46 protein-coding genes (1 of these 46 running past the window's edge) are annotated in these 57362 nt (G+C 72.4%); 16 read left to right on the top strand and 30 right to left on the bottom strand.

The genetic code is table 11. The features are described 5' to 3' along the window. The first annotated feature begins 164 nt into the window (after positions 1-164). The 7 genes from phnC to phnN all read left to right on the top strand — a co-directional run bounded on the left by phnC (position 165) and on the right by phnN (position 7378). Positions 165-1001 (top strand): phosphonate ABC transporter ATP-binding protein, encoded by an 837-nt coding sequence (gene phnC / locus N1F89_RS06695; protein ID WP_290082733.1) that lies wholly within the window; start codon positions 165-167, stop codon positions 999-1001. 79 nt (positions 1002-1080) lie between these two features. Then, on the top strand, positions 1081-1989 hold the full coding sequence (phnD, locus tag N1F89_RS06700) for a phosphonate ABC transporter substrate-binding protein (protein WP_290082734.1): 909 nt from the start codon (positions 1081-1083) through the stop codon (positions 1987-1989). A gap of 135 nt (positions 1990-2124) precedes the next feature. After that, positions 2125-3093, top strand: a complete 969-nt coding sequence (gene phnE / locus N1F89_RS06705; RefSeq protein WP_290082735.1) for a phosphonate ABC transporter, permease protein PhnE — start codon at positions 2125-2127, stop codon at positions 3091-3093. After that, a complete protein-coding gene (phnE, locus tag N1F89_RS06710) occupies positions 3090-4697 on the top strand; it encodes a phosphonate ABC transporter, permease protein PhnE (protein ID WP_290082737.1) in 1608 nt (535 codons plus the stop codon). Before phnE (N1F89_RS06705) ends, phnE (N1F89_RS06710) begins: the two co-directional genes overlap by 4 nt. Positions 4698-4906: 209 nt before the next feature. After that, positions 4907-5611, top strand: coding sequence for a DUF1045 domain-containing protein (locus N1F89_RS06715; RefSeq protein WP_290082738.1), 705 nt, complete (start codon positions 4907-4909; stop codon positions 5609-5611). A 1-nt stretch (position 5612) separates the two neighbouring features. Beyond that, positions 5613-6752: an alpha-D-ribose 1-methylphosphonate 5-triphosphate diphosphatase gene (locus N1F89_RS06720; RefSeq protein ID WP_290082739.1), complete on the top strand. Its 1140-nt coding sequence runs from the start codon at positions 5613-5615 to the stop codon at positions 6750-6752. Continuing rightward, a complete protein-coding gene (gene phnN, locus N1F89_RS06725) occupies positions 6749-7378 on the top strand; it encodes a phosphonate metabolism protein/1,5-bisphosphokinase (PRPP-forming) PhnN (RefSeq protein ID WP_290082746.1) in 630 nt (209 codons plus the stop codon). The genes N1F89_RS06720 and phnN overlap by 4 nt, the downstream gene beginning before the upstream one ends. Before the next feature lie 35 nt (positions 7379-7413). Here phnN and bfr read toward each other — a convergent pair whose 3' ends face one another. The 9 genes from bfr to hutI all read right to left on the bottom strand — a co-directional run bounded on the left by bfr (position 7414) and on the right by hutI (position 16787). Next, complete coding sequence (gene bfr, locus N1F89_RS06730; RefSeq protein ID WP_290082748.1) at positions 7414-7899, bottom strand: bacterioferritin; 486 nt, start codon at positions 7897-7899, stop codon at positions 7414-7416. Then, positions 7865-8173 (bottom strand): (2Fe-2S)-binding protein, encoded by a 309-nt coding sequence (locus tag N1F89_RS06735; RefSeq protein ID WP_290082750.1) that lies wholly within the window; start codon positions 8171-8173, stop codon positions 7865-7867. Before N1F89_RS06735 ends, bfr begins: the two co-directional genes overlap by 35 nt. A gap of 102 nt (positions 8174-8275) precedes the next feature. Beyond that, complete coding sequence (locus N1F89_RS06740) at positions 8276-9826, bottom strand: TRAP transporter large permease subunit (RefSeq protein WP_290082752.1); 1551 nt, start codon at positions 9824-9826, stop codon at positions 8276-8278. After that, complete coding sequence (locus N1F89_RS06745) at positions 9823-10344, bottom strand: TRAP transporter small permease subunit (RefSeq protein WP_290082753.1); 522 nt, start codon at positions 10342-10344, stop codon at positions 9823-9825. Before N1F89_RS06745 ends, N1F89_RS06740 begins: the two co-directional genes overlap by 4 nt. 67 nt (positions 10345-10411) lie before the next feature. Then, positions 10412-11503: a TRAP transporter substrate-binding protein gene (locus tag N1F89_RS06750; RefSeq protein ID WP_290082754.1), complete on the bottom strand. Its 1092-nt coding sequence runs from the start codon at positions 11501-11503 to the stop codon at positions 10412-10414. Positions 11504-11546: 43 nt separating this feature from the next. Continuing rightward, positions 11547-13220, bottom strand: a complete 1674-nt coding sequence (gene hutU / locus N1F89_RS06755; RefSeq protein WP_290082755.1) for a urocanate hydratase — start codon at positions 13218-13220, stop codon at positions 11547-11549. Then, positions 13217-14029 (bottom strand): N-formylglutamate deformylase, encoded by an 813-nt coding sequence (hutG, locus tag N1F89_RS06760; protein WP_290082757.1) that lies wholly within the window; start codon positions 14027-14029, stop codon positions 13217-13219. The genes hutU and hutG overlap by 4 nt, the downstream gene beginning before the upstream one ends. After that, on the bottom strand, positions 14026-15582 hold the full coding sequence (hutH, locus tag N1F89_RS06765) for a histidine ammonia-lyase (protein WP_290082759.1): 1557 nt from the start codon (positions 15580-15582) through the stop codon (positions 14026-14028). Before hutH ends, hutG begins: the two co-directional genes overlap by 4 nt. Then, a complete protein-coding gene (gene hutI / locus N1F89_RS06770) occupies positions 15579-16787 on the bottom strand; it encodes an imidazolonepropionase (protein ID WP_290082760.1) in 1209 nt (402 codons plus the stop codon). Before hutI ends, hutH begins: the two co-directional genes overlap by 4 nt. 74 nt (positions 16788-16861) lie before the next feature. Between hutI and N1F89_RS06775 the strand changes: the two genes are divergently transcribed. Both N1F89_RS06775 and N1F89_RS06780 read left to right on the top strand, forming a co-directional pair. Further along, positions 16862-18226, top strand: a complete 1365-nt coding sequence (locus N1F89_RS06775; protein WP_290082761.1) for a formimidoylglutamate deiminase — start codon at positions 16862-16864, stop codon at positions 18224-18226. Continuing rightward, positions 18223-18924, top strand: a complete 702-nt coding sequence (locus tag N1F89_RS06780) for a GntR family transcriptional regulator (RefSeq protein ID WP_290082763.1) — start codon at positions 18223-18225, stop codon at positions 18922-18924. The genes N1F89_RS06775 and N1F89_RS06780 overlap by 4 nt, the downstream gene beginning before the upstream one ends. A gap of 184 nt (positions 18925-19108) precedes the next feature. Here N1F89_RS06780 and N1F89_RS06785 read toward each other — a convergent pair whose 3' ends face one another. Further along, positions 19109-20140, bottom strand: a complete 1032-nt coding sequence (locus tag N1F89_RS06785) for a serine protease (RefSeq protein ID WP_290082765.1) — start codon at positions 20138-20140, stop codon at positions 19109-19111. Positions 20141-20424: 284 nt separating this feature from the next. Here N1F89_RS06785 and N1F89_RS06790 point away from each other — a divergent pair, with 284 nt between their 5' ends. Beyond that, positions 20425-21471, top strand: coding sequence for a serine protease (locus N1F89_RS06790; RefSeq protein WP_290082766.1), 1047 nt, complete (start codon positions 20425-20427; stop codon positions 21469-21471). A gap of 113 nt (positions 21472-21584) precedes the next feature. After that, positions 21585-23384 carry a hypothetical protein gene (locus tag N1F89_RS06795; RefSeq protein ID WP_290082767.1) on the top strand — a complete coding sequence of 600 codons (1800 nt, stop codon included), beginning with the start codon at positions 21585-21587 and terminating at the stop codon, positions 23382-23384. Here the strand turns inward: N1F89_RS06795 and amrB are convergent. The 5 genes from amrB to N1F89_RS06820 form a co-directional block, all read right to left on the bottom strand. After that, positions 23354-25096 carry an AmmeMemoRadiSam system protein B gene (gene amrB, locus N1F89_RS06800; RefSeq protein ID WP_290082768.1) on the bottom strand — a complete coding sequence of 581 codons (1743 nt, stop codon included), beginning with the start codon at positions 25094-25096 and terminating at the stop codon, positions 23354-23356. The two genes, N1F89_RS06795 and amrB, sit on opposite strands and share 31 nt — an antisense overlap. Beyond that, positions 25093-28140 carry a caspase family protein gene (locus N1F89_RS06805; protein ID WP_290082770.1) on the bottom strand — a complete coding sequence of 1016 codons (3048 nt, stop codon included), beginning with the start codon at positions 28138-28140 and terminating at the stop codon, positions 25093-25095. The genes amrB and N1F89_RS06805 overlap by 4 nt, the downstream gene beginning before the upstream one ends. Continuing rightward, entirely contained in the window at positions 28121-28777 is a 657-nt protein-coding gene (locus N1F89_RS06810; RefSeq protein WP_290082771.1) for a hypothetical protein, read from the bottom strand. The genes N1F89_RS06805 and N1F89_RS06810 overlap by 20 nt, the downstream gene beginning before the upstream one ends. Beyond that, entirely contained in the window at positions 28774-29178 is a 405-nt protein-coding gene (locus N1F89_RS06815) for a hypothetical protein (RefSeq protein ID WP_290082773.1), read from the bottom strand. The genes N1F89_RS06810 and N1F89_RS06815 overlap by 4 nt, the downstream gene beginning before the upstream one ends. Positions 29179-29270: 92 nt before the next feature. Then, entirely contained in the window at positions 29271-31472 is a 2202-nt protein-coding gene (locus N1F89_RS06820) for a caspase family protein (protein WP_290082774.1), read from the bottom strand. 216 nt (positions 31473-31688) lie between these two features. Here N1F89_RS06820 and N1F89_RS06825 point away from each other — a divergent pair, with 216 nt between their 5' ends. Beyond that, positions 31689-34049, top strand: coding sequence for a caspase family protein (locus N1F89_RS06825; RefSeq protein ID WP_290082776.1), 2361 nt, complete (start codon positions 31689-31691; stop codon positions 34047-34049). Between the two features lie 122 nt (positions 34050-34171). On the opposite strand, the gene polA is transcribed toward N1F89_RS06825, so the two are convergent. Next, positions 34172-37099: a DNA polymerase I gene (gene polA / locus N1F89_RS06830; RefSeq protein WP_290082778.1), complete on the bottom strand. Its 2928-nt coding sequence runs from the start codon at positions 37097-37099 to the stop codon at positions 34172-34174. Between the two features lie 433 nt (positions 37100-37532). Between polA and N1F89_RS06835 the strand changes: the two genes are divergently transcribed. Beyond that, positions 37533-40964 carry a caspase family protein gene (locus N1F89_RS06835; RefSeq protein WP_290082779.1) on the top strand — a complete coding sequence of 1144 codons (3432 nt, stop codon included), beginning with the start codon at positions 37533-37535 and terminating at the stop codon, positions 40962-40964. Between the two features lie 52 nt (positions 40965-41016). On the opposite strand, the gene N1F89_RS06840 is transcribed toward N1F89_RS06835, so the two are convergent. From N1F89_RS06840 to N1F89_RS06905, 14 genes are all read right to left on the bottom strand, one after another. After that, positions 41017-41430 (bottom strand): RidA family protein, encoded by a 414-nt coding sequence (locus N1F89_RS06840; protein WP_290082780.1) that lies wholly within the window; start codon positions 41428-41430, stop codon positions 41017-41019. Between the two features lie 16 nt (positions 41431-41446). Further along, positions 41447-42133, bottom strand: a complete 687-nt coding sequence (locus tag N1F89_RS06845; RefSeq protein WP_290082781.1) for an ABC transporter ATP-binding protein — start codon at positions 42131-42133, stop codon at positions 41447-41449. Then, positions 42130-42879, bottom strand: a complete 750-nt coding sequence (locus tag N1F89_RS06850; RefSeq protein WP_290082783.1) for an ABC transporter ATP-binding protein — start codon at positions 42877-42879, stop codon at positions 42130-42132. Before N1F89_RS06850 ends, N1F89_RS06845 begins: the two co-directional genes overlap by 4 nt. Then, positions 42872-43843, bottom strand: coding sequence for a branched-chain amino acid ABC transporter permease (locus N1F89_RS06855; protein WP_290082785.1), 972 nt, complete (start codon positions 43841-43843; stop codon positions 42872-42874). Before N1F89_RS06855 ends, N1F89_RS06850 begins: the two co-directional genes overlap by 8 nt. A gap of 10 nt (positions 43844-43853) precedes the next feature. Next, positions 43854-44774 carry a branched-chain amino acid ABC transporter permease gene (locus N1F89_RS06860; RefSeq protein WP_290082787.1) on the bottom strand — a complete coding sequence of 307 codons (921 nt, stop codon included), beginning with the start codon at positions 44772-44774 and terminating at the stop codon, positions 43854-43856. A gap of 167 nt (positions 44775-44941) precedes the next feature. Next, entirely contained in the window at positions 44942-46078 is a 1137-nt protein-coding gene (locus N1F89_RS06865; RefSeq protein ID WP_290082789.1) for an ABC transporter substrate-binding protein, read from the bottom strand. Between the two features lie 70 nt (positions 46079-46148). Then, a complete protein-coding gene (kynA, locus tag N1F89_RS06870; protein WP_290082791.1) occupies positions 46149-46988 on the bottom strand; it encodes a tryptophan 2,3-dioxygenase in 840 nt (279 codons plus the stop codon). Continuing rightward, the gene (kynU, locus tag N1F89_RS06875) at positions 46985-48187 is read right to left on the bottom strand and encodes a kynureninase (RefSeq protein WP_290082793.1); all 1203 of its coding nucleotides are present in this window, start codon (positions 48185-48187) and stop codon (positions 46985-46987) included. Before kynU ends, kynA begins: the two co-directional genes overlap by 4 nt. 86 nt (positions 48188-48273) lie before the next feature. Continuing rightward, positions 48274-49893, bottom strand: a complete 1620-nt coding sequence (locus N1F89_RS06880) for an AMP-binding protein (RefSeq protein WP_290082794.1) — start codon at positions 49891-49893, stop codon at positions 48274-48276. Positions 49894-49895: 2 nt separating this feature from the next. Beyond that, positions 49896-51044, bottom strand: a complete 1149-nt coding sequence (locus N1F89_RS06885) for an acyl-CoA dehydrogenase family protein (protein ID WP_290082797.1) — start codon at positions 51042-51044, stop codon at positions 49896-49898. A 59-nt stretch (positions 51045-51103) separates the two neighbouring features. Further along, a complete protein-coding gene (locus N1F89_RS06890; protein WP_290082798.1) occupies positions 51104-51916 on the bottom strand; it encodes an enoyl-CoA hydratase family protein in 813 nt (270 codons plus the stop codon). Beyond that, positions 51913-52389, bottom strand: a complete 477-nt coding sequence (locus N1F89_RS06895) for a MarR family transcriptional regulator (protein WP_290082800.1) — start codon at positions 52387-52389, stop codon at positions 51913-51915. Before N1F89_RS06895 ends, N1F89_RS06890 begins: the two co-directional genes overlap by 4 nt. After that, the gene (locus N1F89_RS06900) at positions 52383-53141 is read right to left on the bottom strand and encodes an SDR family NAD(P)-dependent oxidoreductase (protein ID WP_290082801.1); all 759 of its coding nucleotides are present in this window, start codon (positions 53139-53141) and stop codon (positions 52383-52385) included. The genes N1F89_RS06895 and N1F89_RS06900 overlap by 7 nt, the downstream gene beginning before the upstream one ends. Further along, entirely contained in the window at positions 53138-55429 is a 2292-nt protein-coding gene (locus N1F89_RS06905) for a bifunctional salicylyl-CoA 5-hydroxylase/oxidoreductase (RefSeq protein WP_290082803.1), read from the bottom strand. Before N1F89_RS06905 ends, N1F89_RS06900 begins: the two co-directional genes overlap by 4 nt. Before the next feature lie 196 nt (positions 55430-55625). Here N1F89_RS06905 and N1F89_RS06910 point away from each other — a divergent pair, with 196 nt between their 5' ends. From N1F89_RS06910 to gshB, 3 genes are all read left to right on the top strand, one after another. After that, positions 55626-56456, top strand: a complete 831-nt coding sequence (locus N1F89_RS06910; RefSeq protein ID WP_290082832.1) for an alpha/beta hydrolase — start codon at positions 55626-55628, stop codon at positions 56454-56456. A gap of 66 nt (positions 56457-56522) precedes the next feature. Beyond that, positions 56523-56759 carry an Lrp/AsnC ligand binding domain-containing protein gene (locus tag N1F89_RS06915; protein WP_290082805.1) on the top strand — a complete coding sequence of 79 codons (237 nt, stop codon included), beginning with the start codon at positions 56523-56525 and terminating at the stop codon, positions 56757-56759. Positions 56760-56890: 131 nt separating this feature from the next. Continuing rightward, on the top strand, positions 56891-57362 hold the beginning of the coding sequence (gene gshB / locus N1F89_RS06920; protein WP_290082807.1) for a glutathione synthase. It continues 476 nt past the right edge of the window; 472 of the gene's 948 nt are visible here — the first part of the coding sequence; its start codon is at positions 56891-56893; its stop codon lies beyond the right edge, outside the window.

Genomic DNA, 57362 nt, shown 5'->3' on the forward strand with positions numbered 1-57362 from the left:
CCGGCTTCCGCCGGCGCGGGCGCGGCCGTGCGCGCGATCCGGCGGCACCGCCTGTGCACTGTCATCGAACCGACATGCAGCCGACATCGCAGCTTCATGCCGGCGCGCTAGGCGCTTCCCATCGACAAGGGGCGAAGCCCCGCACCCGCAGGGAAGAAGGCGGCATGCTGGAAATTCGCGACGTCACCCGACGCTTCGGCAAGACCGTGGCCGTCGACGCGGTCTCGCTCGACATCGCACAGGGCCAGATGGTCGGCATCATCGGCCGATCGGGCGCCGGCAAGTCGACGCTGCTGCGCATGATCAACCGGCTGATCGCGCCGAGCGACGGGTCCATCCGCTTCCACGGCGTCGAGGTCTCGCGGCTCAACGGCACCGCGCTCAGGCGCTGGCAGCGCGACTGCGCGATGATCTTCCAGCAGTTCAACCTGGTGCCGCGTCTCGACGTTCTGACCAACGTGCTGCTCGGCCGGCTCAACCACCGCAACACGCTGCTCAACCTGATGACCATGTTCACCCGCGAGGAGCGCCTCGAGGCGATCGCCGCGCTCGAGCGGCTCAACATCGCGCAGACCGCGCTGCAGCGCGCCGGCACCCTGTCGGGCGGCCAGCAGCAGCGCGTCGCCATCGCCCGCGCGCTGATGCAGGGGCCGAAGGTGATCCTCGCCGACGAGCCGATCGCCTCGCTCGATCCGCTCAACGCCAAGGTGGTGATGGACTCGCTCGCCGACATCAACCGGCGCGAGGGGCTGACCGTCATCACCAACCTGCACACGCTCGACACCGCGCGTCAGTACTGCACCCGCATCGTCGGCATGGCCGCCGGGCGCGTCGTCTTCGACGGCGCCCCCGAGGCGCTGACGGCGGAGACGGTGCGCAGCATCTACGGCGCCGAGGGCGACGGCTTTTCCGACACCATCACCTCGACCGCCATCGCCGCGCCGCAGCCCGCGCGCGCGCCCTCGTCCGGCCGCCGCGAGCCCGCCCTCGCCGGGGGCTGAGCGCCGGGATCGCCTCGCCCCCGTCACGGGCCCCCTTGAACCGAACGCCGGACAAGCCGGCCACGCAGGAGAGACGTTCATGCTCAAGAAAGCCCTCTTTGGTGCCGTCGCGCTCGGCGCCCTGATGATCGGCGCCGCCCAGGCCGAGGACCTCAAGGAGTTCCGCATCGGCATCCTCGGCGGCGAGAACGAGGCCGACCGGCTGCGCAACTTCGCCTGCATGACCGACAAGCTGCCCGCGGTGCTCGGCGTCGAGAAGGTGTCGCTGTTCCCCGCCGCCGACTATGACGGCGTCATCCAGGGTCTGCTCGGCGGCACGCTCGACTATGCCGAGCTCGGCGCCTCGGGCTACGCCAAGATCTATCTCGAGGACCCGGAGGCGGTCGAGCCGATCCTCACCACCGTGCAGACCGACGGCTCGACCGGCTACCACTCCGTCATGGTCGCGCGCCGCGATTCCGGCATGACCGAGCTCGCCGACATGAAGGGCAGGAAGCTCGGCTTCGCCGACCCCGACTCCACCTCCGGCTTCCTGGTGCCGGCGGTGACGCTGCCCAAGCAGCTCGGCATGCCGGTCGACGCGTTCTTCGCCGAGACCGGCTTCGGCGGCGGCCACGAGAACCTGGTGCTCGAGGTCGTCAAGGGCACCTTCGACGCCGGCACAACCTGGGCCTCGGGCGTCGGCGACTTCTCCGACGGCTACACCTCCGGCAACCTGCACAAGATGGTCGAGAAGGGCATTCTCGACATGGACGACCTGGTCGAGCTGTGGAAGTCGCCGCTCATCCCGAACGGCCCGATCGTCGTGCGCTCGTCGATGGACGACGCGATGAAGGCCACCTTCAAGGCCTTCATGATGGCGCTGCCGGAATCCGATCCCGAGTGCTTCGCGGCCATCCAGGGCGGCGACTTCGCGCGCTACACCGAGGTGACCCCGGCCTTCTACGAGCCGATCATCGACGCGCGCCGCGCCAAGATCGGTTCCTGATCCCGCGTCCGCCGCGCCGCGCCGCCGCCCCTTTCCGCCGACCGCGGGAGGGGGTGCCGGTGGGCGCGTGCGGCGGTCCGTGCCGCCCGCCGCCCGCGGCGGGCCGCACCGGCGCGCACGAGCGAAGACCAGAGCATGACAGCGACCACCCATCCCCCCGTTCTCAGCGAGGCCGGCCGCACGACCGAGCGCCACTGGCGCGAGCTCGCCGCCCGGCGCCGGCTCTACACGATCGGCGGCATCGCCTTCCTGGTCGTCGCCATGGCCGGCTCGCTGTGGTTCGCCAACGAATCGAACGCCGGCAAGTTCTTCGACCGGCTGCCCTACTTCTTCGACTTCGTCGGCCAGATGGTGCCGCGCGACGGCTTGGAGGTGTGGCGCGCGCTGTTCGACCTGCCGTCGCCCTATGACGACGGCAGCCTGAAGTACAACTACGTCGAGGGCCGGGTCTATGTCAGCGAGACCCTCTACGTGCCGGAATATTTCTACAAGATGGCCGAGACCATCAACATCGCGGTGGTCTCGACGCTGATCGGCTTCGCCCTCGGCTTCGTGCTGTGCTTCCTGGCCGCCGCCAATCTGACGACGCGGCGCTGGCTGCGCTTCTTCGTGCGTCGCTTCATGGAGGTGCTGCGCGCCTTCCCCGAGATCGTCATCGCCGGCTTCTTCCTCGCCATCCTGTCGCTCGGCGCGGTGCCGGCGATCATCGCCGTGTCGATCCACACCGTGGGCGCGCTCGGCAAGCTGTTCTTCGAGGTGGTGGAGAACGCCGACATGGGGCCGGAGGAGGGCCTGCGCGCCGCCGGCGCGAGCTGGGTCGAGCGTGTGTGGTTCGGCATCGTGCCGCAGGTGCTGCCCAACTTCCTGAGCTACACGCTGCTGCGCCTCGAGATCAACGTGCGCGCCTCGACCATCATCGGCGCGGTCGGCGGCGGCGGCATCGGCGAGGCGCTGCGCCTGTCGATCAGCCAAACGCACGAGGCCAAGACGCTGGCGATGATCCTGCTTCTGTTCTGCACCATCGTCGCCGTCGACCAGCTCTCCGCCTCGCTGCGCCGCAAGCTGGTCGGCGACCAGGCCTTCGAATTCGCGCGGGGAGGTTGACCGTGCCCACCACTCTCGACCCTGCCGCGCTCGACGATCTGGCCGCCCGCCACGAGGCCGTGTTCCGCGCCGCCGCAGTGCGCCGCCGCACCGGCCTGCTGATCGCCGCCGCCACGGCCGGCTACCTCGTCTTCGCCTGGTGGTTCTTTTCCATCGGTGCCGTCTTGTCGAACGGCAACTGGGGCATCGCCGGCCCCTATCTGGCCGACTGGATCTCCTACGAGGTGCGGCCCGACGTCGAGTTCGAGGACGGCCATCTGGCGGTGACCTATCCGCGCTTCTCGCCGCTCGGCCCGGCGCCCGATCCCGACTGGGTGGAGACCGAGACGGCGCTGGTCGAGATTCCGGTCGCGCCCGCCGAAGGCGCCGTCGAGGTCTCGCCGGACGCCGCCGAAGACGGCTTCCTCGGCCCGGACGGCCGCGCCGGCGCCGCGCAGCAGGGCTTCCTCGGTCCGGTCGAGGGCGGCGGCAGCGACGCCGGCGAGGGTTTTCTCGGTCCGGACGAAGGGACCACCGCTCCGGCCGCGCCGCAGGCCGAACGCCCGGCCGCGCCCCGGAGCCGCGAGCGGGAGGTCGTCATGCGTGCGACGGTGCATCTCGGCGGCGCGGCGCGCGTCGCCGTCGAGCCCGGCCTGGTGCGCGTGACCCGCGGCGGCGAGACCGTCGTCTTCGACATCGTGCGCGACGAAAGCGTGACGGCGCGCGGCCCGCTGCCCGCGTGGATCGAGCAGGCCGCGCCGGGCCGCAAGGCGGTCGCCCGTTTCGGCTTCGCCGGGCGCGCCGAGATCGAGGACGACGAGGTCAAGCTGCGCCGCCGCTTCCTCGGCTGGGAGAACTTCTTCTTCGACACGACCTCGCCGTTCTGGGGCAGGCCGGCCGGCGAGGTGGCGAGGCTCGTCCTGTTCGGCGAGCCGCTCGAGGCCGGCATGTCGAACGCCGCGCTCGCCTGGCAGGATTTCGTGACCAATGCCGAGTGGCAGCACGGCGACGTGTGGCTCAAGCTGCTGCAGACGATCGTCATGGCCTTCGCCGGCACGGTGCTGGCCACGCTCCTCGCCTTTCCGCTGTCCTTCCTGGCGGCGCGCAACGTCACGCCGAACCGGCTCGTCAACCAGGTGCTCAAGCGCTTCTTCGACTTCCTGCGCTCGGTCGACATGCTGATCTGGGCGCTGTTCTTCACCCGCGCCTTCGGGCCGGGGCCGCTGGCCGGCATCTCGGCGATCTTCTTCACCGACACCGGCACCTTCGGCAAGCTCTACTCCGAGGCGCTGGAGAACGTCGACGACCGCCAGCGCGAGGGCATCCGCTCGGTCGGCGCCGCGCCGGTTCTGGTGCAGCGCTTCGGGGTGATGCCGCAGGTGCTGCCGGTGTTCGTCTCGCAGTCGCTCTATTTCTGGGAATCGAACACCCGCTCGGCCACCATCATCGGCGCCGTCGGTGCCGGCGGCATCGGCCTCAAGCTGTGGGAGGCGATGCGCACCAATGCCGACTGGGAGAACGTCGCCTACATGGTGCTGCTCATCCTGGCGGTGGTGTTCCTGTTCGACAACATCTCCAACATGCTGCGCCGGCGGCTGATCGGCGGCACGCCGTCGGCCGCCTGACACGGGCGGCCGTTGGCGGCGAGCGACGGCGGCCCTCTGGCGGTCGTGAATTTGTCATGCAAATCGCCTAGAGCGTGACGCCGACGAGGTTCGGCGCGGTTTTCGGGCGACAGGATGGTCCGGCGAACCGATACTGCCGCATGGCCGCGACGCCGGGTGTGCCCGTCCGGCGGCGGCATGCGCCACGGCCGCGACCGGCGAGGACACTGATGCGCTACGCGATCTACTACACGCCCGACCGCACCGACCCGCTGACGCGCGTCGCCGCCCGCTGGCTCGGCCGCGACGCCTTCACCGGCGAGGCGCTGGCGCCGCAGGCGGTCGGCCCGCTGTCGGCGGCCGAGATCGCCTATCACACGGCGCCGCCGCGCCGCTACGGCTTCCATGCCACGCTCAAGGCGCCGTTCCGGCTGGCCGAGGGCACCGGCGAGGCCGAGCTCCTCGCCGCGCTCGACGAATTCGCCGCCGGCCGCGAGCCCTTCGCCGTGCCGCTCGTGGTCGGCCGGCTCGCCGGCTTCCACGCGCTGGTGCCGCGCGAGCCGGCACCGGCGCTCGCCGATCTCGCCGCGGCCGTGGTGTGCGGCTTCGAGCGCTTCCGCGCCCCGCTGACGCCGGCCGAGATCGCCCGGCGCAACCCCGACGGGCTGAGCGGCGAGGAGCTCAAGAACCTGCACAAATGGGGCTATCCCCACGTCTTCGAGGCCTTCCGCTTCCACATGACGCTGACCGGCCGCGTCGACGCGGCGGAAAGCCGCCGCGTGAGGAGCGCCCTCGAAAGCCGCTTCGGCCCGGTGCTCGCCGCGCCGCAGCCGATCGCCTCCATCGCCCTGTTCGTCGAGCCGGAGCCGGGCGCGCCCTTCCGCGTGCGCGCCTTCCGCCGGCTCGGCCGCGAAAGCGAGAGAAAGACCGCCTGACATGACGCATGAAACAGTCTTGAAGAACGCCCGCATCGTGCTGCCGGACGCGCTGCTCGAAGGCAGCGTGGTGCTGCGCGACGGGCTGGTCGCGGACGTCCAGCCGGGCGCCGCCGCGCAGGGCGAGGACATGGAGGGCGATTACCTGGTGCCGGGCCTGGTCGAGCTGCATACCGACCATCTGGAGGGCCACTACGCGCCGCGCCCCGGCGTGCGCTGGAACGCGCTCGCCTCGATCCAGGCGCACGACGCGCAGATCGCCACCTCGGGCATCACGACCGTGTTCGACTGCCTGCGCATGGGCACGACCGAGAGCGACGGCTTCGCGCCGGGCGAGATGCGCGTGCTGGCCGACACGCTGGCCGGCGCGCAGGACCGCGGCCGGCTGCGCGCGGACCATTTCATCCACCTGCGCTGCGAGGTCTCCGCGCCCGACGTGATGCGCGATTTCGACGCTTTCCGCGGCGACGCCCGCGTGCGGCTCGTCTCGCTGATGGACCACGCGCCGGGCCAGCGCCAGTTCCAGACGCTCGAGCAGTACGAGCTCTACTACAAGACCAAGCGCGGCCTGACCGAGGACGCGTTCGCGCGCTTCGTGGCCGAGCGGCAGGCGCAGTCGCAGCGCTACTCGACGCCGCACCGGCGCGCCATCGCCGAGCACTGCCGCGGCCACGGCATCGCGCTGGCGAGCCACGACGACGCGACGCTCGACCATGTCGAGGAGGCGCGCGGCGACGGCGTGCGGCTGGCCGAGTTCCCGACCTCGCACGACGCCGCCCGCGCCTCGCACGGCGCCGGCATGAGCGTGCTGATGGGCGCGCCCAACATCGTGCGCGGCGGCTCGCATTCGGGCAACATCGCCGCCCGCGACCTGGCCGAGGACGGGCTGCTCGACGTCCTGTCGTCGGACTACGTGCCGTTCAGCCTGCTGCACGCCGCCTTCCGCCTCGCCGAGGACGTCGCGGCGGTGACGCTGCCCGCCGCCATCGCCATGGTGACGCGCAACCCGGCGCGCACCATCGGCCTGGAGGACCGCGGCGCGATCGCGGCCGGCCAGCGCGCCGACCTGGTGCGCGTGCATGCCGGCGACGAGGTGCCGCTGGTGCGCGCCGTGTGGCGGCAGGGCCGCCGGATCGCATGACGGCGTCGGCCGGCATCGAGGCGGCGATGGAGGAGCCCGCCTTCCCGGTGCGCTGCGGCGTCTTCGTCGCGGTCGTCGGGCCGTCGGGCGCCGGCAAGGACACGCTGATCGACCATGCCCGGGCGCGGCTCGGCGCGGGCGACGACGTCGTGTTCGTGCGCCGCATCATCACGCGCCAGGCCGATCCGGCGGCCGAGGACCACGACACGCTCGATACGGATGCCTTCGAGGCGGCGCGCCGCGACGGCTGCTTTGCCGTCGACTGGCAGGCCAACGGGCTGAGCTACGCGCTGCCGGCCGATATCGACGGCGTCGTACGGGCCGGCCGCGTGGCCGTCGCCAACGTGTCGCGCGCCGCCGTGCCGGCGCTGCGCCGGCGCTATCGCAACGTGCTGGTGGTGCTGGTCACCGCGCCGGCCGAGGTGCTGGCCGACCGGCTGGCGCGGCGCGGGCGCGAGAGCCGCGCCGCCGTTCTGGAGCGCCTGGAGCGCGGCCGCGCCCCGGCGCTGGCGGTCGACGGCGCCACGGTGATCGACAATTCCGGCGCGCCGGAGGAGGCCGGCCGGCGCTTCCTGGCCGCGTTGCGCCGCGCCGTCGCCTGGAGCGCCCTGTCCGACCAGGTGTGAGCCCGGCGGGGGCGGCCCCCGCCGGAGCGGCTTCCTCAGTCGGTCTCTTCCGCCGTGCCGGCGTTGAGCAGGCCGTATTTCTTCTCGCCCAGCGCCTCGAGCAGCTCGAGCTGGGTCTCCAGGAAGTCGATGTGGCCCTCCTCGTCGGCGAGCAGCTCCTCGAACAGCTTCATCGACACGTAGTCGCCGTGCTTCTGGCAGATCTCGCGCGACGTCTTGTAGGCGTTGCGCGCGTCGTGCTCGCCGGCCAGATCGGCCTCGAGCACCTCCTTGACCGTCTGGCCGATGCGCAGCGGCGCCACCGACTGCAGGTTGGGGTGGCCTTCGAGGAAGATGATGCGCTCGACCAGCTTGTCGGCGTGCTGCATCTCCTCGATCGATTCCGCGCGCTCCTTGGCGGCCAGCTTGGTGTAGCCCCAGTCCTCCAGGAGCCGGTAGTGCAGCCAGTACTGGTTGACCGCGCCGAGCTCGAGGAAAAGCGCCTCGTTAAGCCGCTCGATGACTTCCTTTTCGCCTTTCATGCCCTCTCCCCTGGCTGCCGCGCATCTCGCGGATGCGGTCGATGTGTGACACGACGTCGTCCTCCGCCGCGCCTCTGTTGCGGTGATAGGCCTCGGTCACGCGCACGATGGTGTCGACCACGTTGGGAAAGCAGCCGCAGCAGCGGCCGCGCTTGCCCATGGCGTGGTAGACCTTCGCCGGCACCAGAAGCTGCCAGGGGTCGTCGTCGAGCAGTGCGACGATGGTCTGCTCGACGTCCCTTTGCGTGATGAGGTTGCAGTGACAGAGGATCATGACTTCGGACGAGACTGCTGACCGGCGCCCGCCGACCGGCGACGCCACCCAACTATTTAGGCCGCCGGACGGCCGCGCGAAACCCCCCGCCCGGTCCTCGGCCTAGAACAGCATCGCCGGCAGCGTGGTGGCGACGGCGGGAAACAGCCACAACAGCGCCATGCCGACGATCTGCAGGGCGATGAACGGCATAACGCCGCGGTAGATCTGTCCGGTGGTGATTTCCTTCGGCGCGGCGCCGCGCAGGTAGAACAGCGAGAAGCCGAACGGCGGCGTCAGGAACGACGTCTGCAGGTTGACGGCGATAAGCACCGACAGCCACATCGGATCGTGCCCCATCAGGATGAGCAGCGGCGCCACCACCGGCAGCACGATCACCGAGATCTCGACGAAGTCGAGGAAGAAGCCGAGCACGAAGATCAGCGCCATGACGAAGACCAGCGCGCCCTGCGGCCCGCCCGGCATCGCCTCGATGACGGATTCCACGCGAAGGTCGCCGCCGAGGCCGCGGAACACCAGCGAGAAGATGCTGGCCGTCAGGATGGTGGCGAAGATCATCGCCGTCACCGTCATCGTCGAGGTGACGACCGGCGTCAGGATGCCGGCGCGCGCCGCGCGCCGCACCGCCGCCGCCACGGCGAGGCCGCCGATGAGCACCAGGCCGGTCAAGACGGCGCCGACGAGCCACTCGGCAAGGCCCGCGTCGCTGCGCTGCAGGCGCACCGGCACCAGGCCGGCGAGCACGGCGAGGAGACCGAGCGCGACGGCGCCGGCGAGGATCAGCCGGCTGCCGCCCGGCTGGCGCGCGGCGGCCAGAAGCAGCGCCCCGACGGCGCCGACGGCGGCCGCCTCGCTCGGTGTCGCCACGCCGCCGAGGATCGAGCCGAGCACGGCGACGATCAGCACCACCGGCGGGACCACCGCACGCAGCACCGCGCGCGGTCCCGGCCGCTCGCCGGCGGCGGCCAGCGGCGGCGCGGCGCCCGGCGAGAACGCCGCGCGCGCCAGCAGATAGACGATGTAGACGGCCACCAGCGTCAGCCCCGGCAGCAGCGCGGCGGCGAACACCTGGCCGACCGACAGCGTCTCGATGGTGAACTTGCCCTCGCGGTACTGCGCCTGCTGATAGGCGTTGGACATGACGTCCGACAGGATGATGAGCAGCGTGGACGGCGGGATGATCTGGCCGAGCGTCCCCGACGTGCACACGATGCCGGACGCCAGCTTCGGGTCGTAGCCGTTGCGCACCATGGTGGGCAGCGCGATCAGGCCCATCGCCACCACGGTTGCGCCGACGATGCCGGTCGAGGCGGCGAGCAGCGCGCCGACCAGCACCACCGAGACGCCGAGGCCGCCGCGCATGGGACCGAACAGCCGGCCCATCGTCTCCAGCAGATCCTCGGCGATGCGGCTCTTTTCCAGCACCACGCCCATGAAGACGAACAGCGGGATGGCGATCAGCACGTCGTTGGTCAGCAGCCCGAAGGCGCGCTGGCCGAGCGCGCCGAGCAGGTTGGGGTCGAGCTGGCCGGTCGCCCAGCCGAGCGCGGCGAAGGCCGTCGCCGTGCCGGCGAGCACGAAGGAGACCGGATAGCCGATCAGGATGGCGGCGATCAGCGCCGCGAACATCAGGATGTCGAGCGGCAGGCTCATCGCTCGCCGCCCGCCTGGCGGCCGGCGCCGGCCAGCACCGCGGCGTCGCGCAGCAGACAGGCCAGGCCCTGCACGACGAGCAGCGCGCAGAAGGCGGGGATCAGCGACTTGAGCAGGAAGGAGGCCGGGATGCCGCCGACCGATATCGCGCCCTCCAGCACCGCCCAGGAGTTGCGCACCGAGGGCCAGGCGTACCAGGAAAGCAGCAGCATGGCGGGAAACAGGAAGGCGACGGCGCCGAAGGCGTCGACGGCGGCGCGGCCGCGCCGCGACAGCGCCGAGTAGAAGATGTCGACGCGCACATGGCCGTCGACCAGCAGCGTGTAGCCGGCGCCCAGCATGAACAGCGCGCCGTGCATGTAGAGCACGCTCTCGTTCAGGAAGATGAAGCTGATGCCGTAGACGTAGCGCAGGATCACCGTGGCGAACTGCACGAGCACCATGGCAAGCGCCAGCCAGCGCACCGTGGCGCCGACGATGCGGTTCACCTGGTCGAGGGCGGTGGCGATGCGCTGCATGGGCGGCCTCGGGCGGCGGGAAGGCCCTGGGCGCCGGGCGCCCGGGGCGACGGCTCGGACCGGCGCGTCAGCCGCCGTAGTCGTAGTCCATGGCGCGGGCGTTCATCTGCCCGTTGTCGGCATAGACCATGTAGTCGGCGATCGCGCTGCGGTAGGCGAGGAAGCTCTCGACGATGCGGCGCACCAGCTCGTCGTCGTTCTCGCGCAGCTCGCCGATCACCTCGCCGGCGGCGTTGCCCATGGCGACGATCACCTCGTCGGGCAGCTTCTTCACCTGCACGCCCTGCTCGGCGACGAGCTGCGCCAGCGCCTGGGCGTGCTTGGTCGAGTATTCGGTCCACACCGGGTTGTAGAGCGATTCGCAGGCGTAGGAGACGGCCTGCTTGAGATCGTCGGGCAGCGCTTCGTAGGCCTCCAGATTGACCGCGCACTCCTCGGCCGACGATGGCTCGCCGACGCCCGGCCAGTAGTAGTTCTTGGCCACCTGGTAGAAGCCGAGGGCCGAATCCGTCCACGGCCCGATGAACTCGCCGGCGTCGATCGTGCCCGACTGCAGCGCCTGGAACATGTCGCGCCCGCCCATCGCCTGCACCGCCATGCCGAGCTTGGAGCACATCTCCGAGGCGAGGCCGGTGGTGCGGAAGCGCAGGCCCTTGAGGTCGTCCGCCGAGCTGATCTCGTTGCGGAACCAGCCCTGCCACTGCGGCCCGGAATTGCCGCACAGGAAGGGCTTCAGGCCGAAGCGGGCGTACATCTCGTCGTAGAGCGCCTGGCCGCCGCCGTGGATCAGCCAGCCGAGCTGCTCGTCGGCGCGCAGGCCGAAGGGCTGCGAGCCGAACAGCAGGATGCCCTTCGACTTGGAGCCCCAGTAGGCCGGCACCGCGTGGTAGAGCTGGGCGGTGCCTTCCGACACGGCGTCGAACACGCCGTTGCCCGGCACCAGCTCGCCGGCGGCATAGAGCCTGACCTCGAGCCGGCCGCCCGACAGCGCGGTGATGCGGTCGGCCAGCATCTGCGCGGCGACGCCCGGCCCCGGCAGGTTCTTCGGCCAGGCCGTCACCATGGTCCATGTCGTCTTGTCCTGGGCGATGGCCGGTGCGGCCAGGCTGCCCGTCGCGCCGGCTGCGCCGGCCGCCTTCAGGAAATCGCGTCTCTTCATGGCAGGTTCTCCTCCGTGGTTTGGCTCGTTCTCGTCGCCGGCCTCAGTTTCCCAGGATCGCCGGCAGCCGCAGGCCCGTCTCGCGCGCGCAATCGAGCGCGATGTCGTAGCCGGCGTCGGCATGGCGCATCACGCCGGTCGCCGGGTCGTTCCACAGAACGCGCTCAATGCGCCGCGCCGCCGCCTCGCTGCCGTCGGCGCAGATCACCATACCGGCGTGCTGCGAGAAGCCCATGCCGACGCCGCCGCCGTGGTGCAGCGACACCCAGGTGGCGCCCGAGGCGGTGTTGAGCAGCGCGTTGAGCAGCGGCCAGTCCGACACCGCGTCCGAACCGTCCTTCATCGCCTCGGTCTCGCGGTTGGGCGAGGCGACCGAGCCCGAATCCAGATGGTCGCGGCCGATCACCACCGGCGCCTTCAGTTCGCCGCTGGCGACCATCTCGTTGAAGGCGAGGCCGAGCCGGTGGCGGTCGCCGAGCCCGACCCAGCAGATGCGCGCCGGCAGCCCTTGGAAGGCGATGCGCTCGCGCGCCATGTCGAGCCAGCGGTGCAGGTGGGCGTCGTCGGGCATCAGCTCCTTCACCTTCTCGTCGGTGCGGAGGATGTCCTCGGGGTCGCCGGACAGCGCCGCCCAGCGGAACGGCCCGACGCCGCGGCAGAACAGCGGCCGGATGTAGGCCGGCACGAAGCCGGGGAAGGCGAAGGCCTTGTCGAAGCCTTCCTCGCTGGCCACCTGGCGGATGTTGTTGCCGTAGTCGAGCGTCGGCACGCCGGCCTCCCAGAAGGCGACCATCGCCTCGACATGGCGGCGCATGGAGGCGCGCGCCGCCGTCTCAACCGCCTGCGGATCGCTCTCGCGCCGGGCGCGCCATTCGGCCAGCGTCCAGCCCGCCGGCAGGTAGCCGTTGAGCGGGTCGTGCGCCGAGGTCTGGTCGGTGACGATGTCGGGCCGCACGCCGCGCCGCACCAGCTCGGGCACGACCTCGGCGGCGTTGCCGAGCAGGCCGACCGACTTCGCCTCGCCGGCCTTCGTCCAGCGCGCGATCATCGCCAGCGCCTCGTCGACGCTGTCGGTCTTCTCGTCGAGGTAGCGGGTGCGCAGGCGGAAGTCGATGCGGCTCTCGTCGCACTCGACGGCCAGGCACGCCGCGCCGGCCATCGCCGCGGCGAGCGGCTGTGCGCCGCCCATGCCGCCGAGGCCGGCGGTCAGGATCCAGCGGCCGGAAAGGTCGCCGCCATAGTGCTGGCGCCCGGCCTCCGCGAAGGTCTCGTAGGTGCCCTGCACGATGCCCTGCGAGCCGATGTAGATCCACGAGCCGGCCGTCATCTGGCCGTACATCATCAGCCCCACCTTATCGAGCCGGTTGAAGTGCTCCCAGGTCGCCCAGTGCGGCACCAGGTTGGAGTTGGCGATCAAGACGCGCGGCGCGTCGGCATGGGTGCGGAAGACGCCGACCGGCTTGCCCGACTGCACGAGCAGCGTCTCGTCCTCGCCGAGGCTCCGGAGCGCGGCGACGATGCGGTCGAAATCGTCCCAGGTGCGCGCGGCGCGGCCGATGCCGCCATAGACGACGAGCTCGTTGGGGTTTTCCGCCACGTCGGGATCGAGGTTGTTCATCAGCATCCTGAGCGGCGCCTCGGTCGTCCAGAAGCGGGCGCTGAGCGCGTCGCCGCGCGGCGCGCGGATCGTGCGGATGTTGTGGCGGGGATCGGTCATCGGGATGCTCCGGGCTTCATCGACAGCGCGATCGCCTCGATGCGCGTCAGGATCGTCTTGAGGTGGCCGCGCAGCCGCCCGGCCTTGTCCGCGTCATAGGCGAAGGGCGGCGCCTCGGTGGCCAGGTGCGTCGCCTGGGCGAGCTCCATCTGGATGGCGTGCACGTTCTCGGCCGGGTTGCCGTAGTGGCGGGTCGTCCAGCCGCCGCGGAAGCGGCCGTTGACGACGCTGGAATGGCCCGGTGCCGCCGCGCAGATCTCGGCCACCGCCGCTTCGATCTCGGGCGCGCAGCTGCGGCCGCCGTCGCTGCCGATGTTGAAGTCGGGCAGCCGGCCGTCGAACAGGAACGGGCAGCGCGAGCGGATCGAGTGGCAGTCGTAGACGACGGCGACGCCGTGCCGCTCGCGCACGCGCATGATCTCGTCGGCGAGCGCGGCGTGGTAGGGCTGGTGGAAGGCGGTGAGCCGGCGCGCCGTCTCGGCCCGGTCGGGCATCGCGCCGTCGCGCCAGATCGGCCGGTTGTCGAAATCGGTCACCGGCACCAACCCGGTGGTGTTCTGCCCAGGATAGAGGCTCTTGCCGGTCGGGTCGCGGTTGGCGTCGATCACGTAGCGGTGGAAGGTGGCGCGCACGGTGGTCGCCTCGGGCAGCAGCCCGTCGTAGAGGCGATCGACATGCCAGTCGGTGTCGCGCAGGAGCCGCCCTTCGGCGTTGAGCGCGTCGCGGACGGCGTCGGGCACATGCGTGCCCGTGTGCGGCAGGCCGAGAATGACGGGCGAGGCGCCGCGGCTGACCTCGACGGGGGTCATCGTGCGGCCTCCGCCGCGTCCGCGCCGAGGGCGGGCAGGATGTCCGGCGCGACCGCCGCCTCGAGCCCGCCATCGGCGACGAGGGCGGCGGCCGCCTGCAGGTCGGGTGCCAGGTAGCGGTCGTCGCCGAGCGCCGGCACCACCGCGCGGATCGCGGCATGGGCGCGGGCGAGCTCCGGGCTGGTGGCGAGCGGCGCGCGCAGGTCGATGCCCTGCGCGGCGGTCAGCGCCTCGATGCCGACGATCGCGGCCAGGTTGTCGGCCATCGGCCCGAGCCGCCGGGCGCCGTGGCAGGCCATCGACACGTGGTCCTCCTGGTTGGCCGAGGTCGGCGTCGAATCGACCGAGGCGGGATGCGCCATCTGCTTGTTCTCCGCCATCAGCGCGGCCGAGGTGACCTCGGCGATCATCAGCCCGGAGTTGAGCCCCGGATTGCGCGCCAGGAAGGGCGGCAGGCCGAACGACAGCGCCGGGTCGACCAGCAGCGCGATGCGCCGCTGCGCGATGGCGCCGACCTCGCAGATGGCGAGCGCGATCTGGTCGGCGGCGAGCGCCACCGGCTCGGCGTGGAAGTTGCCGCCCGACACCACCGCGCCGTCCGACAGCACCAGCGGGTTGTCGGTCACCGCATTGGCCTCGACGGCGAGCGTGACGGCCGCCTGGCGCAGCACGTCGAGGCAGGCGCCGTCGACCTGCGGCTGGCAGCGGATGCAGTAGGGGTCCTGCACGCGCTCGTCGCCCTCGCGGTGGCTCTCGCGGATCTGCGAGCCGGCGAGCAGCCGACGCAGCGCCGCGGCCGCGTCGATCTGGCCGCGGTGGCCGCGCAGCGTGTGGATCTCGGCCCGGAACGGCGCCGAGGAGCCCATCGCGGCGTCGGTCGACAGCGCGCCGGTGACGAGCGCCGCGCGCGCGGCGCGATGCGCGGCGAACAGCCCGGCGAGCGCCAGCGCGGTCGACACCTGGGTGCCGTTGATCAGCGCCAGGCCCTCCTTGGCGGCGAGTGTGACCGGCGCCAGGCCGGCCTTCTCGAGCGCCGCCCCGCCCGGCATGCGGCGGCCGTCGACGAGCGCCTCGCCGGCGCCGATCATCACGGCGGCCAGGTGGGCGAGCGGCGCCAGGTCGCCGGAGGCGCCGACGGAGCCCTTTTCCGGCATCACCGGCACGACGCCGCGCGCCAGCATCGCCTCGAGCAGCGCGACGAGCTGCGGCCGCACGCCCGAGGCGCCGCGCCCGAGCGAGACGAGCTTGAGCGCCATGACCAGCCGCACGAGCGGTGCCGCGAGCGGCGCGCCGACGCCGCAGCAGTGCGACAGGATGAGGTTGCGCTGCAGCGTGGCGGTGTCGTCCGCCGCGATGCGCACGCTCGCCAGCTTGCCGAAGCCGGTGTTGACGCCGTAGACCGGCCGGTCGCCGCCGGCGATGGCGGCGATGCGCGCCGCGGCGGCCTCGACCGCCGGCCGGCAGGCGGGGTCGAGCGTCACCGCCCGCTCGCCGCTATAGACCGCCTCCAGCGTGGCGAGCGGCACCGCGCCGGGCGTCAGGACGATGCTCATGCGAGGCCCTCCGCGATGCGCCGGTGGAGCGGGTTGAAGCCGATGCGGTAGGCGAGCGCGGCCGGCTCGGCGACGTCCCACACGGCGATCTCGGCGCGCTTGCCGGGCGCCAGCGTGCCGGTCTCCTGCGCGAGGCCGAGCGCGCGGGCGGCCTCGCGCGTCGCGCCGGCCAGCGCCTCCTCCGGCGTCAGGCGGAACAGCGTCGCCGCCATGTTGAGGGCGAGCAGCGGCGAGGCGAGCGGCGAGGAGCCGGGGTTGCAGTCGGTCGCCACCGCCATCGGCACGCCGGCCGCGCGCAGCGCGGCGACCGGCGGACACTGCGTCTCGCGCAGCGTGTAGAAGGCGCCCGGCAGCAGCACCGCGACGCTGCCGGCCGCCGCCATCGCCGCCACGCCCGCCTCGTCGAGATACTCCAGATGGTCGGCCGACAGCGCGCCGTAGGACGCCGCGAGCGCGGCGCCGCCGAGGTTGGAGAGCTGCTCGGCATGCAGCTTGACCGGCAGGCCGAGCGCGCGGGCGTGGGCGAACACGCGGTCGATCTCGGCCGGCGAGAAGGCGATGGTCTCGCAGAAGCCGTCGACCGCGTCGACCAGGCCTTCGCGATGGGCGGCCTCCAGCCCGGGCAGGACGACCGCGTCGATGTAGGCGTCGGGGCGCTCGCGATACTCCGGCGGCAGCGCGTGGGCGGCCAGATAGCTGGTCTTCACGCGCACCGGCCGCTCGCGGCCGAGGCGGCGCGCGGCGCGCAGCATCGCGAGCTCGTCGTCGACCGTCAGGCCGTAGCCCGACTTGATCTCGACGGTCGCCACGCCCTCGGCGATCATCGCGTCGAGGCGCGGCAGGGCGGCCGCCACCAGCCCGTCCTCGTCGAGCGCCCGCGTCGCCACGACGGTCGACACGATGCCGCCGCCGGCGCGCGCGATCGCCGCGTAGCTGGCGCCCTGAAGCCGCATCTCGAACTCGCGCGCGCGGTCGCCGCCGAAGACGATGTGGGTGTGGCAGTCGATCAGCGCCGGCGTGGCGAGCCGGCCGGCGAAATCCTCCGCCGGCGCGTCGGCCCGGTCGGCCGGCAGCGCCGTGCGCGGCCCGAGCCAGGCGATGCGGCCGGCCTCCACCGCGATCGCGCCGTCCTCGACCAGCCCGTAGGGCGGGCCGCCGGGCTCCATCGTGGCGATGCGCAGACCTGTGTACAGGCGCCGGGACATGGCGCGCCCCTCGTTTTCATGTCTGGACTTAACGCTATTATGTATATACAAAAAATGTCAACAGGGAGCGGGCCATGTTTCGCATTCTCGCCGGGCGGGCGCTGACGCCCGAAGGATGGCAGGACGGCGTCGAGGTCGCCGTCGGCGACGACGGGCGCATCGTCTCGGTCGCGCCCGGTCACGGCGCCGCGGCCGACCGCACCGTGCCCGTGCTGCTGCCGGCCGTCGCCAACCTGCACAGCCACACCTTCCAGCGCGCCATGGCCGGGCTCGCCGAGCGGCGCGGGCCGGCCGGCCGCGACAGCTTCTGGACCTGGCGGGCGGTGATGTACCGCTTCCTCGACCTGCTCGATCCCGACGACGTGGAGGCCGTCGCCGCGATGGCCTTCGTCGAGATGCTCGAGGCGGGCTATGCCGCGGTCGCCGAGTTCCACTACCTGCACCACGCGCCGGGCGGCGCCGCCTATGCCGACCCGGCCGAGCTCGCCGGGCGCATCGCGGCGGCGGCCGCGACCGCCCGCATCGGCCTGACGCTGGCGCCGGTCCTCTATCGCCGCGGCGGCTTCGACGGCGCGCCGCTCGCCGGCGGCCAGCAGCGCTTCGGCACGACGCGCGACGGCTTCGCCCGGCTGGTGGAGGCGAGCGGCCGCCATCTCGCCGCCCTGCCGGCCGATGCCGGGCTCGCCGTCGCGCCGCACTCGCTGCGCGCCTGCGCGATCGACGACGTCGGCTTCGCCGCCGAGCTGCTGCCCCAGCGGCCGGTGCACATCCACGTCGCCGAGCAAGAGGCCGAGGTCGAGGCGTGCCTGGCGGCGACCGGCGCGCGGCCGGTCGCCCACCTCATCGACCGCCTCGCCGTCGACGGCCGCTGGTGCCTGATCCACGCCACGCACATGACGCCGCAGGAGACCGCCGCGCTCGCCCGGTCCGGCGCGGTCGCCGGGCTGTGTCCGGTGACCGAGGCCAATCTCGGCGACGGCATCTTCGCCGGCGCCGCCTTCGCCGGCCATGGCGGCTGCTTCGGCGTCGGCACCGATTCCAACATCCGCATCAGCCTGACGGAGGAGCTGCGCCAGCTCGAATACAGCCAGCGGCTGCGCGAGCGCGCCCGCGTGGTGCTGGCCAGCGCCGAGCGCTCGGCCGGCCGCTTCGTCCATGCGCAGGCGCTGGCCGGCGGCGCGGCCGCGCTCGGCCGCGACAGCGGCGCGCTCGCCCCCGGCCTGTGGGCCGACATGGTGGCGCTCGACCCCGACCGCTTCGCCGGCAGCGGCGCCGGCGACGGCCTGCTCGACGGCTGGATCTTCACCGGTTCCGACGCCGCGGTCACCGACGTGTGGTCGGCCGGCCGCCACGCGGTGCGCGACGGACGGCACGTCGCGCGCGCGGCCGTGGCCCGGCGCTATCGCGGCGTCGTCGAGCGCTTGGCGGGCCGGCTGTGAGCGGCACGGCGCGCCGCTCCTCCCGCGCCATCAAGGCGGAGATGGTGCGCCGCATCGCGGCGCGCGAATGGCCGCCCGGCGGGCTGATTCCCGGCGAGGAGGCGCTGGCGCGCGAGTTCGGCGCCGCCCGCGCCACCGTCAACCGGGCGCTGCAGGAGCTGGCGCGCGCCGGCCTGGTCGAGCGCCGGCGCAAGGCCGGCACGCGGGTCACGCTCAGCCCGGTGCGCGAGGCGCGCATCGCCATTCCGCTGGTGCGCCACGAGATCGAGAGCCGCGGCGCCGTCTACAGCTACACGCTTCTGTCGCGCGCCATGGAGGCGGCGCCCGAGGTCGTGCGCGCCCGCCTGGCGCTGAAGCGCGGCACGCGGCTGATGCATGTGCGCTGCCTGCACCTGGCCGACCGCGCCGCCTATCAGTACGAGGATCGCTGGATCAATCCGGCCGCCGCGCCGGGCGTCGAGGCGCAGGACTTCGAGCGCACCGGGCCGAACGAGTGGCTGGTCGCCAACCATCCCTTCTCGGAGGCCGAGTTCGCCTTCGCGGCGGCTGCCGCGGGCGACGAGGAGGCGGCGCTGCTCGGCGTGCGACCGGGCGATCCGGTGTTCGTCGCCGAGCGCCTCACCTGGCTCGCCGGCGAGCCGGTCACGCTGGTGCGGCTCGTCCATCCGGCCTCGCACCGCATGGTGAGCCGGTTGTGACGTCCGCCGCCAGAGCCTGTCCAGGCGGCGTGGAATCCGGTTCGCCGTCCGCAAACGCGTCAAATCGACAAGCTGGAGCCGATCTGCGTTTCCGTGAAAAGCAGATCGCAGTGAGGGGCAGACCGCGCCAAGGGGGCGGCCGGTCCGCGCCCGCCGCCCCGTACTCGCGTGTCCGCGCGCCGCCTCAGAGACCGGCCTTCTCGCCGATCCAGTCGCGGTAGTTGGAAAGCCGCGTGTAGATGCCGTAGGCGTTGGCGTGGCCGCAGGCCGCGCCGGCGTCCATCGGGCCTTCGCCCCAGCTCACGATGCCGACCTGCACCAGCGCGCCGTCGCGCGTCATGAACAGCGGCCCGCCGCTGTCGCCGTTGCAGGCGTCGCGCCCGCCGGTCTCGACGCCGGCGCACAGCATGTTGCCGGTCAGCGGGTCGGCCATCTCCGCCGTGATGGCGCGGGTGGCCGCGTCGATCGACTGGTCGGAGTAGCGCATGCGCTGGGCGAAGTGGCGCAGCACGTTGCCGAGGTCGCGGGCGTAGATGTCCTTGATGCCGCTGTTGCACGCCGCGTTGGGATAGAGCGCGATCTCCGCCTCCATCAGCGCCATCGGAAACATGCCGTTTTCCATCATGCCCCAGCCGATCACGGTCGCCGCGCCCTCGGCCGGCGTGTCGGCGGCGAGCGCGATGGTCGGCGCGTCGGCCGGCTCGGCCAGCCGCAGCAGGCCGATGTCGTTGTCGAGCGTCGTCTCGTCGTAGCCCTCGTGCACGATCACCTCGGCGACCGCATGCCGCGCGCCCTCGGTGAGCTCGGTGGCGCCGGTCAGGATGGTGACCGCCTCCGCCGGGATCGGCTCGCCGTAGTCCATCAGGCAGTGCGCCGCCGTCAGCACCCATTGCGGCGCGATCAGGCTGCCGCCGCAGAACTGCGCGTCGGCCTGGGTCATCGGGTCGTCGTCGAGCATGACGCTGGTCAGCAGCGCCACCTGGAAGGGCCACTCGCCCGGGTCGGCCTCCTGACCGCCGAACACGCGGTCCTGCGTGTCCGTCGCCGCGTTCTGCTCGGCGCGCGCCTTCGACACGCGGTCGATCGGCGAGCCGACGCTGCGGCCCGGCAGCTCCATCACCGGCAGCTCCTGGGCGGCCGCCGGACCCGCGGCCGGCAGGCCGAAGGCGAACGCGGCGAGCGATGCGGCCGCGGCGTGTTTGAACCGTTCGAGCATGCGAATGTCCTCCTGAGACGATGCTTCCCAAAGCAAGCCTGTGCACGGCTTTCGCGCCGGCGCAAGCGGTCGCGCGCGGCCCCCGCGGCCGGCGCAGCGGGCATCCTTTACGGCAATTGGGGACAGAATGGGACCGTTTCGCGCGGCCGGCCGCCGATGCCGCTTGCCAGCCGACCTGCCGGCTGCTGGAATCCGCGGCGGGCGCACGACGCCCGGCGGGACCACGGTGTCGACACGATTGTCCGCCTTGATCCGGCCGTTGCTGACTTTGGGAGAGTTCACACATGAAATCCATCGAACGCAAGTGCCTGCTTCCGGCCCTGCTTGCCGCCGCGCTGGCGGCCGGCCCGGCCTGGGCGCAGTCGACATCGGGCAGCGCCGGCAGCGGCGAGACGCCACGCGCGGCGATGCCCGGCGGTGAGCTGAAGACCGAGGGCGCGGCGCCGATCGAGCCGCTGGAGATCGAGGAGGATGCGGTGACGCGCGACCTCGAGCTCGATCCGGGCAAGCTTGAGGAGGATCTGACGACGGTGAAGCGCGCCCGCGGCGGCGAGGTCACGCGCGAGGCGGCGAGCGGCCGGCTCAAGCGCGCGCTGTCCGGCGCGGAGGGCGGCGATCCGGCCTTCGACATGCAGGAGGAGGATCGCCAGGTCTTCGGCGACGACGACCGCGTGCAGATCCGCGACACCTCGCCCTATCCGTTCCGCGTCTTCGGCCTGCTGCAGGGCGAGAACGCCGACGGCGGGCTCGGCAACTGCTCGGCCACGCTGATCGGCCCGCGCACGCTGCTGACGGCGGCGCACTGCCTGTACAGCCACGAGAACGGCGGCTGGCTCGACAACTTCGTCTTCGCCCCCGGCCTCAACGGCATGAACGATGCGCCCTTCGGCGTCTTCGAGTACGAGGCGGCCTACATCTTCGAGGGCTACCTGTCGAACTATCAGGGCTACTACGGCTCGGTGGTGCCGTGGGACATCGCGGTCGTTCACCTGCAGGAGCCGGTCGGCGACTGGCTCGGCTGGCTCGCCGTCGGCTACGACGACAATCTCGGCGACTTCTACGCCAACATCGTCGGCTATCCCGGCGACAAGCCCGGCGGCACCATGTGGCGCTCCAACTGCGACGTCAGCCGCCAGAACATGGCCGAGCTCTACTTCCAGTATCTCTGCGACACCTATCCCGGCTCGAGCGGCAGCTCGGTCTACAAGTACACCGCGGCGACGCAGGAGCGCATCGTCTACGGCGTCAACGTGGCCGAGAGCCCGCAGGCCAACACCGCGGTGCGCATCAACCGCGTCTACTTCGAGTGGATCGTCAGCCTGCTGAAGTGAGCGGCCGCGGGCCGGTCCGCGCGACCGGCCCGCACGCCGCGCGCCGCTGCCGGTTGCGCGCGGGCGGCGCAGTTGGTTTACTGACCCTGCGGCATAGGCTGGGGGTGTCTGCAATGCATGTCAGGGGTTGGATCGGGCGGTCGGCACTGCTGGCCTCGGTGGTGCTGGCCGTCGGCACGGCGGGTCCGGCGGCGGCCGGCGAGGGCGCCTGGGCCGAGCGCGTCCAGGTGCTCTATCTGCGCGAGGGCAACACGGTCGCGCGCCAGAGACTGCGGGTCTGGGACCCGCATCCCGACAAGAACCTCGAGTTCACCTGGGAGCCGGCGGGCGGCGACGGCGGCCGGCTGGCCAGCGAGGGCGGCCTCGTCGAGGGACGCGGCAAGCTCGTCTGGCGCGTGCGCGGCTCGGCGAGCTACGACCCCGCCACGATCTACTCCGTCTACGAGGGCGAGATGCGCGCCGGCCGGCCGCACGGCACCGGCCGGCTGGAGATCCGCACCGGCGCCGTCTTCGAGGGCGAATGGCGCGCCGGCGTGCTGCACGGCCGTGGCCTGCATCTCGACGCCGAGGGCAACCGCTATGAGGGTCTCTTCGCCGACGGCCGGCCGCATGGCGAGGGCCGCTACCTGGCGGCCAACGGCACCATCTACGAAGGCCCCTTCGTCGACGGCCGGCGCCACGGCACCGGCGTCACCACGCTGGCCGGCGGCACGCGCTACGAGTCGCGCTGGCAGGCCGGCCGCGAGGTCGGGCCGCGCGGCGCGGAGGTGCTGGCCGACCCGCTGGTCGGCGGTCTGCTCAAGGCGCAGACCGGCGGCGACGCCGACCGGGTGGAGTTTTCCGTCATCGTCGACCCGCGCATGACCCAGCGCTCCGACATGCAGTACACCCACTATGTGCGCGAGGAGGACGTGGCGATCTTCCCGCAGGAGACCGCCTTCAACGACGCGTGGAACGGCACCGGCACGATCACCGCCTTCGGCGGCCTGTTCGACTTCATCGACTGGGAGGATGCGCCGGCCTTCGTCGAGGTCGAGCTGGCGACCACCGACGGCTCGCGCGTCGAGCTCGACCAGATGGAGCTGCAGGTCGCGCGCAGCGACGCCTACCGCAAGCCGATGCTGTCGATCCGGCAGCATTTCGGCTGCGTCGGGTTCCGCCCCTCCTTCTCCTTCGTCAACAACGGCTGGGGCGACGTGCGCGACGCGACGCTGTCGCTCGCCTTCACCAACCCCGACCGCCGCGGCGTCTCAACGCGGACCTTCAGCCACCCGATCGGCAGCTTCGGCGACGGCGGCGACGTCTCGCTGCTCGAGGTGTTCCGGGCTGCCGGCGTCGACACCGAGACGCTCGAGACCGAGCGCTTCGAGTGCCCCTCCGTCGACAGCCTGGGCGTCTGCCGCAACCAGGTGTTCAACCGCGTCGATTTCGGCGAGGTGGCCGATGCGGTGGCCGGCGACCAGACGCTGACGACGCGCGCCGAAGGCACGATCGACTACGCTTGGGCCGACGACGAGGGCAACGTCTTCCAGATGCAGGAGCCGTTCAGCGTCGACATCTCGCTGGCGGTGATCGAGGTGCCGCAGGAGCTGGCCGAGTGCGGCGCCGGCTTCGGCGGCTCGCCGGAGGCGCTGCGCTATCTCGACATCGAGCTGCCGGTCGGCGAGCGCGACTACACCGTCGACCTGCCGGTGCGCGGCAACCGCAACCAGCCGGCCTTCACCAGCCGGCTCAAGCTGTCGTCGGCCATGTCGTCGGTCCATCGCTTCCGCGCCGCGGCCCGGCTGGGCGACGGCAGCATGCGCTACTCCAAGCCGGTGACGCTGTTCTTCCTGCGGCCCAAGGCCTCCGAGTTCGTCTCCACCATGCGTCCGGTGCAGTGCTATCTGGAGCCCGGCCTGGGCGCCTGCTGAGCGCGCCCGGCGGCGCGGTCGAACAGCACCGGCAGGTCGACGCGGCGGGCGAAGAAGGTGCCCTGCGCGAAGACGCGGATCTCGATCAGCGCGCCGGAGCTCGTCTCGGCCGTCTGGTCGAACAGGAAGTTGCCGAGCGAGTGGTGCAGCAGCGTCTCGCCGCCGGCGAGCGCCACCGGCCCGTCGCTCGCCACATGCGGATGCGCGCCGACGATGGCGCCGGCGCCGGCCAGCCGCAGCCGGTCGGCGAGCAGCCGCTCGCGCGGTCCGGGCACGGCGACGTATTCGCGCCCCCAGTGGATGAAGGCGACGAGCGGCCGGTCGGCCGGCGCGGCCGCCAGCACGTCGAAATCCGCGGCCGCAAGCAGGTCGACCTTCTGCGGACCGGTCGAGCTCAGATCGGTGAAGCCCGCGACCGACAGATGCGGCAGGTCGACCCGCTCGCCGGGACCGAAGGCGGCGAGGCCGGCCGCCGCGAGCGCGGCGCGCGTCTCGCGGTAGCCGGCCGCGCCGAGGTCCATCGCGTGGTTGTTGGCCAGCCCGACCGCGGCGACGTTGAGCCGCTTCAGCCAGGCGACCGTCAGCTCCGCGTTCATCGCCAGCGTCATGTGGTCGAGCCCCTCGGGCACGTTGGGCAGCACGACGCCCTCCAGATTGACCACCAGCGGCGCGCCGCCGGTCGCCGCCAGCACCGCCGCGGCCACCCGCTCGGCATTGGCCTCCGGCAGCAGGGCCGCCACCATCGCCCGGCCGAACAGCGTGTCGCCGGCCAGGTAGTAGCGCGCCACCGCGTCGCCCGGCGGCGGCGGGCTGCCGTGCTGCGGCGCGTAGGCGACCACCATGTAGCTCGTCGTCTCGGCGACGTGGTGGTCGGCATATTGCTGCGCGTTCTCGCTCGCCAGCACCAGCGGCACCGCGCCGTGCCGCTCGCGCTGCAGCCGCGTCTGCAGGTAGAGCGCGCCGAGTGAATCGACGTGGTCGGGCTGGCTCAGCCCGGCGATCTGCTCGAGGTCGCCGGCGGCGATCAGGTTGAGCGTCTGCTGGTCGAAGCGGCGCGCGGCGTGCTGCGGGTGATAGTGCGAGAAGTCGCTCGACTGGACGACCAGCGTGTCGCCGTCGACGAGCGGCGCCAGCGCCTCGGCCAGCCGGTCCCAGGCGTCGCGGCGGGCGCCGATGGCGATCGCCACCGGCAGCACGCGGGCGTCGGGAAACTGCCGCTTGAGGAACGGCAGGATGGCGCGCACGCCGTGCTCGCGGGCGAACAGGCAGGACTCCTCGACCAGCCCGCCGCCGGCCGTGAGCAGCGCGCGGGCGGCCGCGCCATCCGTCGCGACGCGGCCGTAGACGGTGTCGAAGTCGCGCGCCGTGGTGGCGAACGGCGCGTCGGCCGCGAAGAAGTGGTCGGGCGCCAGGAGCACGATGCGGCGGTAGCGCCCCGCGCCTGCGGCCGCCACGCCGCGCGCGATCAGGTGGCCGGCCAGCATGTGGTGCGGCACCGTCAGGCCGGTCAGCCGCGTGGGGTGCGGCGCCACCGGCCCCGCCTTCTCGATCGCCGCGTCGAACAGCGCCGTCGACAGGTGGAAGCGCGCGAACGGCCGGTCGCCCGGCGGGCAGGCCGGCGCCGCGCCGGCCCGGCCGGCGGCGACGAGGGCGAGGCCGAGCGCCAGGGCGAGCGCGGCGCAGCGCGCGAGACGGGCGGCAGGCTGCGTCATGGCCGGGCGAGCAGGAAGTTTTCGGTCTGCGACAGGTGGTAGAACGGCGCCTGGCGGTCGGCCGTCAGTTCGCGCACCGTGCGGTCGATGTGGTCGGCCAGGCCGAGGATGCGCACCCCGTCGCGGCTCGCCGCCGCGCCGCGCATGCCGTCGAGCACGGCGTAGGTGAAGACGCCGTGGCCGAGCTCGGCGCGCTCCTCGGCGACGTTGTTCGGCGCGGTCGCCGACAGCACCACGATGCGCGCGTCGGCCGCCTCCTTCTCCAGCCGCGGGTTGAACGCGTTGGCGGCGTGGCAGGTGTCGAGCAGCATCATGCGTCGGCCGCGGGCGCGCTCCAGCGCGCGCTGCATGTCGCGCCAGTCGACCAGCGACGAGCGCCGCCAGCGGTCGGGCTCGGCCTTCCGCCCGTCGGTCGGGATGAAGTAGTAGTCCTCGTCGATGTTGATGCCGTGGCCGGCGACGAAGACGATGGTCGTGTCCTGCGGCTCCGGCAGGTCCATGAAGTCCTCGATCGCGTCGCTCACCGTGTCGGCGTCCGGCTCCAGGATGTTGTCGGCGCCGACGATCGCCTCGAGCGCCCGGGCGCGCTCGGGCTCGGCCTCGAGCGCGGCGCGGTTGACCAGGACGCGCGCCTCCATGCCGTCGAACAGCGGCGCCGTGCGCTCGGCCACCACGCGCATGAACTCCGCCGCGTCGTCGACCGGAAAGGCGAGGTCGCATGACCGGCCGTTGCAGTCGCTCGGCAGGAACGGGTACTGCTCGACGCCGACCGCCACGACGTAGAGCGTGCCGGCCGCCTCCGTCGGCCCCTTGGCCTTGGCCAGCGCCTTGACGCTGCGCTCGGTCAGATAGCCGAACGCGTTGTAGCCGGTGATGCGGATCTCGTTCTCGCCCGCCTCGACCGGCACCTCGATGACGATGCGCCCGCCGTCGGCGCCGCCGAGCGAGCGGGTGGCGACCTGCGCGATGCGCCGGTCGTTGGCAAGCACGGCGAAGCTCTCGACATCCGCGCCGGCCTCCGCCGCCCCGGTGATCTCGACGGCCACATAGCCGTCGGCCGCCGGCACGTCCTCGGCGAGCCGCACGGAGAATTCCGGCGGCCGCCGCTGCAGCAGCGTGGCGAGCTGCCGGTCGGTGCCGCGCAGCTCGCGTGCCGCGCCCGCCGCGTCGCCGGTGATGATGGCCCGGCGCACGATCTCCGGGCTGTGCAGATACGTCTTGAGCTGGCGCGCGGTGATGAAGCGCGCCGCGCTGTCCCGCCCCTGGTTGACGTGCCAGCCGACGAAGGAATCGCCGTTCGGCGAGGAGTTGAAATAGCCCTGCGGCGTCCAGATGATCCATTCTTCGCCGGCAAAGAACATGCTGGCGATCAGCGCCCGCGTTTCGAGGTTCCACAGCCGCAGCGTCTGGTCGTCGGCCCCGGTGACGAGCAGCGCCGCGCCCGGCGCCTCGGCCATGCCGTGCAGCTCGCCCGTGTGGCCGTCGAGAAATTCGCCGGCAAAGCGCCCGTCTCGTGTCGAATAGGCGATCATCGTGCCGTCGTTGCCGCCCGTCACCAGCGCGTCGCCGCCGGCGAGCAGCGTGAAGGCGCCGTGCAGATAGCCCGTCGTGGCGTCGTTCTCGATCGCCGCCACCGTCTCGCCGTCGCGGCGGATCTGCAGCACCGCGTTGGCCAGGTCCTCCGCGCCGCCCGGCGCCGCCGCGAGGCTGAGCGCGCCGGCCTCGAAGACGGCGCGGCGCATCGGGCCGTGCGCGGGGGCCATCGGCGCGGGATCCTCGAAGCTGCGCTCGGCGGTCGGCAGCGGCAGGTGGTGGTCGAGCCGGCCGAGCGTCGTCGGGCAGGCGGCCTCGCGCGGGCACGGGTCGTCGTGGCCCCAGGCGACCGCCGTGCCGTCCGGTGCCACGCCGACCGCGGTGACCGGCCGGCCGGCGCCGACGAGAAGCGCCTGCCGCTCGCCGCTCGCCGCGTCCCACACGTGGATGGCGTTGCGCTCGCCGCCGGCCGTCGCCACCAGCGCCCCCTCGGGTCCCGCCGCGCCGGCGAACACGGTGTCGTCGTGGCCGCGGTAGCTGAGCGCCGGCTCGGCCTCGCCGAGCCGCCACACCACCGTGCCCTCCTCGGCGATGCACGGATAGCCGCAGCTCGCCGCCAGCCGCGTGCCGTCGGGCGTGAAGCTCAGCGCGCCGACCAGGAAGCCGAGCGCCGGCTTTTCCTCGACCAGCGCGCCGTCGGCGGCGCGCCACACCTGCACCAGCCCGTCGCGGTTGCCGGTGGCGAACAGGCTGCCGTCCGGCGACACGGCGAGCGCCCGCACGCTGGTGTCGCGCAGCGCGTCGGCCGCCGCCGGCAGCGCGATCTCGCGCTCGCTCTGCATGTCCCACAGCCGGATGCCGTTGTCGGCGGTGGCGGCGACGAGCCGCGTTCCGTCCGCCGCGAAGGCGAGCCGGGCGATGTGCCAGGAATCGCCGTCGAGCCGGCTGTGCGGCGTCCAGCCGGCCGGCGCCGCCGCATCGCGCCGCCACACATAGGCGTAGCCGTCCTGGCCGCCGGCGGCGAGCCACGCCCCGTCGGGCGAGAAGGCGACCGCGTAGACGGCGAACTCGTGGCCTTCCAGCAGGCCGGTCATGCGGCCGGACTTCAGGTCGAACAGCCGGATGTCGCCATAGGGCGGCGTCTCGCCGAAGCCGGGGCCGAAGAAGCCGCCGGCGGCGACCGTGCCGCCGTCCGGCGACACCGCCACGGCGAACACCTTGCCCTCGTGGCCGGGGCCGATCTGGCCGCGGATCGTGCGGATCGTCACGCCGGCGCGCCAGTCCCACACGCGGATCGTCTTGTCGTCGGAGGCCGAGACCAGCATCTCGCCGTCGGGCGAGAAGGCGAGCGCCTTGACGGTGGCGCGGTGGCCGCCGGTGTCGAGGTCGAGAGTGAAGTCCGGCGCGTCCTGCGCCGCCGCCGGCAGGACGACGACGAAGAGCGCCGCCAGCAGCGCCGCCGCGCCGGCGCGGGCGGCCCGCCCGCGGGCGCTAGCCGCCGTCGCCCACATAGCGCTCGATCGGCCGCGCCAGCGTCGTCTGGCCGAGACGGCGCTGCTGGCGGATATGGCCGCCGAAATAGCTCCAGAAGGACACCGCGAAGTCGCGGAAATAGGCGTCCGCGATGCGTCCGGAGCACAGGTTCTCCTCCACGCAGGAGGACAGCCGGTTGAGGAAGTAGACGATGGCGTCGAAGTGCTGCGCGAAGGTCTCGGCGGGCATCGTGCCGCCGTCGCCGGCCATCGCCTCGAGCCCGATGCGCTCGCGGTAGACGGCGAGCTCGCCCGGCCCGGCATTGGCGCCGAGCAGGCCGGCATACTGCTCGTTGAGGCCGGCGAGCCGCTGCTTGAGCGCCCGCTGCGCGGCCTGGAACTCCTCGCGCTCCCACAGCTCGACGAGCTCGAGCGTGCGCTCGACGCGCTTTTCCTCGCGCGCCTGCATGTACTCGTAGACGGTGAACAGGCCGCCGAGGATGAGGAAGACGCGCACCGCGAAGCCGACCCAGGCGTAGCTCACCATGCGCCAGTCGTCCGACAGGAACGGGTTGCCCTCGGCCTTGCCGTCCTGCGTGGCGACGTCGGGCGCGGCCTCGAGGATCTCGCCGCGGCTGGCCGAGCGCATGCTGCTGCCTGTCGGCAGGCGGCTCACGGGCAGCCCTCCAGGTCGATGCGCGCCAGCGGGTCGAGCGGCATGTCGGGCGCCTCGAGCTTCTGCCTCAGGCAGGCGAGCTGGCCGCGCGACAGGATGAAGCGCAGATCCGGCTCCTCGGCCGCGCGCGTCGGCTCGGGCAGCGCCTCGACGACGCCGCGCGGCGTCTCGCAGCCGCTGAGGTCGACCGCCACCAGCCCGGCGTCGCGCCGCGCCAGGCCGCTGTACTGGTCGAGGAAGCAGGCGGCGAGCGTCGCGTTGGTCAGCACGCTGCGCGCGCAGATGCCGCAGTCCTCCGCCGCCCCGGCGGGCGCCGGCGCCAGCATCAGGCCGGCCGCCGCCGCGGCAAGGGCGCCTGCCGCCCGGCGGCGCCGGCCCGGGCTTCGCTCGCTCTGCGCCATCATCCGGTTCCCTGTGCGAGGCGCCGGCGCGTCGGTCGCCGGCCCCTCCTTGCGAAACGATTCCGCAAAAGGCCGCCGCGCGCAAGCCGCGCTCATTGCGCCGCCGGCACCGTCTCGACCGCGTAGACCATCACCGCGCCCTTCGGCCCGCTCTGGCCGCCGATGCGCATGCCGCCGCGCGTCGCCGGCGCGTCGCCGATGTCGCGCAAAAGCCCGGCGAAGCCCTGCGGGTGGTCGACCGCCCGCGTCGCCTGGCGCACGCCGACCTGCTCGAGGAACGACAGGTCCTCCACCGGCGTCAGCGGCTGAGCCTCGGTGAGCACCACGATCATGCGTTCCAGGCCGAAGCTCGTGTCGGTGAACTCGAGCAGCGGCAGCTCGATCTGCGAGCCGCCGTGCAGCCGCTCGGCATACATGTGGCCGATCGCAAAGTCGCTGCCGACATAGAGCACGTTGATGTCGACCGGCTGGCTGGAGCCGTTGCGCGCGCTGAGGTGCACCTGGTGGCCGGGATTGACCAGCGGCACGGCCGACAGCTCGAGCGGTTCGGTCGCGCCGTCGCGCCACAGGCTGAAGCCGACCGAGACCTGCTGCGGCCGGAAGTCCGACGCCGTGGCGAGCCGCGCCAGGCTGGTGGCACGGAAGATCTTGACCAGCGTCTCGCCGATCTCGTCGGTGATCTGCGCGGCGTCGGCGCCGACCAGCCCGATCGAGGGCGGCCGCCGGCCGGGCTCGAGCGCGATCTCCGCGCCCGGCGGCAGGAACCACAGGCGCGGCGTCTCGCCGAGGCTGGCGCGGCTCGCCTCCGCGCCCTGCCCGGCGGCACGCTCGAGGGCGAGCAGCGCCGCGTCGCGCTCGCTGAGCACGGCGAGGCGGATGTCGGCGTCCGCACCCGGCGCGACCAGCGCCATGCTGACCGGCACGCGTTCGTCGGCGACGATCGCCTCCAGCATCGCGACGACCTCGGCCGCCGCCTCGTCGAAGCCGAAGGTGGCGTCCGGCCGCGCCACGCGCAGCTTGAAGTCGACGGTCAGCTCGACCAGCCGGGCGTAGGCGTTCTGCGGCATCGCGTCGGGCGCGAGCGCGGCCAGCCCGTCATGCGCCACCGGGCGCACGCGCGCCGACAGGTTCTTGGCCGCCGTCACCTCGACATAGCCGACCGCCTCCTCCAGGCCGGCGACCGGCGAGGCGAGCACGGCGAGCCGCGTGCCCGGCGCCAGCCGGTGCAGCCGCCCCGCCGGCACGGTCATCGCCGCGCCGTCGACGGCAAGCCGCCACTGGCGCACCGCCTCGGCGCCCTCGGCGCCGAACACCGGCGTGTCGAGCGCGCCCTCGAACAGCGGCGTCGGCCGCGTCCGGTTGTCGCCGGCATAGGCCTGCAGCACCGCCTCGCCGAGCTGGCGGTAGGTGACGCCGGGGTTCTGCGCCAGGCGCGTGTAGAGCGTGTGGGTGAACAGGCCGAGCTTGCTGGCATCCGCCGCGCCGCGCGGCAGCAGCATCTCCGGCGTCGTCTCGACCGTCTGCGCGGCGAAGAAGGCGACCAGCCCGCCGCGCGCCGGCGCGGCGCCGGTCGCGTCGAGCTCGGCGCCGAGCGCGCTCTCGCGCGCGCCGTCGCCGCGCGTGGCGACCGCCTCGATCACCGGCATCTCGGCGCCGGGCGCCATCAGGTCCTCGAAGGCGACCTTGCGCTCGGTCACGTCCTCGTCGAGCAGCGCGGCCGCGCGCGTCGCCGTGCCGGAGTGGCAGGCGTCGATGACCAGCCACACGAAGGCGCCCTTGTCGCGGATGGCGTCGAGCGCGGCGCCGATGCGGTCGTCGGCGAGCGCCGCCGGCACGCCCTTGCTGCGGTCCTGCCACAGCCCGGTGTCGGCCGGCAGGAAGATCTCGTCGAGCCCGTCGGGCTCCGAGCCCGGCTCGAGCGCCGGCTGCTGCGCGCCGTGGCCGGAAAAGTGCATGTAGACGAAGTCGCCGGCCTGCGCGCGCGCGGCGATGTCGGCGAGCGCCTGCTCGATGGCGGCGAGCGTCGGCGAGCCGTCGCTGTCGATGCCGTCAGCCAGCACGGTGATGTCGTCCTCGGCGAAGTCGACCGGCGCGGCGTTGCGCAGGTAGTCGAGCACCAGCAGGGCGTCGTTGTTGGGGCCGACCAGCGAATACTTCGGCGGCAGGTTGGGGTAGTCGGTGACCGCCACCACCAGCGCGTGATTGGTGCGCGCCGCCGCCGGCGCTGCCGCCAGCAGCGCGCCGGCCAATGCCGCGGCGACCAGCGCCGCGCCGTGCCTGAACCATCTTGCCATGTCGACGAACCTCCCAAGCCCTGCCGCTGCCCCAACGGAACGCTGTTTCCTCGCACATTGGGGCAGCAATTGGGAAGCTGCTTCGTGCGGCGCGGCGGCGGTTGTTTTCGCCCCGGCGCGATTGGCGTAGGATGCCTGGGCCGGGAAAAGGCCATGCAAGGCGCCGCGAGCGCCGGGACGGGAGGAGCGACGATGCCGCGATGCGGCGCAGCGCCGATGCTGCTTGGTTTCGTGCTCGCGCTCGCCGCCATGCCGGCGGCGGCCGGCATCCTCATCGAGCCGGCGCCCGCCGGGCCGCCCGGCGCGGCCGACGGCGGCGCGCGGCAACAGACCGACGGCGAACCGCCGGCCGAGGCCGGCGGCGGGCACCCGCTTGTCGCGCTGATCGCCGATGCCGACGCGGTGCACGCCCTGCTCGCCAGACACGTGCCCGGCATGGTCGCGCCGCCGCTCGACCGTGCCGCACTGGTCGCCGATCCGCCGGCCTGCGCGGCCGGCGGCGCGCCGCCGCGCACCCGCGCCATCCTCGTCGGGGCGGTCGCGCCGCACCCGAGTCAGGCGCCGCTCGCCGGGCCGGAGAACGACGTCGGCCTGCTCGCCGCCTCGCTCGCCGCGCGCGGCGTGCGCGCGGCGGACGTGGCGGTGCTGACGGGCGCGGCGGCCACCGGCCAGCGCCTTGCCGCGGCGATGGCCGGCACGCTCGCCGAAACGCGCTGCGGCGACCAGGTGCTGCTTTATTTCGGCGGCTATGCCGGCCGCTACGAGGACATGGCCTGGGCGGTCCGGCAGGTCGTCGGCGGCGAGGAGGCCTACGCGCCGCTGAAGCGCCACATGGAGGAGCCGCCGGCCGGACCGAAGCTGGAGGCGCTGCGCGATCCCCATGGCGTGTGCGGCGGCGACGAGGACTGCATGGCCGAGGTGTCGGCCGACCTCGCGGCGCTCGACAGCTTCGCCCGCGCCCGGAGCGAGCGGCTCTACCTGCTCCTCAACAACGAGGACGAGTCCTTTCTCGACGTGGTGCCGGCGCGCATGATCAACGACTACGTGACGGCGGTGCGCAACCGCGCGGCCGACATCGCCGTCATCCTCGATACCAGCTACGCGTCGCTGGCCGACGTGGCCGGCCATCAGCGGCGCGTCGACGTCGACCGCTTCTGGCGGCGCGACACCGGCCCGCCGCCGGACCAGCCGGACGGGGGAACCGGCGAGGCCGCCCTCACGCTGCTGCCCGACCACGGCGACTTCGCGGCGCTCTATTCGAGCATCGGCGACAGCAACTCGACCGAGATCGAGTACGACCGCGGCGACGGCGGCAAGAAGACCTTCGGCGTCTTCACCTTCCGCCTCGCCGCCGCGATCCAGAACCGCGACGGGCTGACCGTGCGCGCTCTCGCCGAGAGCCTGCAGGCGGAGCCCGACGCGGAGCCCGACCTGGCCGGCGGCACGCAGCGCTACCGCGCCGAGGCGTCGGATCCCGACCTGGTGCTCCTGTCGGGGACGGCCAGCCTGCCGCAGCGCAACCCGATCGTCGTCACCCGGCCGGCGCCCAAGCGCGGCGCCGCGGCCGTCGAGCGGCCGGAGATCGCCATCGAAGGCTTCGTCGACGGCGCCTCGCCAGTCGGCGCGGTGGTCATCGACGGCGCCGTCGCCACGCTCGACCGGGCCGGCCGCTTCGCCCACACCGCCCGCCTCAAGACCGGGCTCAACACCATCGGCATCGTCGCGCTGATGACCGACGGGCGCATCCACGAGCGCCGGCTCGACATCCTCTACGAGGGCGACAAGACCGCGCTCGAGGGCGAGGGTCGGCGCTATGCCGTCGTCATCGCCAACCAGAACTACGCGCCGCAGACGGGCTTCGAGAGCCTGACCACGCCGTTTGCCGACGCCGATGCGCTGACCGAGGTGCTGGCCGCGCGCTACGGGTTCCTGACCGAGCTGACCGACCCCGGCGGCCGCCGCGTGCCGCTGGTCCTGAAGGACGCGTCCGCGCGCGACATCCAGGCGACGCTGCACCATGTCGGGCTGGCGGTCGGCGAGAAGGACACCGTGCTGATCTACTATGCCGGCCATGGCGAGTATGAGCAGTCGACGACCAACGCCTACTGGATCCCCGCCGACGCGCAGCACCGCGTGCCGTTCACCTATCTGAGCGCGGCCGCCATCTCCGACGCCGTCAGCCGCATGCAGGCGGGCAACGTCGTGCTGATCTCCGATTCCTGCTTTTCCGGCGCCATGATGCGCGGCGGCGCCGGCGGCGAGACCGTCGAGGCGGGGGAGGAGCGCATGCGCGCGCTGCTCAAGATGGCCGAGCGGCGCTCGCGCATCCTGATCTCGTCGGGCGGCAACGAGCCGGTCGACGATCTGGGCGGCGACGGCCACTCGGTGTTCGCCCGGGCGCTGCTCACGGGCCTGCGCGAGATGGAGGCGGATGCCTTCTCCGCGCGCGAGCTGTTCGACCGCTACATCCTCCAGGCGGTGGCCGCCAACGCCGACCAGGAGCCGCAGTACCGGCCGATCCACAAGGTCGGCCACGAAGGCGGCGACGTGGTGTTCGTGCGGCGCGACGGCGGCTGAGCGGGCGCCGCCCGGCGTCTCGGCGCCGCTCTGCTCTTCATGGAATCGCAGATCGGCTCTAACTTGTTGTTCTAACGTTCTTTCCGGACGGCGAACCGGTCTTCACGTCGCCTGGAAACGCTTCAGTGCGCCTCGTCCCAGTTGGCTGCCGCGCGCGCGTCGACCTGCAGCGGCACCTTGAGCGTCAGCACCGGCATGGTGGCGTTCTCCATCACCGCGCGGATCACCGGGATCGCCGCCTCGACCGTCTCTTCCGGCGCCTCGAAGACCAGCTCGTCGTGCACCTGCAGGAGCATGCCGACCGCGCCGAGGCCGGCCTCGGCGAGCGCTGCGTCCATGCGCACCATGGCGCGGCGGATGATGTCGGCGGCCGAGCCCTGGATCGGCGCGTTGATCGCCGCGCGCTCGTTGAAGGCGCGCACCTGCGGGTTGGCCGAGCGGATCTCGGGATAGTGCGCCCGGCGCCCGAAGATCGTCTCGACATAGCCCGTCTCGCGCGCCCGGGCCTTGGTCGCCTCCATGTAGTCGCGGATGCCGGGGAAGCGCTCGAAATAGCGCTTGATGTAGGCGCCGGCCTCCTCGCGCGGGATGGCGAGCTGGTTGGCCAGGCCGAAGGCCGAGATGCCGTAGATGATGCCGAAATTGATCGCCTTGGCGCGCCGGCGCACCTCCGGCGGCATGCCCTCGACCGGCACGCCGAACATCTCCGAGGCGGTCATGGCGTGGATGTCGATGCCCTCGGCGAAGGCCTGGGTGAGCTGCGGGATGTCGGCGACATGGGCCAGCACGCGCAGCTCGATCTGGCTGTAGTCGGCCGAGATCAGCCGGCGCCCCTCTTCGGCGACGAAGGCGGTGCGGATCTTGCGCCCCTCCGGCGTGCGGATCGGGATGTTCTGCAGGTTAGGCTCCGACGACGACAGCCGCCCGGTCGTCGTCGAGGCGAGCGAGTAGGAGGTGTGCACGCGCCCGGTCTCGGGGTTGATGTAGCCCGGCAGCGCGTCGGTGTAGGTCGACTTCAGCTTGGTCACCTGGCGCCAGTCGACGATCTTGCGGGCCAGCGCGTGGCCGGCCGCCGCCAGCTCCTCGAGCACCTGGGCGGAGGTCGACCACTGGCCGGACTTGGTCTTGCTGCCGCCCGGCAGCCCCATCTTGCCGAACAGGATCTCGCCGAGCTGCTTGGGCGAGCCGATGGTGAAGCGCTCGCCGGCCAGCGTGTAGATCTCCTCCTCGATCGCCGCCGCCGTCTGCGCGAAATCGCCGGAAAACCGCGACAGGATCTGCCGGTCGACGGCGATGCCGCGCTGCTCCATGCGGCCGATGGTGGCGATCATCGGCCGCTCCAGCCGCTCGTAGACCGACACCAGCCCGGCCGCCACGAGGCGCGGCTTGAGCACCTGCCACAGCCTGAGCGTCACGTCGGCGTCCTCCGCCGCATAGGCGGTGGCGCGCTCGAGGTCGACCATGTCGAAGGTCACCTGGCTGCGGCCGGAACCGCACACGTCCTTGTAGGGGATCGGCACGTGGCCGAGCCAGCGCTCCGACAGCGCGTCCATGCCGTGCCCGCCGCTGCCGGCCTCCAGCACGTAGGAGATCAGCATCGTGTCGTCGAGCGGCGCCACCTCGATGCCGAGCCGGGCGAGCAGCAGCCAGTCGTACTTGACGTTCTGGCCGACCTTGAGCACGGCGCGGTCGGCCAGCAGCGGCGCCAGCACGGCGAGCGCCTCGCCGGTCGGGATCTGGCCGTCGACGAGGCCGCCGCCGAGCAGGTCGTCGGCGCCGCTCTTGTGCGTCAGCGGCACATAGGCCGCACGGCCGGGCGCCACGGCGAGCGAGATGCCGCACAGCTCCGCCTGCATCGGGTCGAGCGAGGTGGTCTCGGTGTCGAAGGCGACGACGCCGGCCTCGCGCGCCTCCGCCACCCACGCCTCGAGCTCGGCCCGCGTGCGGATGCAGCGATAGGCGGTGCGGTCGACCGCCGATGCCGGGGCCGCGTCGGCCAGCGCCTTGGCGAGCGCGGCCGGCGTGTCGGGCGCCGGCTCGCCGGCCGCCGCTGTCCCGGTCTCGCCGGCCGGTGCGGCGCGCGCGGCCGGCATGTCCGGCCCGTGCGCGGCCTCGCCCGGCGCCACCGCGACATGCGCCGGCTCGATCTCGGCCGCCTCCGTCGCCGTCGCCTCGGCGACCCGGCGGGTCAGCGTGGAAAACTCCATCGCCTTCAGGAAGGCGACCAGCTTCGGCCCGTCCGGCGGGTTGAGGCCGAGCGCGTCGAGCGGCTCCGTCACCGCAACGTCGGTGCGCAGCCGCACCAGCTCGCGCGACAGCCGCGCGGCGTCGGCATGCGCGATGAGGTTCTCGCGCCGCTTGTTCTGCTTGATCTCGGCGGCCCGCTCCAGGAGCGTGTCGAGGTCGCCGTACTCGGCCAGAAGCTGCGCCGCCGTCTTCGGCCCGATGCCCGGCACGCCGGGGACGTTGTCGATCGAATCGCCGGTCAGCGCCTGCAGGTCGATCATCTTGTCGGGCGCCACGCCCCACTTCTCGATCACCTCGGGCACGCCGATCTCGCGGTCCTTCATCGGGTCGTAGAGCGACACCGCCGGCCCGACGAGCTGCATCAGGTCCTTGTCGGAGGAGATGATGGTGGCGTCGCCGCCCGCCTCGGTCGCCAGCCGCGCATAGGTCGCGATCAGGTCGTCCGCCTCGAAGCCCTCCATCTCGATGCACGGCAGGTCGAAGGCGCGCGTCGCCTCGCGGATCAGCGCGAACTGCGGCACCAGGTCTTCCGGCGGCTCCGAGCGGTTGGCCTTGTAGTCGGCATAGAGCGCGTTGCGGAAGGTCTCGGCCGAATGGTCGAAGATCACCGCGAAATGCGTCGGCGTCACGCCGACGGCGGTGTCGCGCGCGTCGCGCAAAAGCTTCCAGATCATGTTGCAGAAGCCGAGCACCGCACCGACCGGCAGGCCGTCGGACTTGCGGTTGAGCGGCGGCAGCGCATGGTAGGCGCGGAAGATGTAGCCGGAGCCGTCGACGAGGAACAGGTGATCGCCTTTTTTCATGGCTAGCACCGGTAGCCGCTGGCCTCGCTCCTGTCCACGGCAAAGCCCGGCTGCCGGGCCGATCGGCCGGCGCCGCGCGGCGTTCACGGCTTTGTTACGAACTTGTAATGTGGCAGCCCTTGAATCGCCATTTTCCGAGACACAAATCGCAGTCATCGGCAAGTTTTAATTGCCGAGTCCGGAAAAAGGCCCGTCCCCCGCCTGAACCGGACAATAGCGGCAGCCTCATCCCCCCTCTCCGGGCTGCCGCACCTTTTGAGTAAGGCCGCCGTGGTTCCCCCTCCACCACGGCGGCACTTTTTTGTGCGCTACGCTGCTGTCCGGCGATCCGCCGGCCTGGCCCGGCCGCCGGCGCTTGACCCGGCGGCATGCCGCCGCGCACACTCGCGCCGTGGCGACCGGGATCGATGGCGGGAGGCGACGGATGGGGCGAATGGCAGACGGCCTGCGGGCCGTGCGGCGGCACTGCGTGGCGGCGGGCGTGTGGCTCGCTACGGTGGCGACGGCGACAGCGGCCGAGTGCACCGCCGAATTCGAGCGGCTCGAGCGCTTCGCGGCCGGCGTCAGCGTCGCCTTCGAGGCGGCCGACACGGTCGTCGCCGGCGAGCCGCTGACGGTTCGCTGGCAAAGCGCGGTAGGCCTCTACGAGGGCGACGCGCGCGTCTATCTCGTGCTCGTCAGCATCGATGCGGTGCGCTTCGGCGGCAACGGATTCGTGCCGTTTCCCGGCGGCACGCCGGGTCCCGCCGGCATCGGTTTCGCCGAGGAGTGGATGCGGGCGGTCACGCCGCTGCACGTCGCCGGCAATCCGAGCGCCGGGCGCTATGCCGTGAAGCCGTATCGCGAGGGCCGCTTCGGGCTGTCCTGGGCCGTTGTCGCCAGCACGGCGTGCGGCGAGCGCCAGCTCACCGAGGTCGGCACCCACCGCGTGAGCGTCGAGGCGCGCCGCGCCCAGGTCGTCGTGCAGGACCTCTACGACCCGAGCCGGCCGCAGGCGGCGATCGCCTCGCGCGACGGCCGCCACCGGCTGCTCGTCTTCGACGGCCACTACCAGGTGTTCGACACCGCCACCGGCGCCAAGATCCTCGACCGGGCCGGCCACTGCCCCGACTTCTCGCCCTCCGGCCGCTTCGTCGCGGCGCTGTCGGGGGCGGTCGAGGGCGCGTGCCGCTTCTTCACCGCCGGCTCCAGCATGCCGAAATTCGAGGTGGTCGACCTTCTGTCGGGCGGCGTCGTCGCGCGGCCCGATCCGCCGGCGCTGTGGGCCTATGGCGACGCCTTCCTGGTGGTGCCGGCCAAATGGTGGAAGATGCTGCAGCCGCCCGGCCACGTGATCAGCCTGCTGGTCGATCCCGACCCGGGCAGCGAGGCGCGGCCGCGGCTCGAGTTCCTCGAGGGCGGCGGCCAGCGCTTCGCGCTCGCCGACGGCATGGTGGTCTCCTTCGACGCCGACGGCAGCCCCGGTCTCGACGCCTTCAACCTGGTCACCGAGCGCTATCTGGTCGGTGATGCCGGCGGCGAGCGCAGCTTCGCAGAAGACCATGTGGAGGCGACCCGCAGCGCGCTCGCGCGGGCGGGCCGCGGCCGCGGCGCCGGCCCTGCCGGCCTCGCCGACGATCCGCAGGTCGCCGCCTCGCACCTGCGCTACATCGACGACCTCGCCGAGGCGTTCGACAACATCGAGGAGCCCGAGCGCATCGCCGCGCGCTCGCCCGATCATCCCGCGGCGGACGTGGCGAGCGTGCGCGGCGCCCTGTTCGACGGGGCGGACGCCGGCGCGCTGATGGCGGCGGGCGCCGCGCGCGGCGCCGTCGGGCTCGCGCCGCAGGCGACCGGCCGCACGGCCGAGGGCCTCGCCGGCACGCTGCTCGGCCTGCGCTTCGCGCCGCCCGACCCGGCCCGCGTGTTCGGCGGCAATCTCAACGCGCGCATGTTCGAGGTCGACGCCATGGCGCTGACCGACGACGAGAAGGCGGCGCTCTATTTCGGCGAGCTCGAGGCCTTTCGCGCCGCGGCGATGTCGGCGGTCGCAGCCGACGTGCCGCGCGCGCAGGCGATCTTCGACCAGGCGCTCGGCTGCTGGCCGAGCGGCGACCGGCTGGCGAACAACCTGACCGGCGCCTGGCGCTTCGCCGATACGGGCGGCCGCACGGTGTGGCTCACCCATGCCGCCTGCCAGGGCATCGGCACCGTCGGCAATCTGGCGATCAGCCAGTTCGACCTGTTCGTCGCCGACGGGCTGGAGAAGCGCCACTACAACCTGCTGTTCGACCGGCGCTTCTACGAGGCCGCGCAACTGCCGGACGACCCGCCCAACCTCTACCGCGACGGCGCCAAGAAGGAAGCGGCCTATGGCGCGCTGCGCGCGGCCGGCGGCGACGGGCTCGCCAAGCTCGACCAGTCGGTCCACCAGCGCGCCGAGAACACCGACGTCGCGCCGGTCTTTGCCGCCGGTCGCTTCATCCTGCTTCCCGTCGGCGAGGAGCTCTACATCATCGACCACCGCGCGCTGACCCTGCGCGGCCCGGTGCCGCTGACCACGCACAGCCACCGCTCGCGCTTCCTCGCCACCGAGGACGGCCGCCACTTCCTGCAGGTCGGCGCCGACGGCAGCCTGGCGATCCACCGGCTCGCCACCGGCGAGGCGGTGCTGCGCGGCCGCTACGTCGACGACGAGATGGTGATCTTCGACGAGGCCGGCCACTACGTGGCGACGCCGGAAGGCGCCCAGTTCGCCCATCTGCGCTTCGCCGGCCGGCCGGAGCTCTACAGCCTGGCGCAGATGGGCGACCGGCTGAACCGGCCCGACCTCTTGCGCGCCGTGCTCGACGGCGCACCGGTCGCCGCGGAGCCGGCGGCCGCCCCGCCGCGCCTGGCGGTGGCGCGCGATGCGGCGGCCGAAGGCGCCGGGCTCGCCGTCGAGGCCGCCTCGCCGACCGGGCTTGCCGAGCTGCGCGTCTATCGCGACGGCGCGCTCGCCGCCCGGCGGCCGCTCGAGGGGGCGAGCTTCTCCGGCGCCGTCGACGCCGAGGCGGCGGCCGGCGCCCGCTGGCTCACCCTGGTCGCCGTCGACGCGGCGGGGGCGCAGAGCCGGCCGCGCTCGGTGCCGCTCGCCCCGCAGGGCGACCGCGGCCGCCTGTTCGCCGTCGCCGTCGGCACCGACCGCTACGACAGCGCCGCGCTGGCGCCGCTGCGCTATGCCGCGGCCGACGCGCAACGCTTCGCCGATGCGCTGCGGACGCTCGACGACGGGCTCTACGCGGGGGTCGAGCTGGTCGGCCCGTTCATCGACGCGCGCGGCCTCGACGCGGCCTTCGCCGCCGCCTTCCAGCGGCTGTCGCAGGTGGTGACGCCGCGCGACACGGTGATGTTCTTCGTCGCCGGGCACGGCGTGCGCGACGCGGCGGGCCGCTTCTTCCTGGCCACCCGCGACACCGCGCTCGACGCGCTCGACGGCACGGCGCTCGCCTGGGACGGGCTCGCCGGGCGGCTCGCCACGCTCGACGGCCGCATCTTCGTGTTCCTCGACGCCTGCCATTCCGGCAGCGTCGGCGACGCGACCAACGACGGCGCGGTCGCCGCGCTGGTCGGCGACGGCGCGCTGTCGGTCACGGTGCTGGCCGCATCCAAGGGGCGGCAGTTCTCGCTGGAGAGCCCGGCCGCCGACGGCGGCTACTTCACCGTGGCGCTGGCCGAGGCGATCGCCCGGCGCGGCGAACCCGGCGTCGATCTCGACGGCTCCGGCACGCTCGACCTCGACGAGCTCTACTTCTACCTGAAGAAGCGGGTGATGGCGCAGACCGACGGCCGCCAGACGCCGTGGATCGCGCGCAGCCGCGTCGTCGGCAAGGCGCCGCTGTTCTGACCCACGATGCCGCCGCCGCCGGGTTGTCCCGCCCGGCGGCGGAGCCGTGCCGTCAGGCGGGCAGGACCGCGGTCGCCTCGATCTCCACCTTCGCCTCGTCCTCGATCAGCGCGACCACCTGGACCACGCTCATCGCCGGGAAGTGCTTGCCCATCACCGCGCGGTAGGCCGGCCCGAGCTCCGGCAGGCGCTTGAGATACTCGCGCTTGTCGGTGATGAACCAGGTCAGCCGCACGATGTGCTCGGGCCGGCCGCCGGCCTCGGCGAGGATGTCGGCGATGTTCTGCAGCGCCTGGCGCGTCTGGCCGATGAAGTCGTCGGTCTCGAACACCTGGTTGCCGTTCCAGCCGATCTGGCCGCCGAGGAAGACCGTGCGGCCCTCGGCGGCGATGCCGTTGGCATAGCCGCGCGCGGGCTTCCAGCCGTCCGGCTGCAGGAACTGGTGGGCGGTGGTGCTGGCGGTCATGTCATTCTCCGGCCTGTCAAACTCCGAGGTGGCGGTCCTGCAGCGCGGCGTCGAGCGCGCCGGGGGCGCCGGTCCACACCGTGCTCCCCTTCTCCAGGATCGTGCAGCGGTCGGCGAGCCTGAGAAGCTCGCTCAGGGTCTTGTCGACGATCAGGATCGACAGCCCCTCCTGCTTCAGCGTGCGGATCGAGGCCCAGATGTCCTGCCGGATGACCGGCGCCAGGCCCTCGGTCGCCTCGTCGAGAACGAGCAGCCGCGGGTTGGTCATCAGCGCGCGGCCGATCGCCAGCATCTGCTGCTCGCCGCCCGACAGCGTATTGGCCGACTGGCCGCGCCGCTCGGCGAGCCGCGGAAACAGCGTGCGCACCGCCTCCAGCGTCCAGCGGCCGGGCCTGGCGGCGGCGGCCAGGTTCTCGTCCACCGTCAGGTTGGGGAAGCAGCGCCGCCCCTCCGGCACCAGGCCGATGCCCATGCGCGCGACGCGGTGCGGCCGCCGGCCGGCGATCTCCTGGCCGGCGAAGCGCACCCGCCCGGCGCGCGGCGGCGTCAGGTTGAGGATCGAGCGGATGGTCGTCGTCTTGCCCATGCCGTTGCGGCCCATCAGCGCCACAACCTCGCCTTCGGCGACCGCCAGCTCGACGCCGAACAGCGCCTGGCTGGCGCCGTAGAAGGTCTCCAGACCGTCGACTTCGAGCAGCATCACGCCGGCTCCCCGAGATAGGCCTCGCGCACGGCGGGGTCGTTGCGGATCGCCTCGACGCTGCCGGTCGCGATGATGCGGCCGTAGACCAGCACCGAGATGCGGTCGGCGAGCGCGAAGACGGCGTCCATGTCGTGCTCGACGAGCAGGATCGGCGCTTCCGCGCGCAGCCCGTCGAGGAAGCCGGTCAGCGCCTTGGAGCCTTCCGGCCCCATGCCGGCCATCGGCTCGTCGAGCAGGAAGGCGCGCGAGCCGAGCGCCAGCGCGATGGCGATCTCGAGCTGGCGGCGCTCGCCGTGCGACAGTTCGGCCGCCGGCACCCGCGCCCGTCCGGCGAGGCCGACGCGCTCCAGCGCCGCCATCGCCGGCTCGGTCAGCGCCGCGTCGCGCATCACCGGGCGCCAGAAGCGGAAGCTCGAGCCCTGTCGCGCCTGCACCGCCAGCATGACGTTGCGCAGCGCCGAGAACTCCGGCGCCAGCGACGACACCTGGAAGGTGCGGCCGAGGCCGAGCCGCGCCCGCTCGGCGACGCCGAGATGGCCGATGTCGCGGCCGAGGAAGCGGATGGAGCCGGCGTCCGGCTTCAGCGTGCCGGCGATCTGGTGGATCAGCGTCGACTTGCCGGCCCCGTTCGGCCCGATCAGCGCGTGGATCTCGCCGTCCTCGAGCGTCAGGCTGACGCCGTCGGTCGCCTTGAGCGCGCCGAAGCGCTTTTCCAGGCCGTCGAGCGCGAGCACCTGTTCAGCCATGGCGCGGCCTCCCGGCAAGCAGGCCGATCAGCCCGCCGCGCGCGAACAGCACGACGGCGAGCAGGATGAGGCCGAGGAACAGCTGCCAGTGCTCGGTCATGCCGCCGAGCACGAACTCGAACAGCACGTAGAGCATGGCGCCCGCCACCGCGCCGGCGAGCCGGCCGACGCCGCCCAGGATGATCAGCACGATCAGCTCGCCCGACATGTGCCAGGACAGCATCGAGGGGCTGACGAAGCGGTTGAGGTCGGCGAACAGCGCGCCGGCCACCGCCGTCACCATGCCCGAGGCGACGAAGGCGACGAGCCGGATGCGGAACGGCGCGATGCCGACGGCGGCCAGCCGCACCGGGTTCTGCCGGCCCGCCTGCAGGGCGGCGCCGAAGCGCGAGTCGCGCAGCCGCCAGAACAGCGCCAGCGCGGCCAGGAGCAGCGCGTAGCAGATCAGGAAGAAGCTCATCGGCTTGAGCGTGTTGACGCCGGGAAAGGCGTTGCGCACGTAGATCGACAGCCCGTCCTCGCCGCCATAGGCGGGCCACGAGATGGCGAAGTAGTAGATCATCTGCGCGAAGGCGAGCGTGATCATGATGAAGTAGACGCCGGAGGTGCGCAGGCTGATCAGCCCGATGGCGAGCGCCACCAGGCCGGCCACCGCGGCGCCGACGATCCACATCACGATCATCTGGTTGGTGCCCGGCAGGCCGAGCAGCAGTGGCTCGTTGTTGAAGGCGTGCGTGGCCAGGATGCCGGCGGCATAGCCGCCGATGCCGAAGAAGGCGGCGTGGCCGAAGGAGACGAGCCCGCCGAGGCCGAGCGCGATGTTGAGCCCGGTCGCCGCCAGCGCCAGGATCGCCATGCGCGTGGCCAGCGTGATGTAGAACGGCTCGTCGAGCGCCTGTGCGGCGAAGGGCAGGGCGAGGAGCAGCGCCAGGAAGGCGAGGCTGACGGCGGTTTCGCGGCTCATGCGGCGGTCCTCACGCATGCGCCGAGAACAGGCCCTGCGGCCTGACGGCGAGGATCAGCGCCATGACGACGTAGATCAGCATCGAGGCGAGCGCCGCGCCGACGCCGGCCGCCGCCGACGGCTCCATCACCAGGCCGAAGGCGGCCGGCAGCAGGAAGCGGCCGAGCGTGTCGGTGACGCCGACCAGGATCGAGCCGACCAGCGCGCCCTTGATCGAGCCGATGCCGCCGATGACGATGACCACGAAGGCGAGGATGAGCACCGGCTCGCCCATGCCGACCTGCACCGACTGCAGCGCGCCGACCATGGCGCCGGCGAGCCCGGCGAGCGCCGCGCCGAGCGCGAAGACCAGTGTGTAGAGCGTGCGGATGTCGACGCCGAGCGCGCCGATCATCTCGCGGTCGGATTCGCCGGCGCGGATGCGCATGCCGAGCCGCGTGCGGCCGATCAGCAGGTAGAGGCCGACGGCGACGAGGATGCCGACGCCGATCACCGCCAGCCGGTAGACCGGATACTGCGCGCCGCCCGGCAGGTGCACGGCGCCCGACAGCAGGGCGGGAATGTCGAGATAGAGCGGGAACGAGCCGAACACCCAGCGCGTGCCTTCCGAGAAGATCAGGATCAGCGCGAAGGTGGCGAGCACCTGGTCGAGATGGTCGCGGTCGTAGAGCCGCCGGATGACGAGGATCTCGATGACCGCGCCGGCCGCCGCCGCCGCCGCCAGGCTGGCCGCGAGCCCGAGCCAGAACGAGCCGGTCGCCGCCGCGACCGAGGCGCAGGCGAAGGCGCCGACCATGAACAGCGAGCCGTGCGCCAGGTTGATGAGCCCCATGACGCCGAAGATCAGCGTCAGGCCGGCGGCCATCAGGAACAGCATGACGCCGAACTGCAGGCCGTTGAGAAGCTGCTCTATGAAGAGGGCAAGGGACAAGGGCGGTTCCGGTTCTCAGGGTGTCGGGCGGTGCCTTGGCCGGGCTGGCGGCATGCAGGGCATCGGGCGGGCGCGGCCGGCGCGCCGCGGCGCGCGGGGCGCCGCGGCACGGCTGGCGTGCGGCGCCGCCCGCCCGCAAGGCAGGCGGCGCCGTCGGACCGCGTGGCCTACATGTTGCACTCGGAGGCGTAGGCGTCCTCGTGGTCGGTGAAGGCGGTGCCGACGATGCTGTTGGTCAGCGTGCCGTCGACCTTCACCACCTCGCGGACGTAGAAGTCCTGGATCGGGTGGTTGTTGGTGTTGAACCGGAAGTTGCCGCGCACCGACTCGAAGTCGGCTTCCTTCAGCGCGGCGCGGAATGCCTCCTTGTCCTCGACGCTCGCCTTCCCGGCGGCCGACAGGATCAGGTTCGCCGTGTCGTAGGCCTGCGCGGCGTAGACCGAGGGCAGCCGGTCATAGGCCTCCTGGAAGGCCGCGACGAAGGCCTTGTTGGCCTCGTTGTCGAGATCGGGCGCCCAGGAGGCGGTGTTCTTGACGCCGAGCGCGGCGTCGCCGATCGCCGGCAGCACGTCCTGGCTGAACGAGAAGGCGGGGCCGAGCAGCGGCAGGTCGACGCCGGACTGGGCGTACTGCTTGGTGAAGGCGATGCCCATGCCGCCGGGCAGGAAGATGAACACCGAATCCGCCCCCGAGGCACGGATCTGGGCGATCTCGGCGGCGTAGTCGGTCTGGCCGAGCTTGGTGTAGACCTCGCCGGCGAGGTCGCCCTCGTAGAAGCGCTTGAAGCCGGTCAGCGAATCCTGGCCGGCCGGGTAGTTGGGCGCCATGATGAAGGTCTTCTTGAACTCCTCGTTGGCGGCCTTGCCCATCGCCTCGTGGAAATTGTCGTTCTGGTAGGCGACGTTGAAGTAGTTCGGGCTGCAGCCGGCACCGGCCAGCGCCGACGGGCCGGCATTGACCGACAGGTAGATGATGTCCTGCGCCGTCACCGACGGCACGACGGCCATCGCCAGGTTCGACCAGATGATGCCGGTCATCAGGTCGACCTTGTCGCTCTGCACCATCTTGTCGGCGATCTGCACGGCAAGCTCCGGCTTGCGCGCGTCGTCCTCGATCACCACCTCGATCTCGTCGTTGCCGGCCTGCTCGATGGCCAGCATGAAGCCGTCGCGCGCGTCGATGCCGAGCCCGGCGCCGCCGCCCGACAGCGTGGTGATCATGCCGATCTTGACCGGCTCTGCGACGGCCGTGCCGGCGAATGCCACGGACAGGCCGAGCAGGCCTGCCGAAAGGATCGTCTTCATCGCGTTCTCTCCCTCTTTCCGGTTCCGTTTTTTGCGCGGCCGGCGGGTGTGCCCCGCCGGACCGCCTTCTTCAAAGCTCCGTGCGCAGGTGCCAGAGTTCGGGGAACAGTTCCACATCCAGCATCTTTCGCAAGTAGGAAACGCCGGACGTGCCGCCCGTGCCGCGTTTCAACCCGATGATGCGCTCCACCGTGGTGACGTGGTTGAAGCGCCAGCGGCGGAAGTAGTCCTCGAAATCGACCAGCTTCTCGGCCAGCTCGTAGAGCGCCCAGTGCCGCTCCGGCGCCTGGTAGACCGTCGTCCAGGCCGCCTGCACCGCGGCGCTCGGCGCCCGCTTCGCGCGCCAGTCGGTGCGAGCGGCCTCCGCGCCGACGTCGAAGCCCTGGCGCGCCAGCAGCCGGATCGCCTCGTCGTAGAGGCTCGGTTCGGCGAGGATCGCCTCGAGCCGCGCCGTGATCGCCGGGTCGTGCGCGTGCGGCTTCAGCATCGCCAGGTTGCGGTTGCCGGCGAGAAACTCGATCGCCCGGTACTGCCACGACTGGAAGCCGGACGACTGGCCGAGCGCGTCGCGGAAGCGCGTGTACTCGCTCGGCGTCATCGTGCGCAGCACGTCCCAGGCGCTGTTGAGCTGCTCGAAGATGCGCGCCACCCGCGTCAGCATCTTGAACGCCGGGCGCAGGTCGTCGGCCGCGATCAGGCCGCGCGCCGAGACGATCTCGCGGATGGCGAGCTTCATCCACAGCTCCGAGGTCTGGTGCTGGACGATGAACAGCAGCTCGTCATGCGCGTCCGACAGCGGCGACTGCGCGTCGAGCACGCGGTCGAGGCGCAGATACTCGCTGTAGGACATCGGCGGCCGCACGGCGGCGGCCGCTTCGCCCTCGTCGTCGCGGCGCTCGTGCTCGCTCATGTCACCTTGGCCCGTGTCCGGAACTGCGGTTGCCGCCAGCGCTCCTCGCCCAGGACGCGCTCCAGCCGCTCCGCCGCCGTCACCACGTCCTCCTCGCCGACGTAGAGCGGCGCGAAGCCGAAGCGCATGATGTCGGGCGCGCGGAAGTCGCCGATCACGCCGTCGGCGATCAGCGCCTGCATGGCGGCATAGCCCTCGGCGAAGCGGAAGGAGACCTGCGAGCCGCGCGCGGCCGGATCGCGCGGCGAGGCGAGCGCGAGCGCGGGGCAGCGCGCCTCGACCTCGGCGATGAAGCGCTCCGACAGCGCGATCGAGCGCTGGCGCACCGTCTCCATGGCGATGCCGTCCCAGATGTCGAGCGCGGCGTCGAGCGCGCTCATCGACAGGATCGGCGGCGTGCCGACCAGCATGCGCTCGACGCCCGCCGCCGGCCGGTAGCCGGTCTCGAAGGCGAACGGCGCGGCATGGCCCATCCAGCCGCCCGGCGCCGGGCTGACGCGCTCGGCGAGATCCGGCCGGACATAGAGGAAGGCCGGCGCGCCGGGCCCGCCGTTGAGATATTTGTAGCCGCAGCCGACGGCGAAGTCGGCGCCGGCCGCCGTCAGGTCGATCGGCAGCGCGCCGGCCGAATGGGCGAGGTCCCAGATGGTCAGCGCCCCGGCGTCGTGCGCCCGGCGCGTCAGCGCGGCCATGTCGTGCCGCCGCCCGGTGCGGTAGTCGACCTCCGTCAGCATGAGGACGGCGACGCGTGCGTCGATCGCCTCGGCCACCGCCTCCGGCGCGACGATCCTGAGCGCATGGCCGCGGCCGAGCGCGGCCGCCGCCGTCTCCGCGACATAGAGGTCGGTCGGGAAGTTGCCGCTGTCCGACAGGATCACCGTGCGCTCGCCGGCCATCGCCAGGGCCGCCGTCAGCACCTTGTAGAGGTTCATCGAGGTGGAATCGCCGGCGACCACGGAGCCCGCCGGCGCGCCGACCAGGCGGGCGATCTTGTCGCCCACCGTGCGCGGCAGGTCGATCCAGTTCGCCTCGTTCCAGCCGCGGATCAGCATCCCGCCCCACTCCGCCTCGACGGCGCGGGCGACGCGGGCGCGCGCGGCATGGCTGAGCGGGCCGAGCGAGTTGCCGTCGAGATAGATCACGCCGTCGGGCAGCGCGAACTGCCGGCGCGTCGCCAGGAAGGGGTCGTGCGCGGTCATGCGGCCGCTCCGTCGCCTGCGGCGCCGGGCCGGCTGCCGCGCGCGTGCAGGGCGAGGGCGGGCGCGTCTCTGCCGGGGCGCATCGCTCAGGCGTCCTCGCGCAGCCGGAAGCGCTGCACCTTGCCGGTCTGCGTCTTGGGCAGCGCGTCGATGAAGCGCACCGAGCGCGGATACTTGTACGGCGCGATGGTCGCCTTGACGTGGTCCTGCAGCCGCTTGACCGTGGCGGCGTCGCGCGCCACGCCGTCGACCAGCACGACATGCGCCTCGACGATCTGGCCGCGCTCCTCGTCGGGCACGCCGACCACCGCGCATTCCAGCACCTCGGCATGCGACAGCAGCGCCGCCTCCACCTCAGGGCCGGCGATGTTGTAGCCCGACGACAGGATCATGTCGTCGGAGCGCGCCGCGAAATGGAAGCGGCCCGCCTCGTCCTGCACGAAGGTGTCGCCGGTCAGGTTCCAGCCGTCGCGCACGTAGTCGCGCTGGCGTGGGTCGGCGAGATAGCGGCAGCCGGTCGGCCCGCGCACGGCGAGCCGGCCGACGCTGCCGCGCGGCACCTCGTTCATGTCGGCGTCGACGACGCGCGCCTCGTAGCCGGTGACCGGCCGGCCGGTGGTCGCCGGCGCCATGTCGTCGAGCCGGTTGGTGATGAAGATGTGCAGCATCTCGGTCGCGCCGATGCCGTCGAGGATCGGCTTGCCGGTCTTTTGCGTCCACTCCTCGAAGACCGGCGCCGGCAGCGTCTCGCCGGCCGACACCGCGACGCGCAGCGACGACAGGTCGGCGCCCTCGTCCATCGCCTTGAGCATGGCGCGGTAGGCGGTCGGCGCGGTGAACGAGACGGTCGCGCGGTAGGTCTCGATGATGTCGATCATGTTCGGCGGCGAGGCGTTCTCGAGCAGCGTCGCCGCCGCGCCGAAGCGCAGCGGGAAGACGGCCAGGCCGCCCAGGCCGAAGGTGAAGGCGAGCGGCGGCGAGCCGACGAACACGTCCTCCGGCGTCACCTGCAGCACCTCTCGGGCGTAGCCGTCGGCGATGATCAGGATGTCGCGGTGGAAGTGCATCGTCGCCTTGGGCACGCCCGTCGTGCCCGACGTGAAGCCGAGCAGCGCGACGTCGTCGCGGCCGGTCTTCACCGCCTCGAACTGCACCGGCTTGTTGAGCGCGACGCGGTCGAGCTCGGCGTCGAAATTGGCGGTGCCGTCGAAGCCGACGACCTGCGTCAGCGTGGCGCTGGTCTTGGCGCAGGTGACGAGCTCGTCCATCAGCCGGGTGTCGCACAGCGCCAGCGAGACCTGCGCCTTGTCGACGATCTTGGTCAGCTCGCCGGCGCGCAGCATCGGCATGGTGTTGACCACGACCGCGCCGGCCTTGGTGGCGGCGAGCCAGCAGGCGACCATCGCCGGGTTGTTGGCCGAGCGGATCAGGATGCGGTTGCCCGGCTTGACGCCGTAATCCTCGACCAGCGCCCGGGCCAGCCGGTTGGTCCAGTCGGCGAGCTCCTTGTAGGTGCGCCGCCGGCCGTTGCCGATCAGCGCGGTGCGGTCGCCGAAGCCGCGCTCGACCAGCCGGTCGGTCAGCTCGACGCCGATGTTGACGTGCTCGGGGTAGTCGAAGCCGTCGAGCAGGAAATCGGGCCATTCCTCGCGCGGCGGCAGGTTGTCGCGCGCGAAGCTGTCGGTGTGTCCGCTGGGTCCCAGCATGCTCATCCTCCCGCCATCACCTGTCTGGCGATGACCACCTTTTGCACTTCCGAGGCGCCCTCGTAGATCCGCAGCGCGCGGATCTCCCGGTAGAGGCTTTCCACGATGTGGCCGCGCCGCACGCCGTCCCCTCCGTGCAGCTGCACCGCCTTGTCGATCACGCTCTGCGCCCGGTCGGTGGCGTAGAGCTTGGCCATCGCCGCCTCGCGGGTGACGCGCGGCGCCCCGCTGTCCTTGGTCCAGGCGGCACGGTAGACGAGCAGCGCGGCGGCGTCGACGTCGAGCGCCATCTCGGCGAGCTGGCCCTGCACCATCTGCAGGTCGAACAGCGGCGCGCCGAACAGCTCGCGACTGCCGGCCCGCGCCAGGCTCTCGTCGAGCGCGCGCCGCGCGAAGCCGAGCGCGGCCGCCGCCACCGTGGAGCGGAACACGTCGAGCACCGACATGGCGATGCGAAAGCCGCTGCCGGCCGCGCCGATCAGCGCGGACGCGGGCACCCGCACGCCGTCGAAGACGAGCCGGCCGAGCGGATGCGGCGCCACCGTCTCGAGCCGCTCGGCGACGCTCAGGCCCGGCGTGTCGGCCGGCACCAGGAAGGCGGAGATGCCCTTGGCGCCCGGCGCCTCGCCGGTGCGCGCGAACACGGTGTAGAGGTCGGCGATGCCACCGTTTGAGATCCAGGTCTTCTCGCCGTCGAGCACGTAGCCGTCGCCGTCGCGGGTCGCGCGCATCTCCAGATTGGCGACGTCGGAGCCCGAGCGCGGCTCGCTCAGCGCGAAGGCGGAGATCGCCGTGCCGGCCCGCGTGCGTGCCAGCCACCGGCGCTGCCCGGCATCGCCGAACAGGCTGATCGCCCCGGTGCCCAGGCCCTGCATGGCGAAGGCGAAGTCGGCCAGCCCGTCGTGGCGCGCCAGCGTCTCGCGCGTCAGGCACAGCGCGCGCACGTCGAGCGGCTGCGGATCGGCCGGGTCGACCGCCGTGGCGGCGAGCCAGCCGTCGCGGCCGAGCCGGGCGACCAGGTCGCGGCAGGCCGCGTCGACGTCGGCGTGGTCGACCGGCAGGTTGGCCGCGCACCACGCCTCCAGCTCTCCGGCCAGCGCCTTGTGGCGCGGCTCGAGGAACGGCCAGTCGAGGTAGGAGCGGTCAGCCATCGGCGGGCTTCCCGCGGCCTGCCGGCGGTGCCGGCGTCTGCGTCGTCGGCGCCATCGCCTCAGTCCCCCTCGAACACCGGCTTCTGCTTGGCGACGAAGGCGCGGTAGGCGCGCTCGAAGTCGCGCGTCTGCATGCAGATCGCCTGCGCCTGCGCCTCCGCCTCGATCGCCTGCTCGACGCCCATCGCCCATTCCTGGTTGAGCTGCGTCTTGGTGATGCCGTGCGCGAAGGTCGGGCCATCGGCGAGCCGGGCGGCGAGCGCGAGCGCCTCGGCCTCGATCGCCTCGGGCGCCGCCAGCCGGTTGAAGAAGCCCCAGCGCTCGCCTTCCTCCGCGCTCATCGTGCGCCCGGTGTAGAGCAGCTCGGCGGCGCGGCCCTGGCCGATGATGCGCGGCAGGATCGCGCAGGCGCCCATGTCGCAGCCGGCCAGGCCGACGCGGGTGAACAGGAAGGCGGTCTTGGCCTGCGGCGTGGCGAGCCGGATGTCCGACGCCATCGCCATGATCGCGCCGGCGCCCACCGCCACGCCGTCGACGGCGGCGACGATCGGCTTGCCGCAGCCGAGCATCGCCTTGACCAGGTCGCCGGTCATGCGGGTGAAGGCGAGGAGCTGCTTCATGTCCATGCCGACCAGCGGGCCGATGATGTCGTGCACGTCGCCGCCCGAGCAGAAATTGCCGCCGTTGGGCAGGATGACGACGACGTCGATGTCGTCGGCATAGACCAGCGCCCGGAAGGTGTCGCGCAGCTCGGCGTAGGACTCGAAGGTGAGCGGGTTCTTGCGCTCCGGCCGGTCGAGCTGGACGATGCCGACGCGGCCCTCGGTGCGCCAGAGGAAATGCTTGGGGTCGAGCCCCGACATGGCCGTCATGGCTCTGCCTCCCAGTTGCTTCTGAAGCTCTTCAGCATGGCCGAGAGCTGCCGCGCGTCGGCCTCGCCGACGCCGGCCAGAAGCTCGTCGATCCACTGCTCGTGCGCGCCGGCCATCGCCTCGAAGGCGGCCGCGCCCTCGTCCGTCAGCCGCACCACCGAGGCGCGCCGGTCGCCGTCGCGCTTGCCGCGCAGCACCAGCCCGTCGGCCACCAGGCGGTCGACGATGCCCGTCACGTTGCCGTTCGACACCAGCAGGAAGCGCGACAGGTCGCTCATGCCCATGCCGTCGGGCCGGCGATAGAGCGCCGACAGGACGTCGAAGCGCGGCAGCGTGGTGCCGAAACCCGATTTCAGCCGCTCGCGCAGCTCCGATTCGACCATGCGCGTGGCGCGCAGGATGCGCAGCCACAGCCTGAGCCGCTCCTTGCTGGCGCGGTCCTCGAGCGGCGCGGCCGACGGCGCGGTCACCATGTCTCGCCCCCCGACACCGAGATCGCCTGGCCGGTGATCGAGGCGGCGCCGTCGCCGGCCAGCCACAGCACCGCGTCGGCCACCTCCGCGGGCTGCACGAAGCGGCCCTGCGGGTTCGATGCCATCAGGCTGGCGCGCGCCTCCTCCGCGCTGCGCCCGGTGGTCTCGACGATGCGCGCCACCGAGCTGGCCAGGAGCTCGGTCTCGACGAAGCCCGGACACACCGCGTTGACGGTGAGGCCGCGGGTGGCGAACTCGGCGGCGAGCGCGCGGGCGAGGCCGACGACGCCGTGCTTGGCCGCGACATAGGCGGCGACGTAGGGATAGCCCTTGAGCCCGGCGGTCGAGGCGACGAGGACGATGCGGCCGTGCCGCCGCCTGGCCATGCCCGGCAGCGCCGGCCGCACGGTGAGGAAGGCGCCCGTCAGGTTGACGTCGAGCATGCGGCGCCAGTCGTCGAGGCCGGTGCGGTGCGCCGGCGCGCTGTGCGCGGCGCCGGCATTGGCCACCACGATGTCGAACGGGCCGCGCGCCGCCTCGGCGGTCTCGTAGAGCGCGGCCACCGAGGCCTCGTCGGTGACGTCGGCGACGAGGCCGTGGATCGCCGCGTGCGAGGCGGCCACGGCGTCGAGCGCGTCGGCCCGGCGGCCGCAGATGGTGACGGCGTGGCCGGCTTCGGCGAGCGCCCGCGCGACCGCCGCGCCGACGCCCGAGCCGCCGCCCGTCACCAGCGCGTGGCGCTGTCCCGTCACACCTTCACCGTCAGCGCTTCCTGCCGCTCGGCCAGCCGGTAGAGCTGGTCGCGGCCGGGCAGATAGGGGTCGGGCCAGGTGACGTCGCGGTCGCCGAGCGCGGCCGCGGCGTGCAGCGTCCAGTACGGATCGGCCAGATGCGGCCGCGCCAGACAGACGAGGTCGGCGCGTCCGGCCATCAGGATCGAGTTGACGTGGTCGGGCTCGTAGATGTTGCCGACGGCGATCGTCGCCATGCCGGTCTCGTTGCGGATACGGTCGGAGAACGGCGTCTGGAACATGCGGCCGTAGACCGGCCGGGCGAGGATCGAGGTCTGGCCGGCCGACACGTCGCAGATGTCGACGCCGGCGTCCTTCAGCATGCGGGCGATCTCGACCGCCTCGGCCGGCGTGATGCCCTCCTCGCCGACCCAGTCGTTGGCCGAGATGCGCACCGAGATCGGCTTGTCCTCGGGCCAGGCGGCGCGCACCGCCGCAAACACCTCGAGCGGATAGCGCATGCGGTTTTCCAGGCTGCCGCCATAGTCGTCGTCGCGCCGGTTGGTGAGCGGCGAGATGAAGGAGGACAGCAGGTAGCCGTGCGCGTAGTGCAGCTCGAGCATGTCGAAGCCGCAGCGCTCGGCCATCTCGGCCGCGGCGACGAACTGGTCGCGCACGGTGTCCATGTCGGCGCGGTCCATCGCCTTGGGCACCTGGTTCTTCTCCGACCACGGCACGGCCGAGGCGGCGAGCAGCGGCCAGTTGCCGGCGGCGAGCGGCGCGTCCATCTCCTGCCAGCCGAGCTGGGTCGAGCCCTTGGGTCCCGAATGGCCGATCTGGGCGCAGATCCTGGCGTCGGTCTCCGCGTGCACGAAGTCGACGATGCGGCGCCACGCCGTCTCGTGCCCGGGGTCGTAGAAGCCGGGACAGCCGGGCGTGATGCGGCCTTCCGGCGACACGCAGGTCATCTCGATGTAGACCAGGCCGGCGCCGCCCTTGGCGCGCTCGCAGTAATGCACCATGTGCCAGTCGGTCGGACGGCCGTCGACGGCCTTGTACTGCGCCATCGGCGAGACGACGACGCGGTTCTTCAGCTCCAGCCCGCGCAGCCGGAAGGGGGCGAACATCGGCGCCCGGCGGGTGTTGGTCGTCACGCCGGCGCGGCGCTGGAACCAGGCTTCCGCGTCGCCCAGCCATTCGGGGTCGCGCAGCCGCAGGTTCTCGTGGCTGATGCGCTGCGAGCGGGTGAGCAGCGAGTAGTTGAACTGCACCGGGTCGAGGTCGAGATAGCGCTCCACCTCCTCGAACCATTCCAGCGAGTTGCGCGCCGCCGACTGCAGGCGCAGCACCTCGAGCCGGCGCGCGTCCTCGTACTTGGCGAAGGCGGCGGCCAGATCGGGCTCGGAATGCATGTAGTCGGCCAGCGCGATGGCCGATTCCAGCGCCAGCTTGGTGCCCGAGCCGATCGAGAAGTGGGCGCTCGCCGCCGCGTCGCCCATCAGCGCCAGGTTCTCGTGCGACCAGCGCTCGCACAGCACGCGCGGGAAGTTGATCCAGGCCGAGCCGCGGATGTGGTTGGCGTTCGACATCAGCGGATGGCCGCCGAGATGGTCCTTGAAGATGCGCTCGCAGGTGGCGATCGAGTCTTCCTTCGACATCTCGCCGAAGCCGAAGCGCTCCCAGGTCTCCTGGCTGCACTCGACGATGAAGGTCGCGGTGTCGGGGTCGAACTGGTAGGCGTGCGCCCACACCCAGCCGTGCTCGGTCTTCTCGAAGATGAAGGTGAAGGCGTCGTCGAACTTCTGGTGCGTGCCGAGCCAGACGAACTTGCACTTGCGCGTGTCGATGTCGGGCCGGAACACCTGCGAGAAGGTCTTGCGCGTCGCCGAGTTCAACCCGTCGGCGGCCAGCACCATGTCGTTGTCGGCCATGAAGGGGCGCGGATCGTCGATCTCGGTCTCGAAGCGGAGCTCGACGCCGAGCTCGCGGGCGCGCTCCTGCAACAGGACGAGAAGCTGCATGCGGCCGATGCCGCAGAAGCCGTGGCCGGTCGACACGGTGCGCACGCCCTGGTGGACGACCGCGATGTCGTCCCAGTAGGCGAAGTGCTCGCGGATGCGCTCGGCGCTCACCGGGTCGTTGGCGGCCAAATTGTCGAGCGTCTCGTCAGACAGCACGACGCCCCAGCCGAAGGTGTCGTCCGGGCGGTTGCGCTCGTAGACGGTGACCTGGTGCGCGGCGTCGCGCAGCTTCATGCAGATGGCGAAATATAGACCGGCGGGGCCACCGCCGAGCACGGCGATTTTCATGCGTGGCTCCTTCTCCTCCCGCGCCCGGCATGTGCCGGGACAGGCTTGAGCATCGCACCGAAGCCGGTATATTTCAAGCATGAAGTTTCAAGGTTAAAGCATTTTCCGGATCGGCGGCGGCCGGTGCTCTGGCCCGCCGCGCGTCGGCCGGCTATGCCTGGCGCCGCGCTGCCAGCTTGAGGGAGGACGAGCGATGATGATCCACCATGCGGTCGCCGACTGGGACGACGCCTATGCCAACGCGCCCAACATTCCCGGCGGCGAGCGCTGGCCCGAGGCCTGGGTGGCGCCGGCCGCGCGCTACCGCGAGCGGCTGGCGGCGGCCGGCCGCGCGGTGCTCGACGTCGCCTACGGGCCGGGCGCGCGCAACCGCTACGACCTGTTCCTGCCCGAGGCCGCGCCGCGCGGCCTCGTCGTGTTCATCCATGGCGGCTTCTGGCACCGGCTCGACAAGAGCTTCTGGTCGCACCTCGCCGCCGGCCCGGTCGACAGCGGCTATGCGGTGGCGATGCCGGCCTACACGCTGTGCCCCGACATCCGCATCGCCGGCATCACCGCCGAGATCGGCCGCGCCGTCGCCGCGGCCGCCGAGCGCGTCGACGGGCCGCTCTTCCTGACCGGCCATTCGGCCGGCGGCCATCTCGCCACGCGGCTGGTGTCGGACACCACGCCGCTCGCCGCGCCGGTGCGCCGCCGCGTCGCCCACACCGTGTCGATCTCCGGCGTGCACGATCTGCGGCCGCTGATGGCGACGGCGATGAACGCCACGCTGCGCATCGACGCGGCGGAGGCGCGCGCCGAGAGCCCGGCGCTGCTCGGCGTCGAGCCGGGCACGCGGCTGACCTGCTGGGTCGGCCAGGCCGAGCGCGCCGAGTTCGTGCGCCAGAACGCGCTGCTCGCCAATGCGTGGACCGGGCTCGGCGCGCGCACCGCCGCCCATGCCGAGCCGGACCGCCACCATTTCGACGTGATCGACGGGCTGGCCGACGCCCGTCACCCGCTGACCCGCACCCTGTTGACAGCCTGACCGGCCGCGTCGAAGGTCGCGCCCGAACGCGGCGCGTCGCCCGACGCGGGAGCCGAAGGAACCGCCATGAGACCCGTCTTCGTGCAGTTGCAATGCCAGCCCGGCCGCACCTACGAGGTGGCCGACGTCCTGTTCGAGCGCGAGATCGCCTCCGAGCTCTACTCGACCAGCGGCGACTACGACCTGTTGATGAAGATCTACATCGAGGACGGCGTCGACATCGGCAAGTTCATCAACGACAACGTCGCCAACGTGCCGGGCATCATCCGCTCGCTGACCACGCTGACCTTCAAGGCGTTCTGAGCCGCCGCGGCGGCGCCGGCCCGGCCGTCCGCCGCCGGGTGCCGCCGCCTTGACAGGGCGCCGGGTGCGTCGTCATGTGCGCCGGACCGCGGCGCCGCCCGCCCGGCCCGCAGCCCTTCCGGAGTCCGCCCATGCCGCTCAGCGTCGCCGTCCAGATGAATCACGTCTCCACCGTCGCGATCGGCGGCGACACCACCTTCGCGCTGTGCCTGGAGGCGCAGCGCCGCGGCCACCGGCTGTGGCACTACACGCCCGACGAGCTGTCGCTGAGCGCCGGCCGGGTGGTGGCGACGGCCCAGCCGCTCGCCGTGCGCGACACCGCCGGCGACCACTACACTCTGGGCGCCGCCGAGCGGCTCGACCTCGCCGACCTCGACGCGGTGCTGTTGCGCCAGGACCCGCCCTTCGACATGAACTACATCACGACGACGCACCTGCTGGAGCGCATCCACCCCGGCACGCTGGTCGTCAACGACCCGGCCTGGGTGCGCAACAGCCCGGAGAAGCTGTTCGTGCTCGACTACCCGCAGTTCATGCCCGAGACGCTGATCACCCGCGACCCGACCGAGGTCGACGCCTTCCGCCGCGCGCACGGCGACATCA

It is taken from the genome of Aquibium sp. A9E412, assembly GCF_030398335.1.
In the GTDB taxonomy this organism is placed as follows: Bacteria; Pseudomonadota; Alphaproteobacteria; order Rhizobiales; family Rhizobiaceae; genus A9E412.

Excerpts from the sequence above, each read along its gene's own strand:
- phnC (WP_290082733.1), top strand. The coding sequence starts at position 165 with ATGCTGGAAATTCGCGACGTCACCCGACGCTTCGGCAAGACCGTGGCC.
- phnD (WP_290082734.1), top strand. The coding sequence starts at position 1,081 with ATGCTCAAGAAAGCCCTCTTTGGTGCCGTCGCGCTCGGCGCCCTGATG.
- phnE (WP_290082735.1), top strand. The coding sequence starts at position 2,125 with ATGACAGCGACCACCCATCCCCCCGTTCTCAGCGAGGCCGGCCGCACG.
- N1F89_RS06715 (WP_290082738.1), top strand. The coding sequence starts at position 4,907 with ATGCGCTACGCGATCTACTACACGCCCGACCGCACCGACCCGCTGACG.
- N1F89_RS06720 (WP_290082739.1), top strand. The coding sequence starts at position 5,613 with ATGACGCATGAAACAGTCTTGAAGAACGCCCGCATCGTGCTGCCGGAC.
- phnN (WP_290082746.1), top strand. The coding sequence starts at position 6,749 with ATGACGGCGTCGGCCGGCATCGAGGCGGCGATGGAGGAGCCCGCCTTC.
- bfr (WP_290082748.1), bottom strand. The coding sequence starts at position 7,899 with ATGAAAGGCGAAAAGGAAGTCATCGAGCGGCTTAACGAGGCGCTTTTC.
- N1F89_RS06735 (WP_290082750.1), bottom strand. The coding sequence starts at position 8,173 with ATGATCCTCTGTCACTGCAACCTCATCACGCAAAGGGACGTCGAGCAG.
- N1F89_RS06740 (WP_290082752.1), bottom strand. The coding sequence starts at position 9,826 with ATGAGCCTGCCGCTCGACATCCTGATGTTCGCGGCGCTGATCGCCGCC.
- N1F89_RS06745 (WP_290082753.1), bottom strand. The coding sequence starts at position 10,344 with ATGCAGCGCATCGCCACCGCCCTCGACCAGGTGAACCGCATCGTCGGC.
- N1F89_RS06750 (WP_290082754.1), bottom strand. The coding sequence starts at position 11,503 with ATGAAGAGACGCGATTTCCTGAAGGCGGCCGGCGCAGCCGGCGCGACG.
- hutU (WP_290082755.1), bottom strand. The coding sequence starts at position 13,220 with ATGACCGATCCCCGCCACAACATCCGCACGATCCGCGCGCCGCGCGGC.
- hutG (WP_290082757.1), bottom strand. The coding sequence starts at position 14,029 with ATGACCCCCGTCGAGGTCAGCCGCGGCGCCTCGCCCGTCATTCTCGGC.
- hutH (WP_290082759.1), bottom strand. The coding sequence starts at position 15,582 with ATGAGCATCGTCCTGACGCCCGGCGCGGTGCCGCTCGCCACGCTGGAG.
- hutI (WP_290082760.1), bottom strand. The coding sequence starts at position 16,787 with ATGTCCCGGCGCCTGTACACAGGTCTGCGCATCGCCACGATGGAGCCC.
- N1F89_RS06775 (WP_290082761.1), top strand. The coding sequence starts at position 16,862 with ATGTTTCGCATTCTCGCCGGGCGGGCGCTGACGCCCGAAGGATGGCAG.
- N1F89_RS06785 (WP_290082765.1), bottom strand. The coding sequence starts at position 20,140 with ATGCTCGAACGGTTCAAACACGCCGCGGCCGCATCGCTCGCCGCGTTC.
- N1F89_RS06790 (WP_290082766.1), top strand. The coding sequence starts at position 20,425 with ATGAAATCCATCGAACGCAAGTGCCTGCTTCCGGCCCTGCTTGCCGCC.
- N1F89_RS06795 (WP_290082767.1), top strand. The coding sequence starts at position 21,585 with ATGCATGTCAGGGGTTGGATCGGGCGGTCGGCACTGCTGGCCTCGGTG.
- amrB (WP_290082768.1), bottom strand. The coding sequence starts at position 25,096 with ATGACGCAGCCTGCCGCCCGTCTCGCGCGCTGCGCCGCGCTCGCCCTG.
- N1F89_RS06805 (WP_290082770.1), bottom strand. The coding sequence starts at position 28,140 with ATGTGGGCGACGGCGGCTAGCGCCCGCGGGCGGGCCGCCCGCGCCGGC.
- N1F89_RS06815 (WP_290082773.1), bottom strand. The coding sequence starts at position 29,178 with ATGGCGCAGAGCGAGCGAAGCCCGGGCCGGCGCCGCCGGGCGGCAGGC.
- N1F89_RS06820 (WP_290082774.1), bottom strand. The coding sequence starts at position 31,472 with ATGGCAAGATGGTTCAGGCACGGCGCGGCGCTGGTCGCCGCGGCATTG.
- N1F89_RS06825 (WP_290082776.1), top strand. The coding sequence starts at position 31,689 with ATGCTGCTTGGTTTCGTGCTCGCGCTCGCCGCCATGCCGGCGGCGGCC.
- polA (WP_290082778.1), bottom strand. The coding sequence starts at position 37,099 with ATGAAAAAAGGCGATCACCTGTTCCTCGTCGACGGCTCCGGCTACATC.
- N1F89_RS06835 (WP_290082779.1), top strand. The coding sequence starts at position 37,533 with ATGGCAGACGGCCTGCGGGCCGTGCGGCGGCACTGCGTGGCGGCGGGC.
- N1F89_RS06840 (WP_290082780.1), bottom strand. The coding sequence starts at position 41,430 with ATGACCGCCAGCACCACCGCCCACCAGTTCCTGCAGCCGGACGGCTGG.
- N1F89_RS06850 (WP_290082783.1), bottom strand. The coding sequence starts at position 42,879 with ATGGCTGAACAGGTGCTCGCGCTCGACGGCCTGGAAAAGCGCTTCGGC.
- N1F89_RS06855 (WP_290082785.1), bottom strand. The coding sequence starts at position 43,843 with ATGAGCCGCGAAACCGCCGTCAGCCTCGCCTTCCTGGCGCTGCTCCTC.
- N1F89_RS06865 (WP_290082789.1), bottom strand. The coding sequence starts at position 46,078 with ATGAAGACGATCCTTTCGGCAGGCCTGCTCGGCCTGTCCGTGGCATTC.
- kynA (WP_290082791.1), bottom strand. The coding sequence starts at position 46,988 with ATGAGCGAGCACGAGCGCCGCGACGACGAGGGCGAAGCGGCCGCCGCC.
- kynU (WP_290082793.1), bottom strand. The coding sequence starts at position 48,187 with ATGACCGCGCACGACCCCTTCCTGGCGACGCGCCGGCAGTTCGCGCTG.
- N1F89_RS06880 (WP_290082794.1), bottom strand. The coding sequence starts at position 49,893 with ATGCTGGGACCCAGCGGACACACCGACAGCTTCGCGCGCGACAACCTG.
- N1F89_RS06885 (WP_290082797.1), bottom strand. The coding sequence starts at position 51,044 with ATGGCTGACCGCTCCTACCTCGACTGGCCGTTCCTCGAGCCGCGCCAC.
- N1F89_RS06890 (WP_290082798.1), bottom strand. The coding sequence starts at position 51,916 with ATGACGGCCATGTCGGGGCTCGACCCCAAGCATTTCCTCTGGCGCACC.
- N1F89_RS06895 (WP_290082800.1), bottom strand. The coding sequence starts at position 52,389 with ATGGTGACCGCGCCGTCGGCCGCGCCGCTCGAGGACCGCGCCAGCAAG.
- N1F89_RS06905 (WP_290082803.1), bottom strand. The coding sequence starts at position 55,429 with ATGAAAATCGCCGTGCTCGGCGGTGGCCCCGCCGGTCTATATTTCGCC.
- N1F89_RS06910 (WP_290082832.1), top strand. The coding sequence starts at position 55,626 with ATGATCCACCATGCGGTCGCCGACTGGGACGACGCCTATGCCAACGCG.
- N1F89_RS06915 (WP_290082805.1), top strand. The coding sequence starts at position 56,523 with ATGAGACCCGTCTTCGTGCAGTTGCAATGCCAGCCCGGCCGCACCTAC.